Genomic DNA, 49,492 nt, shown 5'->3' with positions numbered 1-49,492 from the left:
CGTAGACGTTCCTCCATCACCGAAGTCTCTTTCCACGGCATCAACACCTCCCGCAAAAAGCGAAAACTGTTACCCATGTCTCCGGTACGAAACGTCACCTATCTCTCAGGTCGGACACAGGGCTTTCGCCGCGCCTGCCCCTTTCGCCCGTCGTTCCTGGCCAGCGAATCGAAACCTTTATCGGGCCCGCCGCCAAGCGCACCGTTTCGGCCTTGGATTTTCTGAACGCGGCGACATGAGCACGACCGTCCCTCGCCCGGATGGTCGCCCGCGCTGCCGCTGGTGTGCGGCTGCGCCTGAGCTCTTCGCCTATCATGATCACGAATGGGGCTTTCCCGTTACAGACGACATACGGCTGTTTGAAAAGCTTTGCCTCGAAAGCTTTCAGTCGGGCTTGAGCTGGCGCACCATCCTTGCCAAGCGCGAGAATTTTCGGGCTGCTTTCGATGGCTTCGATTTCCGCAAGATGGCGCTATTCGATGAGGCTGATGTAGCGCGGCTGCTGGCTGATAGCGGGATCGTCCGCCATCGCGGGAAAATCGAGGCCGTCACTAACAACGCCCGCCGCGCCTGCGAACTGGCTGAGGCCCAAGGCTCGCTGTCTGCGTTCTTCTGGCGGTTCGAGGCAAATAACGGCGACACACTGCCCCAAAGCCGATCAACCACGCCAGCATCCGAGAGGCTCTCCAAGGAGCCGCGCAAACGTGGCTGGAAATTCGTTGGCCCCACCACGGTCTATGCCTTCATGCAGGCGATGGGCTTGGTCAACGATCATGCCGAGGGGTGCGTCGCGCGATCCGAGGTTGAACGGGCGCGAAAGGTATTGGCCCGTGAATACGAGAGGACACTTTACTAGAAGCCTTAGAACGGTCCATCGGGACATGATTTCCGGCAGCCGTCTCCATCGACGGGATAATCTCGAAATCGATGTTCAGCTCGCGCCATTGGACATGCTTCCTGGCTCGTCATTTGAACCGTCGATCGATTTCCATAACCTTCTATGCACTTCTCACATTCAGATGACCCGCAGTAGGGTGCCATCTATTTCTTAAGCTAACGCCGGAACACTGTAGGCTTCTCCCTTGGTCAACATTGCCCAAATGCGGCGGGCCATTTTATTGGCCAGCGCGATCGCTACGACGATGCGAGGCTTTCTATTGAGCTTGTCCTGCAGCCAGCTCCCCGCCCGACGCTTATATCGCTGCATGCTGGCGATGACGCTCATGGCGCCGACGATCAACAGCCGTCGGATATCACGCTGCCCCATTTTCGACGTTCGTCCGAGCCGTTGCTTTCCTCCGCTCGAATGCTGGCGCGGCGTGAGACCAAGACAGGCGGAAAAATCCCGCCCACTTTCGAACGTATCCATCGCCGGGGCGAAGGTCTCAACTGCCATTGCACAAATCGGCCCGATGCCTGGCATTGTTCGCAGGAGCCGTGCCGTGCCGCTGGCACGACTGACCTCTTTGATCTTTGCCATCAATTGTTCGATCATAGCTGTAAGGTGGGCAATGCGGTCCAGATACAACCGGCCCAAATCCTGCGCAAGATCGGGAAGATCACTATCCGCCTCCTCAAGGACGGCAGCAAGGCGAGACAGGTTGGCCACGCCTTGTGGAGCAATGATCCCAAACTCGGCGAGGTGTCCTCGCAAGGCATTAATCGCCTCGGTCCGCTGGCCAGCTGGGTTCGAACGCCGTTGCCAGTTCGCACGGCTAGCGGGGCGCGCGGTCCTTCACCTTCTCAAGCCAAGGTATGATCGCACCGGTCAACGCTTGAGGCTGCTCGATCGGTATCATGTGTCCCGATCCTTCAATCACGATAAGGCTAGAACCGACAATGCCGTGAACCAGTTCGCGAGCCTCATCGAGGGTGCGTAGTCGATCGCCATCAGCGGCGATGACGAGACTTGGACACGTTATGGCGTGCAACCTCTCCAAATCCCCGCCTCTCGCTTCGTTGGCATGACGAATGAAAACATCCGCGCCAACATGCTCGCTCATGGTGCGTACTCTTTGGATCATCGCCTCGTCCGAAGAGCGGCTTTGGTGCAACGAGCTAATGATGGCACCTCGGCTCAGACCATGGAAGCGCTCAGGATCGACCAATTTGACCGAGAGCTTCTTGCCTTTCGCCTGCTCGTCCGTGTCACCTCTGGCAGATGTTGCTATCAATATCAGAGCCGTGACCCGTTCCGGCGACTTGCGCACCACTTCGCGCGCAACATAACCGCCCATTGAGAAGCCGATCAGGACGAATGTGTCCGGCCCCTCGGCAAGGACTAGGTCTGCCATTTCAGCCATGGTAGTCGTGCCGCTGAGATCGACTGCTTTCACGCGCGCGATGGCCTGCAATGTCGGGAGGAGGTCATCCCAAAGGGATGCATCTGTCATGAAACCAGGGAGGAGTATGATGTTCATTTCCGGACCTGTCAGTTTTGCAGGCACGGTCTAACATTTCCATGGCGTAACGGCCAACTGAACGGGCTGTGGTAACAATGCTTTCGAAGGCAAGTCACTAGACTGGCGTCAGCGCTCCGGCAATCCTGCTTGCCGCAAGCCGTTAGTCATCTCATCTGCCCATCCCGGTACGTCCCGAAACACAGGACGGGTCATGTAACGCTCGATCGTAAAGTCCGGCTCAGCTGCCAACAGCCTCTTTGCGGCCCATCGGGCCGTTTCATGGTCGCCAGCCATGGCCGACCAGGCAGTCATCATCCGGTAGGGCCAGGTCACCTCTGGACGTCTGTTGACCACCTCACGGGCAATGGACACTGCCTCGGAAAGGGAGCCTGCCAAGGCCAACGAGAGAGCGAACCCCATTCTCATGTTGAAGGCTAGCGGGTCCGCCGGACTAAGCGTCATCGCTCGCTCGAACCGCTCCCTGGAGCGATCGGGCTCGCCTTTGTAGCTTGCAACCCAGCCAAACCTGGCCCACGCCCATGAGCTGTTTGGATCGAGTGCCAGCGCTCTTTGCAGGAAGGCCGCCGCTCGCTCCTGATCGCCGCAGTGGCTTAATGCGCCCCCGACCGCAGTCAAAGCAGTCGGATCGTCGTCAATCGACGGCGTTGCAGCCTCGACGGCGCTCATTGCGAGTTCCAGTTCCCGTTCCGGCTCCTCGGTCCAAATATATCCGACGTTCTGGGCGTGGCACCACGCCAGGAATGCGTGGGCTCGGCCGTAAGCCGGGTCAATGGCAATGGCACTTTGCAGCAATGAAATTGCCAGTTTGATGGCGTCCTTATTGTGGCCCCAGAGGTATGGGTAGGCGCGCATGACAAAGTCGTATGCCCGGAGACTGCTTGGCGGCTTGCGCTTCGACAGCTCGATTTCTGCGCTGCGGATCGCCGGATGTATTGCGCCCGCGACCTGCGCCGCGATCCTGTCCTGGAACTCGAAGAGATCCTTGGTCGCGCCCTCATAACGCTCCGACCAAAGCTGAGTCCGCCGCTCGGCGTCGACCAATTGGACGGAAATGCGAAGCCGATCCCCTCCCCGGCGGACAGTCCCTTCGACCACGTAAGTGACGCCGAGTTCCCTGGCAACGTCACGCACATCGACGAAACGCCCCTTGTACGTGAACGCGGACTGACGCGCGATCACGAAAAAGTCTCGAACGCGGGACAAGGCCGCGGTGATCTCCTCCACCATTCCGTCAACGAAATACTCATCGCTGGGACCACTCAGGTTGTCGAAGGGCATAACCACGATCGACGGCTGATCTTTCCCGAACCGCTTCGCGAGCAAGGGTGCAGGCCCATCACCGCCCTGATCAGGCATATCTCGCGACCAGTCGACCCGAAAGACCCAGATTGGCCGCGGGATGTTCTTCAAAGCCCGTTCGCCAAGGCTGGTCAGCGTGAACGGGACCTTTCCATCCAGATGCTCGCGCACTGATCCGGATATGCAAATGCCTGTGGGGGCGGCCATTTCCTGCAAGCGAGCCGCTATATTGACGCCATCTCCCAAAAGATCGTCGCCTGACACCACCACATCGCCTAGATTCACGCCGATCCGGAACTCCAGGCGACGATCTCGTGGGAGGTCTTCCAAAAGGCCGGGAAGTTGACGTTGGATCTCAACCGCGCAACGGACGGCCTGAACAGCACTCGGGAATTCCGCAACAAGTCCGTCACCCGCGCTGCCAAATATACGACCGCCGTGCTCGCGAACCAACGCAGCAATCCGATCGTGGCACAAGCCGAGCGCGCGAACCGTGCCCTCCTCATCCAGCGCCGCAAGGCGGCTGAAGCCGGCAACGTCTGTGGAGAGGATGGCTGCAAGCTTTCGATCCACTGAAGTGCTCGCTCCTGCGGTACAAAATTGCCAGAGCAAATATTCTCACATTTTCGCTGAATTCGATAGAAGCGCCCCCGATCTGCCTCGCCTCAACTACAATCCATCAAGGCCACCGGAACCGGTCTCCCCGGAAATTAGGACTGCCACATACCGACCATGTCTCCGAGTAGAGACACCTGACAAGCATTAAACAAAGACGTTCTGCCGGATTTTACGCAGTGACATCCGGCTCGCGACACGTAGTCCTAGCGGCAGCAGCCTTGCGCGCGCGATCTCGACGTAGTTAAGCTGTTGCTCAATCAGGATTGAATTCCGTCCAAGCCTGTTACAGGACGCGCCGACGGTGCCCGACCCCGAAATAGGGTCGAGGACCGTATGGCCGGGTGCCGTGTAAGCCTTTACCAATCTATCGACGAGTTCCTCCGGGAACTGGCATGGGTGTGAGGTCTTTTCGGGATAAGGCTCGATGGCGAGAGCGCATTGGATGGATCGCACTGAGACCCACTAGCTCCTTTCCGGACGTCGACCAGCAAAGACCAGCAAGGAAACGACTTGCGAAAGCGGTCTAGTTTAGGAAACATCCGGGAAGTGTCGCCGCCGCCGAACGCCCATAGCGACGATTTCTACTTTAGCAAACCATTGATCCAGCAAGTAGCGTACTTGCGGGGCGTAGGGAGTATTGGATGACAATAGAAGAGTTGATGGACCTGCAGGAGGCCGGCTCCTGGGCCCGCATTCTAGGTCTCAAGGCACACCAAAATCCATACCTAAAACCGGAACGTCTGCCGAGTGACGCAATTGCGCTTGGTGATTGGATAGCGCGTCACGACGCTTGGAAATTCGGCTGGGAAGCCGAAGATGCCAGCCGCGAAGGCAGGATCGCGAAGTTTTTCCGCGATCTTCTTCGCTCCCCGAGCAGATCGCTCCGGGCCGAAATCCCGTCTTTTGATATTCCTCAGTGAATAACTGTTGCTACGTGCTCGCCCGTTCTTGCCGGCGCTTTGTGCGTTTCCGTCACCGCCCATGCCATCACCGCAACGGCGGCAACAGCAACGTACATAAAAGCTCCCTTGAACGGACGAGCAGTCGAAACGCAATCTCTTGTCGCTTCCAACGAGTTCAGCTTCTTTGTCATCGTGTTCCTTCGATTCTGGCCGCGGTGATATAGACGATTAGCGCCAGCTAAAGAACAGCGGGAATGGAGCACCTGCCCTGCGACCTGCGAATACCCGCCGCATTTGCCTTAGCGCTCCGGACTGGGAAACCAACCTCGCGTCAGGCCTCTGCTCATGCATTTCTGAGCGGTATCGAGTTGATCTCTTAGGTGCCTGCAGTCTTCGATCAACGTGGAAATCGTAGCTCTCAAATCACCCGAATGCCATGCAATCGCTTGTTCCACGGCGTCATACTGGGGGGCTGGTCTTCTCTCGGCAGCTGTCATCGCTTTTCCCTCTTCGGTTTGGCTTAGACAGGATCATTCGCAGTCGTCGCGCTCCGCGCACAACATTGACGACTCGATCCGAACTCAACGGAACGTAGAGATCGTGGCAGAGCCCGGTGATTCCTTCAACCGGACACTCGGTCGAATTTTATCGGGGCCCACGCTGTAGGTTCTGCGGAGTGCCGGATCAGAGCGGACCAATGTCATATTGGCTCGCGCTGCCGCGTCGAGACGAGCATTAGCCCACTCGAGAGTGAAATGGCTTCGGGTACGGTAAAGTTCTTCAATGCCGAAAAAGGTTTCGGTTTCATCACGCCGAACGGCGGTGGAAGTGATATCTTCGTCCATATAACAGCGCTGCAGGCTTCCGGCGTCACCGACCTGCGGGAGGGCCAGAAAGTATCGTTCGATACCGAACCAGACCGAAGGGGAAAAGGGCCGAAAGCAATCAACATCAATCTCGAGTCAGCCTGACAAGGATCGCCCGCGCGCCGGTTCCAGGGCCGGCGCGCGATGAATCCCTAGCTCGGTGGCTCGCTATCCAATAGCAGCTATCTCTTCTTCGAACGCTCGAATCCCGTCATGGCCTTCTCCCGCGGGCATACGACCAGAACTTATCATCCTCTCGGTGCACACTTTGAACAGCTTGAGGTAGGCCTTGCCCATGTCATTGAGGATGCCGTGGGCGCTGTGCATCTGCCCGGACAGGATTTCGGCGGAAACATATTCGGCGATCATCATGCTTGTCGCATCGGCCGCAGACCAACCGCTCTTCAATATCAGGTCTATTGCGAAAGTACCCTGAGTAGTCAGTCGTCTAAAAATCTCGTGCTCAATGGTATCGAAGGCCTTTTCATCAGAGGCCTCGTTCCCTCGATAACGGATGCGGAATTTCTCTACTTCGGCCCAAAGCAACTGGACTTCTGGTGAAAACGGCGCGTGTTTCTTTCGCTTAAAAAAGCCGAACATTCTCACCTCGCGCATCTTTCGAAAGCAATCGCCTTCACTAATCGGTGGAATCCGAAGCTGATTCACCGGGTGCGTCCAATCACTCTCCCGCTCTATGGATTTGCCTCGAGATAACTGACCAAGTCATCGATTTCGATGCCCCACAAGCCCGAAAACCGCATCGTCGTTCCAGGTAGCTTCCTGCTTGGCTTTGAAAGGAATTCGGACAGGTCCTTGGCTATCCAGACCAAGCCTTCCTCTCCGGCCTTTCGCATCGCCGGAGAATAGTTGTAACCTTGGAGACTGCCGGCTTTCCTTCCGACGACGCCCTTGAGTGACGGACTGAAAGTGCTGCGCTCGTTATCGACGACGTGGCAGCTTACGCAGGCTTTGAAAAGCCTCGCTCCCCGCTCCAAATTCGCGCCACACGCGTGATCTGCGACGGCGGCTAAACACGCTGTCACAATCATCCATCGGATTGCCGACTGGCGGAGCCAGGAAACGAAATTCTCCATTTGGTGAGACCTGAGATGCGTTTCCGCTGCGCCCTTCTACCCGAATGTTGACTCTGCGACAAAAGGGAACATAATGGGAACATCCATTATTTGAAGAGGAAAGACGGCTATGAAGAATATGCCGATCGCAGGGGCGCGCCCGGAGGAATACTCTGGCGTTTATTGGACGACGCCGACGAAAGCAACGATGGCTGAAATCCATCCCCTGCTGATAGCGGTCATAATCATGATGCCAAACCATAGGTCTTGGTGCCTCCACTCGGCTGACGTCTACGAGATGAACTCCGGAGGCCCTCTCGGCTATTTCGATATCGCGTTTGATCCGCCCACCCGCAGGGCCTGTGGCTACTACGGCGCGATCGGGTCTCAAGTCGTAATGCGCTCCCCGATCTGGTTCGAATGCGCCGGAGACGTCGACGACGTTATGCGGGCCTTCCATGCACTCGTTAGAGAAGCAGGTCATGTCGACTAAGCCCACGAAACAATTGGACACAGATTTCGAGGTCGAAGCCGCCCTCGCCTTCCATGACAAGGATGCCAAGGCAACCATCGCCACTCTTCTTGGAGATATCAAACATCTTCGTATGCAGCTGGCATTGGCCGAAGCCGCGATGAGCCGCGGCATGACCCGTGGATGGATACCCAAATTCGAACGGGAGCTTTGATGTGCTGGACCGAGCTAGCAGGCCATCCAAGCCGAGTTTCGAGACGACCTTCAGGAAATGGTGGATCGCCCAAGGACCGAACTTCGGAAGCCGGGTCGATGTAAGCGTCGCCAAGACGATTTTCCGAGCCGGATACGCATCCGGTCGCAGAGCAAGCGCGGGTCCTGCAGAGCAGTGTGGTATCGTGGAGCAAGAGGCATCCGCTCACCAGAACGTGACTATGGAAGGTGAAACAGGGTGACCGTCAGTTCATTGACGTGCAAATATTCGAGCAGTTCCAGCGCAGGATAGAGCATCACGAAGAAAATTGCGTCTCGAAAGGTCCTCGCCAGGGGGCGCGTCGAGAATGTCACTTCCTTTTCGGATTTGAACAGCCTGAAGTCCGGCCAGAAGAACGGCACGGTTTCGGCATATAGCCCGTATCGCGCCCCAAACAAGCTTCGCAGATCGTTTTCTTCCCTTTTTGCCGTGTAGTAGAACACGATGCAGGAGCCAGCGCACAGAGCGACGGCGAGAGCGATCGACCCATAGAAAAGCCCAGCGCCGGTGACGGCGATCGTGGAGAAAAAATACAGCGGGTTTCGTGTCACGGAATACGGTCCCGTCGTCACCAACGAGACGTTTTTCTTGTTGCCGATGTACAGGATCGACCAAAGACGGCCGAACACTCCGGTCAGTACAAGCAGCAATCCGGATACTTCAAAGAGATCATGGACGGGGGACCTCTCGCTGATAGCCGGGCGGCACAGGATCATCACGATCATCACCGATGCCGCAAACAGCCACAGAAGCGTTATTCTATTTTTCTGCTGGAATGGCTTTTGAACCGTCGCCATTGTTATCTTTCACCGCGGGCACGCCTTAGTTGCTCTGATCGAACGCAATTGGCCCGACATTCTTCGGATCGCCGCCACCATTGCGGCCGGCAGCGTCGCACCCAGCCAGATATTGCGCAAGCTCGCCTCCTATCCGAGGCAGAACGAACTCGCTACGGCCGTAAGAGAGGTCGGCCGCATCGAGCGCACGCTGTTCGTGATCGACTGGATTCTGGACGCCGAACCGAAGGAGCACCATATGACACCTGAGAGCGACAACCACGCCGCCCGAAACTTGATTGCGTCGCTGGTGCGGCTGTAAAGATCGGATCGTTGCTGGGTTGGCTTGCTGCTCATCTTCGAACCTCCGTTTAAGGTCGCGACCATCGCGACCTGCTACGGCGGTCCGCAAGCCGGGCTGCAAGCGCTGGCCTGCACCCGATAGGGCCGCAACGGCAGTGGAGGACGGCAAAGCCGTTGCGGGGCAGCGTGGGCCCGGCAGGACCTCAAAGCCGGGGCAGGACGCGAGGCGCGGGCATCACCGGGATGTTCAACGGCAGGCAGGCAAACCAAAGATCGGCAGACGGGCGGCGGAACAGTGAGGGTTAGCCGAACACGACGGCCCTCACCGCCCTGCCCTCGCCAACGACCGGGCGATATCGACGATGTCATCGCGTGAGGCGGTCGGGTCTTAGCGGCGACCGCGACGGAACAGATAGATAGGTCGCCTTGAACGGATATGAACCGCCAACAATCCAATTGCTAACCTCAGCCGCTATAACAATGACTTAGCTCTGGGCGACTTCCCTCATTCGAGCAAAGAGTTGAAGAGCTCCCGTAGATCGTCATCCGACATGTGATCTGGCCTGTTCTTTTCTGACCAGAGTTCGAACGCACGCTCCCGATCGGTATCGTCGCTAGAATCTGAAAGATCGGCCAAGTGCTCCCTAGCAGTCTCAATATCGGGATCGCGCGCGCGTCACGAGCGCGGCCGCCGCGCTTGGCCATCTCAGTTCAGGCGGGTCCAAGTCTGTGTCTTGCACAATACTTTCGTTGCACAGCCCCGAAGTTTGAGGCTGTTTCCCGACACGATGAGCCTGCCGCTATAGGTTGTTTTTGTCCTCGGATCTGTGAGTCTGCCGGTATATGTATCGCCCGCACCTGAGAAGAAACCGATTTGCTGTCCCGCATATCGCCCGCTCTTTGCCACAATGCAATAATTCGATCCGCAGTGGTGGATCGCCGACGTCTCGCCGTTTTCTGTTTTCCAGGTTCCCACCACTGTATCGGCACCACTCGCGGCGCTGGCAATTGATATGAAAACTGTTGCAAAAACAGACCTGATCGTCATGTGGAAACTCCACTACGGCCCCGTCGTTGCGCCATTACGAAGACGGCAGGGACGCGAGCTGCACAACTACGGCAAATACAACGAGGGCGACACAGGATTGTTCATAGAGCAATCCCGTTGCCACGCTGCCGACCAACCATCCCACACGCAAGGCTGCGATTTAGTGCGACATCAGGACCGGCATTGAAACGTTTTTCAGCAGATCGCGGGTCGCACCGCCGAACATATCTTCGAAAAGCGGCGAGTGGCCATAGGCGCCGCAGACGATAAGATCTGCGCTCTCACGGTCGAGGCCGGCGAACAACGCGCTGGTGAAATCCTTGTCCCCCGTGTTCCGCCATCCTTCCAGGGCTACCCCAACTCCATGCTGTGTCGTTACCAGAAGGTCCGCGCAATGGGAAAAAAACTCTGCGCTATGAGCCTCCGGTCGTGCCGCGTGATATTGGTAGTCGAGGCCAGCCTTCTGAGCCGCGGCCTTGAATTCGTCTTCAATCGCGAGCGCGAGATCGCGGCCCTCACCCTTCAGTGCTTCTTTCGTGCTGACGTCGACGCCGATCAGCCTGGCGTGGTGCCTGCTAGGGCGGTCCGCAAGCCGGGCTGAAAGCGCTGGCCCGCACCCGATAGGGCCGCAACGACAGTGGAGGACGGCAACGCTGTTGCGGGGCAACGTGGGCCCGGCAGGACCTCAAAGCCGGGGCAGGACGTGAGGCGCGGGCATCACCGGGATGTTCAATCGCAGGCAGGCAAACCAAAGATCGGCGTCAATACCTTTATCACGGCAAAGTCTTGCAGATAGAAGGATGATACGTAATAACGTATCCCCACACCAAAAATGGCTGTGGTGCTGGCGAGACAGATACAAAGCCTTTCTTCAAAGCTCCACGGAAGAGCGCATACAGTATGGCAATACCGAAAACGAATTCCAACAATATCCAGCAGCTTCCTGAGATCAAAGACCGAGCAGAATTCCAACTTGCGGCGGCTCAAGCGCATGACCTTGCGAGTCACGGCCTCGGCATCTCGATTTTCGTGGCCCTGTTTTTGCTCTGCGCTCTGATTGCGAATACCTTCAGCCTGAACGCAATCTGGGTCGCCTTCTTCTGCAATAACGCGGCTGCACTTATCCTGTTCGGTGCTGGGCTGCGATCGGCCTACGACGTCGTCAGATGGCGTCAAGAAAAAGCCGGTCTCCCCAGCATCCCGCATGGAAGGCCGATGCGATGGCTCGTTGCTTTTCTAACCTCGTTGTGGTCCCTGCAGGAAATCGAAGAGCCGGACCACATCGACCGTTTGAGCGAAAGTGTCTTTGTTGCAGGAAAGTCGCTCGTGTCGCGCATCGGCACCCGCCCGCTCTCAGTCTTGAGCCTTTCCCTTTTCGCATGTTTGATCGTCTATGCCGGTTGGAGCCTGAAGGCGGACAACATAACGATCGGAACGATGACATTCCTCATCATTGCGGTCTGTATGGCTTTCGCCTTTCTGCTGTTGGTGACGGAGAGGCGGCTTGCCGCGATCGATGCGGAGGAATGGCCCGAGGCGAACGCGATTTCGCAATTGGCGCGCTTACCTATTTTCGTACTCGTCCTGTCTTCCTTCGGCCTGTTCCTGAGCGCGCGCGGATCCGGGCTCTCCATCAAACTCCTGGCGGCATTGGGTGGCTTTGTTGCCCTTGTCGGGCTTGAGTTTCTGCTGCGTGCGGTCGCCGCCATGTTTTGCCCGCAAGACGACAGCCGCGAGCCACCATTGATCGCCACCAGCCTTGTCGCAGGCACTCTTCAGTGGCCGCCTCAGCCTTTGATCGGCATCCAATCTGAATTGCGGACGAAGCAGGGCATCGACCTTCGGCAGATCTGGGCCTTTTCGTTCATTCGAAAGACGGCTCCGACCATCATGCTCGGAACGCTCCTTCTAGGCTGGCTGTTGAGCGGCATACGCGAAATTCCGATGACCGGCCGGGGCGTGTACGAGCGGTTCGGCAAGGCCGAGGGCATCCGGCACTCCGGCCTGCACATTGGCCTTCCATGGCCGTTTGGTCGTATCATTCCCATCGAGAACGGCACCGTGCACGAGCTGGCAACTTCCGTTAGCACGAACGGCATCAGCGAACCGCTGGCCGATGCCGAAGGGCCAGCGCCGGAAAGTGCGAACCGGCTGTGGGATGCCTCGCATATCAGCGAGAAATCGCAGGTCATCGCGAGCGGCACCAGCGGCGGACAAGGTTTTCAGATCGTCAACATGGACGTGCGCTTCGTCTACCGCATCGGTCTTTCGGATGAGGCGGCGATGAAAGCGGCCTATCGGGTCGCCGATCTACCGGCCTTGATCGAAAGTACCGCAAACCGTGTACTGGTCCATGACTTTGCCAGAAGAACGCTCAACGATGTCCTCAGCGAAGGCCGGTTGTCGCTGGCAAACGATATCGCCTTAGCAGTCCAGAAGAACATGGATGAGCTGAACAGCGGCATCGAAATCCTGGCGGTCGTCGTCGAGGCCATCCACCCACCCGCCGGCGCGGCCAACGCCTTTCACGGGGTCCAGGCAGCGCAGATCAGCGCGGAGGCGCTGGTTGCGCGCGAGCGGGGAACGGCGGCCGAACAGACGAATGAGGCGCAATTGAATGCCAGCCTCCAGCAGGACAATGCGACGGCGACGGCAACGGAAGGCATAGCGGCTTCAGAGGTCGCAAAACTGCGCTTCCAGGCTGAGCAATCGGCTTTCCACGAGGCGGGGCAGGCGTTTCTGACAGAGGAGTACTTCAATCAACTGACGATGGGACTATCCCACTCGAAGGCTCTCGTCCTCGATCACCGTATCGGCGGAAATCTCGCTCCGACCCTCGATCTCCGGAGCATGACGGTGCCGGTCGATCCCGTGCCAGCGCCTGAGCCTAACACTCCATACCAAAGTGAAGAAACCGGCCCATGACTGATGCGCACGCCCATCCGAACTTAGACCATCATGTTCACGACCATCATCATTCTCACGGCGATGGTCACAACGAGACGATGCCATTTCGGTCGTCCCGCCTGATCGTCGCGATAATCGTCGTGGCCATCATTCTGATCGCCGCCTGCCTCGTGCAGGTGCGATCGGGAGCCGCAACCATCATCACCAGATTTGGCAATCCGGCTCGCGTTCTGATCGATCCAGGCCTCGCCTTGCGGCTTCCCATTCCCCTGGAGAAGACCATCGACGTCGATCTTCGCGCCAAATCGACGTCCAGCGGCCTGCAGGATGTCGGAACTAAGGATGGGCTGCGGATCATCGCGCAGGCCTATGCCATCTGGCAGGTCCCGCCCGATCCGGATGCCATCAAGCGCTTCGTCCGGTCGGTTCAGAACCAGCCGGACCAGGCAGCGGCACAAATCCGCACGTTCCTCGGATCGTCGCTGGAGACCACGGCCAGCAATTTCGAACTGTCGTCACTGATCAACCCCGATCCGGACAAGCTCCGGATCGATGCCCTGGAGACGCAGCTCAAAGCCCAGATCGCACAGCAATTGTTGGATACCTACGGCTTGCAGGTTGTCGATGTCGGTATCGAGCGCCTGACCCTACCTTCGGTGACGTTGAGCGCCACCGTCGACCGCATGCGGGCCGAGCGTGAGACCATCGCCACCGAGCGTGCTGCGATCGGCAAGCGGCAGGCCGCGGAAATCCGCTCAGCAGCTGAACGCGACGCGAGAGTGCTGCAGGCGGACGCGACCGTGAAAGCCGCCGATATAGAAGCCAAATCACGGGTCGAAGCGGCACAGATCTATGGAGCGGCTTATAAAAGTGCGCCAGAACTTTACGAACTGCTCCGCTCCCTCGACACGCTCGGCTCGATCGTCAGCTCCAATACGCGCCTTGTCCTACGAACCGACGCCGCACCTTTCCGGGCCTTGGTCGATGGGCCACCCGGCGCCGCGTCGGCTGGTGGAGCACATTAGAGATGGGCACCATCGGGGATAGGAATTCAACGGCGCAACATCAGGCTATTCGTCTGGTGTCCATGCTGCTCTCCGCGATCATGGTGCTGGCGGCGGTCGGCTGGGCAATATCCAATATCCGGGAGATCGCTCCACAAAACCGAGCTGTTGTCCTCCGGCTGGGCGCCCTGAACCGGGTGCAGGAATCCGGCCTGTTATGGGCTTTGCCCGCGCCGTTCGAAAACGTCTTGCTTCTGCCCGACGCCGCAACGGTTCTGGAACGCCGGATTGATGGATTGCTTCGCTCGCCAGCCGCGCAGGCCAGCGAGGCCAACGATGAGACAGAGAGCGATACTCTGGCAGGATCGGGATATCTGCTGACCGCAGACGCGAGTGTCGTTCAGCTCGATATCCGTGTCTTTTATCGGGTAACCGACCCCTTCGCCTATGCCCTGCAAGAGGAGCATGTCCTTCCGGCGCTCGACCGCCTCGTGACCCGTAGCGCCGTTGTGATCTGTGCTTCACGCGATCTGGACAGCATTCTCGTCGCGCGCCCGGAACTGGTCTCTGCCGACAGCGATACCGCCGAGCGCCGCGAACGGTTGCGCGCCGACCTGGTGAACAGCATCAACGCCAGCCTAGACGCGCTGAAATCGAAGGGCATGGGTCTTGGAATCGAGATCGACCGTGCCGACGTTCAATCCGCGCTTCCGGCGACGGCCGTGGGCGCGTTCGATGGGGTGCTGACGGCAAGTCAGCAGGCAGAACAGGCGATCGCGTCAGCGCAGAATGATGCGGAGAAGGACAGGCAGGCCGCCGATCAGGAAGTCGACCGCATTGTGCAGATGGCGGAAGCCCAATCGAGCGAACGTCTGGCAAAGGCGCGCGCCGACACGGCAACCATCACCGGCATTGCAAGCGCGCAGGGATCCCATAGCGATTCCGGTCTTCCCTGGCGCCTTTATCGAGATCGCGTTGCCAAAATCCTGTCGCAAGCAGGCTCGGTAATCACGGTCGACCCCAGGGACGATTCGCGCCTCATTCTGCAGGGAGCCGACAAATGAGTGTCGCGACCGATCATTCGCACGGCTCCCATGGCCACGCGCACCATCACCACCATGTCCTTAGCGCAGGCCTTCTGACCGCCAACGAAAAGCAGGCGGCGGCCGTTCAGCTTACCTTGGCCATGATCGCATTGAGCCTGCTTGTGCTCGGCATTGCCTGGCGCTGGCTTGCGCCGGACGAAGAGGGCGTCGGTCAGCTTCTGCTCGCAGCGGCCTCGCTCATCGTCGCAGTTCCGGTCATCCGCTCCGGTTGGCACAGTCTGCGCCATCCAAGCCTGCATGGCATCACCGACCAGTTAATCGCTCTTGCAATGCTGGCTGCCTGGGCGACCGGCGATCTGCTGACCGCGGCCCTCCTCCCGATCATCATGGTATTCGGCCATGTGCTGGAGGAGCGCAGCGTCATTGGATCGAAAGAAGCGATGGAGGCATTGGCGCGTCTGACCCGCAGCCATGCACGGCTGATCACGCCGGATGGTGGCACGCGTGAAGTCGATAATATCGCGCTCAAGCCAGGCGATCTGGTGGAGGTGAGAGCGGGAGACCGCATTCCTGCCGACGGTCGCGTCCGGGAGGGACAGGCGAGCCTCGACACCGCGCCACTTACTGGCGAATCCATACCTCTCGAAGTCTCCGCAGGCACGGACGTCTTCGGCGGCGCGATCAATCTGGATGGCCGCCTCGAGATCGAGGTGACCCGAATCGGCGAAGATTCGACACTCGGAAGAGTCATCGCGCTGATGCAGCGGGCAGAAAACTCGAAGCCACCGATCACGCGGCTGCTGGAGCGCTACGCCCAGCAATATCTGGCCTTCGTGCTGACGATAGCGGCCATCGCCTGGTTCCTCACCTACAATGACCAGATCATGCTAGCGATCCTTGTCGCGGCCTGCCCCTGCGCCCTGGTCCTGTCCGCGCCGGCAACAGCGATTGCCGGTATCGCGGTTGCAGCGCGCCACGGCATCCTCATCCGCAGCTCGGCATTTCTGGAAGAGCTGGCCGATCTGACCTCCCTGGTCATCGACAAGACCGGCACCCTCACCTTCGGTAGGCTTCGGCTCCAGGAGATCAGGCTTACGAGCAATACGGATCGGGAGACCGTTCTGGCCCTGGCGGCCTCTCTGGGCGCCGCCAGCAGTCATCCGGTCAGCCGGGCCCTGGCCTCGCTCGTCACCCATGATACTTACCATCCGATGACGAACGTCCGGGAACTTCAAGGGCTGGGCGTCGTTGCGGGCACGGCAGCGGGCGAAGTCGCCCTCGGACGTCCCGAATTGTTTGAACGCTTGTCAGTCATCGCTCCCTTGGTCCCCTCGCATGACGGTCCGCTCGCGGGCATTTCCGTAGGTGGAGAGTTTGTCGCCTGGCTTCTCCTGTCGGACACCGTCAAGCCGGAGGCAGCGGTTGCGATGACGGAATTGCGGGCGCTTGGGCTCAACCGGCAGCTTCTGCTGACTGGTGACCGTCAGTCGGTCGCGCATGCCCTTGCGCGAGAGATCGGCATAACCGATGTCGCGGCCGAGGCCCTGCCCGCCGACAAGCTGAAACGCGTGTTAAGCGAGACGGAAAGCGGCTTCAAACCCCTTGTCGTCGGCGACGGGATCAACGACTCGCTGGCCCTCAAGGCCGGTGCCGTCGGTATTGCGATGGGTGCGGGCGGTGCCGATATCGCGCTCGCCTCCTCCGACATCATCCTGATCGGCAGCGACTTGCGGCGGCTCGGCACATGCATCCGCCTCAGCAGGCTCTGCCGCCGGACATTGAAAACCAACGTCATCATCGGCCTCGGCTGGACCGTAGCGATCGTCGCATTGGCGGGATTCGGTTTTCTCGGAACGGCGGGCGCAGTCGTCGCTGCCCTCCTCCATAATTTCAGCACCTTGCTGGTGCTCGCCAATGCCGGCCGGATGATGCGATACGACGAACCACTCACGGCATGAACAAGACTCGCAGATCGTCGCGACAAGACTGAAGCTCGCCGTTAAGATAAACCACCACGTATTAGCGTGCTGCTCTCCGAACTCCTGGATTCGATGCTGTCGAGGCACTTCAAACTATTGCGCAAATTCCCTCGCCTTGACCCGGAACGAACCTGCATCCAGGGGGTCTAGTTATAGAGGCTTTTTGAGAGGGTTCAGCCAGGCGGCCTGAGCAATAGCGGTCCGACATAGACAATTGAATAGCGGCAAACAGTGGCGATAAAGTCCTTCTCGCCACCGTAATATTCTGATTTTTAAAGCGCCGAATGGCAGCCCTGCTTAGCTCCAGGCGTGTAGCGGCGGCTTCTCTCCGTTGAGGAAGTATTTGCCGAGGATCGAGTATTTCCACCGTACCGGATCGTGCAGCGTATGCGTCCGGGCATTGCGCCAGTGCCGGTCGAGATTGTGCTCAGCAAGCGTCGAGCGCGTGCCGGCCAGTTCGAATAGCTTGTTGGTGGCCTCGATAGCGATCTCGGTCGAGAGAATTTTGGCCTCGGCAGTGACGATCTGCGATTGTGCCACGCTATCGGCATTGGGATTGGCAACCGCGCGGTCGATCGCAAGTCCCGCTTTCTCAAGCAATGCCTGCGCCGCATGCAGTCTGAGCTGGAGGCCACCGATCGCTTGGATCGTGTAAGGATCATCCCAGGCGTGGTCGAGGCCGCTGTCAACCCAGGCGCGCGACTTGGTGCGGACGAAGTTGATTGTCTCCTTAATCGCCGCCGATGCGATGCCGATGTCGACAGCAACCTGGATGATCTGGAAGATGGCGCCGTCCGCTGTCGGCTTGTCATAACCCTTATACCCCGGAACCAGCCAGGCCTTGTCGACTTTGACGTTATCGAGGATGACCGTCCCGGAGAGCGTGGTGCGCTGGCCGAAGCTCGACCAGTCGTCGATGACTGTCAAACCGGGCGCATCGCGATCAGCGATCGCGTACCAGGCGCGGCCCTCGTCATCGAGCGCCACGATCGGCACTTTGTGGGCAAGCAAAGCACCTGAGGAATAGAATTTTTGGCCATTCACCACGACGTGGTCGCCATGATTGACAAACTTGGTCTCGAAATCGACGGCGCGCTTGGAGCCAAACTCGGAAAAGGCATTGCCGAAGCGGGTGCCTTTGAGGATTTCGCCGAACAGTAGTTCCTGCTGCGCTTTGTCCGAAACCGTCCGGATTGCCGCGACGACGCCGAGATGGTTCTGCGAGATCTGTCCGATCGAGGAATCCGCTTCGGAGATGATCTCGACCACCTTTGCAAGCGTGACATAGGAGACCTCTGGTCCGCCGAACGCCTTAGGCACATTGATCGACCAGAGCCCGCTCTGCGAGAAGGCATTGAGCTCTTCTGCCGGCCAGATCCGCTCGCGGTCACGATCGGCAGAGCCCTTGACGAACTCGGCGGCGAGTCTCGCGGCGACAGCGATCGCCTCCACATCGTCCTTGATGATATGCGCGGGCTTTTCCGGTCGTTTGACGCCGGGTACGGCGACCCTTTCTGTTTTGGCGATGACGTTCATTTCGGTCTCCCTTCTGCGTGATGGATATGAGGGTGGATCAGGCCGCCGGCCTGTCGTGGGCGAAGGCCGTGCCTTCCCCGAGATAAAAAGCCTTAATGTCGTCACGACTGCGCAATTCGGCTGCGGAGCCCGACAGCACGGCGACGCCATTTTCGATGACGGTGGCATGGTCAGCATACTGGAGCGCCACCGTCGAATTCTGTTCGGCAACCAGGATGGAAAGTCCTTCCTCCCGGTTCAGGACCTTGAGCGAGCGAAAGATATCCTTGATCACGAGCGGCGCCAGACCCATCGAGGGCTCGTCGAGAACAAGCAGCCGTGGCCGTGACATCAGTGCGCGGCCGATCGCCATCATCTGCTGCTCGCCGCCGGAGGTGAGCCCTGCCGCGGTATAGCGCTTCTCCTTGAGCCTTGGGAAAGTGAAATAGATCCGCTCGAGATCGGCAGCGATCTCGCGCCTGGATGACGAGCGGCCGAGGCCACCGGAGATGAGATTTTCCTCGGCCGACAGGCTCTTGAAGCAATGCCGTCCTTCGAGCACCTGTACCAGGCCCGATCGTACCAGATCGGCTGGTTTCTCGCGCAGCACGTCGCGCCCTTCGAAACGGATCGTACCCGATGTCACGTGGCCTCGTTCGGCCGGCAACAGGTTCGAGATGGCCCTCAGCGCCGTCGTCTTGCCCGCTCCGTTCGATCCGAGAAGGGCAAGGATTTCTCCGCGCCGCACCTGAAAGCTCACGCCGTTCAGGGCCTTGATCGTCTGGCTGTAGACGGCATGCACGGACTTGATATCAAGAAGGATCGTTTCGTCGGACATGTCACTTGTTCCAAAGTCGATAGCGAGGGCGCAGCATGTGGGCGACCGGCCTCGGCCGATAGCAGCTGCCGCACCGTGAATTGGGATGAGGGATGGCGGCTTGCGCCATCCCTCAAATCGTCAATTCGTGGTCACGGTGCCTTCGGCATCGGCCGCCGTGCGCAGCTTGATGCCCTTTTCCTTGGCATAGGCTTCCGAAGATTTTTCGATGATCGGACGCAGCAGCTTCCAGTCCGGCGCGATCCAGTCGGAGACGACGTTCCACTTCTTGCCGTCCCATTGCTGGAAGGTCACATAGCCATCGCCTTCGTGGTTGTCCCAACTGACGTTGATGGAGTGGAACAGGTCCTTGGCGCCCAGTGCTGCGACCTTGGCTTCATCGAGCTTCAGGTGCTCGAAGCCCCAGCGCACTTCGTCGCCAGTCAGCGTACGCTTGCCGAACTTTTCCTGTGCGGTGCGGATCGCCTCGACATTCAGGATGCCATTGACAATGCCGAGGTTGTGGTAGACCGAGCCGATGCGCTTCTTGTCTTCGAGATTACCCTTGCCTTGATCGTAGAGCGTCTTCACGATCTCCTGCAAGACAGGATACTGCTGGCCCGAGGCCTGGGTGGTGATCGCGGTATAGCCGACCGCCGCCTCGCCTGCGGGGATCACGTCTTCCTCCGAATTCGACCAGACATTGCCGACGATCTTGGAGGCGGGGAAGCCGACCTTGGCCGCCGTCTTCAGTGCCACCGGGTTCATCACCCCCCACCCGCGCAGAACCACGTAGTCCGGCTTGGCGCGACGGATCGTCAGCCACTGCGACTGCTGCTCGTTGCCGGGATGCGGCACTTCGATCTGCTGGACCGTGAATCCATACTTCTCGGCCAGCAAGTCATAGATCGGAATGGTTTCCTTGCCATAGGGCGAGCCGTGATAGAGCACGACGATCTTCTTGCCCTTGAGCTTGTCGAGGCCGCCTTCCTTCGAGGCAAGGTAGTTCACGATGCCCGAGGTCTCCGAATAGGGGTTGAGCAGCAGCGGGAAGACGTAGGGGAAGACGCGCCCGTCGGTGGAGTCGGTGCGGCCATGGTTCACGGTGATTAGCGGCACCTTGTCGCCGGTGATGCGGTCGATCATGGCGTAGGCGATGCCGACCGAAAGCGGATTCCACGCCGCCGCGTTCGAATGGCTCTTCTGGCGCTCGTAGCATTCGACGCCGCGTTCGACCTCATACTGAGTTTCGCATTCGTCCCAGGTAAGCTTCACGCCGTTCACGCCGCCGTCGCGGGTGTTGATCAGGTTCAGGTAGTCGATGAAGCCACCGAAGAAACCGGTGCCGCCAGCGGCATAAGGCCCGACGCGATAGCTCTGCAGCGGGAAATATTGCTCATCGGCATGGGCAGGCATCAAGCCAGCTCCGCCGATGATGGCGAGCGCTGCGACTGCCGCCTTGAATGTGGTCTTCAGACTTTTCATTGGACAAACTCCCTGTGTTGACCGGCTCTGCCGGCGTCCCAATGCATTTTGAAGATGATGTGGCAGGTCAGCCGACGGGTTCGGGGATGCTGCGCCTGAACCGTCCCGTAAGCCGCCTTCCGAGCGCCGCCAGCCCGTCGGGTTCGAGGATCAGGAAGGCGATGATGAGTGCGCCGATGACGATGCGCTGGCTCATGTCGAGCACGCCGGAATCGAACAGATCGCCCAGGAGGAACGATCCGACCCGCGACAGCACAACCGGAAAGACCACAATCAACGCCGCGCCCAGGAAGGCGCCGCGGATCGTCGCCAGCCCGCCGATGATGATGATGAACAGGATCTGGAACGACCGGTCGAGATTGAAGCCGGCCGGCTCCACGGTGCGCAGATAAGCAAAGGCCCAGAGCACACCGGCGACCCCGATAAAGAAGGAGGAAAGTGCGAAGGCGAGCAGCTTGGTGCGCAGCACCGGCACGCCGATGATCCTGGCCGCCGTCTCATTGTCGCGAATGGCGATGAAGTTGCGGCCGGTCTGCGAGGAGGCGACGCGCCAGGCGAAGAGGGTCAGTACCGTGACGATGATCAGCGAGAAATAGTAGCGTCCAGTCGAACTGTCGAAATCGATACCTGCAATAGTGAGCTTCGGCGCGTCGATCACGCCCGACGGATTGTCGTTGGAGAACCAGCCGAACTTGGTCAGCGCCCATTGCACGAAGAATTGCGCTGCAAGCGTGGAAACCGCGAGATAGAAGCCGCGCAGGCGCAGGCTTGGCAGGCCGAAGACAATGCCGACCGAAGCCGCGATGCCACCGGCGAGCGCGATGGAGACGAGAAGCGGCAGGCCTTCGACACGCAGATTGAAATTGAAAGCGGCGAAGGCGCCGACAGCCATGAAGGCAGCACTGCCGAGCGATACCTGCCCGGCATAGCCGGTGAGCAGGTTGAGGCCGACGCCAGCCAGCGACAGCGCCAGGAACGGCAGCAGCAACGCTTCGATCAGATAGCTCGAGCCGATGAAGGGCACGATGCCGAAGGCGACGACGAGAATGGCAAGTGGCGCGATCCAGCCCGGAAGCTTTGCCGAACCGACGGGTTGGGAGGTGATGGCAGCCATGACTCAGACCCTTTCCACGAGCTTCTGGCCGAATAGGCCGGAGGGGCGGATGAGCAGGAAGACCAGCGCGATCGCATAGGCGAACCAGCCCTCGATGCCGCCGCCGAAATATTCGCCGATATAGACTTCGGCGAGCTTTTCCGAGGCGCCGATCAGCAGGCCGCCGATGATGGCGCCGGCGATCGAATCGAAGCCGCCGAGCACCAGCACCGGCAGGGCCTTCAGCACCACGAGCGACAACGAGAACTGCACGCCGCTGCGCGCACCCCAGAGAAGGCCTGCGACCAGCGCAACGAGGCCCGATGTTGCCCAGACGGTGGCCCAGATGCGCGGTAGGCGAAGCCCGACTGCAAGGGCGGCGAACTGGTCGTCTGCCACGGCGCGGAAGGTCAGGCCGACCCGGGTATAGCGAAAGAAGAGCGTCAGCCCGATGACCATCAAGGCCGCGACGGCGGAGGCGAAGAGATCGAACTTCGAGATGAAGACGCCGTAAAATTCGAAGGGCACGTCCTCGATGCCGAGTTCCAAGGCATGGACCTGTGTGCCCCAGAGAAGCTGGGCAGCACCCTCGATGATGTAGGAAAGCCCGAGCGTTGCCATGAACAGCGTGATCGGCGGCTTGTTGACGAGCGGCCGAAGCACTGCGCGTTCGATGCCGATGCCCAGCAGCACCATAATGGCGAACGTAAGCACAAGCGCGAGATAGAAAGGCACTCCGCGCTCGACCAGCGAAACGAATGTGAGAGCGGCAAACAGGAGAAGCGCCCCTTGCGCGAAATTCAACACGCCCGAGGTCTTGTAGATCAGCACGAAACCGATCGCGACGAGCGAATACATGACGCCAGAAAGCAATCCGCCGGTCAGCACCTCAAGGAAGAAGAGATAGTCGAAGCTTTCCATCACGCGTCCGCCTCTTCCTGGTCCTCGCGGGCAACGCCGAGATAGGCGTCGATGACAGCCTGGTCGGCACGCACTTCGGCCGGCGTGCCGTCGGCGATCTTGCGGCCGTAGTCAAGCACGGCGATCTGGTCGGAAAGCCCCATGACCACGCCGATATCGTGCTCGATCAGGATGATCGTCGTGCCATAATCCTGCCGCGCGGCCCGGACGAAGCCGGCCATTTCCTGCTTTTCGGTGGCGGTCATGCCGGCCATCGGTTCGTCGAGCAGCAGGATCTGCGGATCCGGCGCCAGTGCGCGGGCAAGTTCGACGCGCTTCTGCAGGCCATAGGGCAGCGAGCCGGCAAGCCGATCATGAACGTGGCCGAGATGCAGGAAATCGATGACTTGCCGTGCCCGTTCACGCGCGTCGCGCTCCTCGCGGCGGGCGCGGGGCGAGCCGAGCGCCTGACCGATGAAGGTCGAGCGGCGTTGGAATGTCAGGCCGGTCATGACGTTTTCAAGAACCGTCAGTCCCTTGAACAGGGCAAGGTTCTGGAAGGTACGGGCGATACCGAGCCGCGCGGCTTTTTGCGCCGGCACCTGCATAAAGGTCTTGCCATTGAGGCGGACATGGCCGGCATCCGGCCTATATTGCCCTGAAATCACGTTGATCAACGAACTCTTGCCGGCACCGTTTGGACCGATGATCGCCCGGATCTCTCCCGGCCGGACCGTAAGATCGACATTCGAGATTGCCGTGACGCCGCCGAAGGAGAGCGTGATCCCCTGGAGCCTCAACACCGGCTGACGGGCAAGCGCACTGTTTTCGACGTCCCCAAAGGGACCACTCGATGAACTGGACGCCGGCAGCGGGGAGTATTCCCTCAGCGTGGCGGTCTCATCGGGTGCCGTGTAATGCGCATTCACCATCGTCTGCTCCGTTGTGCGCAGAAATCCTGCGGCGCGGCCTGACGGCCACACGTCACCTACCGGCTCCCCGCGATGGGGAGCCGTTCGCCATTTCAATTTTGAAAGGAAGCCGTTACTCGGCGGCTTCCAGCCGCTGGTCGTCGATCGCTTCCAGTTCGCGGACGATCGGCAGGACGTGCTTGCCGAAATATTCCACCTCCTCCTGGAAATGCAGGAAGCCGAGGAGAATGAGGTCCGCGCCCGCCCGTTTGTGACCGATGATGCGTTCGGCCACCTGCTCCGGCGTGCCGATCAGGTTTGAACGGAAACCGTCATTGTATTGTACCAGATCCTGGAAGGTGGACTTCGCCCAGTTGCCTTCGCGCTCCGGCGAGGCATTGCCGGCGTTCTGGACCTCGTGGTGGAAGCCCTTGACCGCCTCGGGGATCGCCTTGTCGAGAACCTCCTGAAGGACTTCCTGCGCTTCCTTCTCCGAAGAGCGGACAATGCCGAAGGCGTTCATGCCGATCTTCGTGCGCCAGGTTTTGCCGAAAGCCTTTTCCTTGGCGCGGATGTCGTCCACCTGGGCCTTCAAACCTTCCGGCGTATTGCCGTTGGTGAAGTACCAGTCGGATACACGGGCTGCCATGTCACGAGCCGCACGTGAGGAGCCGCCCTGGAACACCTGCGGAATTACGCCGATCGGCTTCGGCTTCATCGAATAATCCGTGAAGCGATAGAAATCGCCGCGCAAGTTATAGACCTCATCCGTCCAGATGCCACGGATCGCACGGATGAACTCCTCGGAGCGGCGATAGCGTTCGTCATGGTCCAGCCAGGGCTCGCCAATGGCGGCGAACTCGCCGCGGAACCAGCCGGAGACGATGTTGACGTCGACGCGGCCGTTGGTGAGGTGGCTGATGGTGGAAATCTGCTTGGCGAGCAGGGCTGGGTTCCATGGCCCCGGCAGGACGGCAGCAATGACGCGGAGCTTTTCGGTGGCAGCAAGAAGCGCGTGGGAGAAGGAAACCGACTCGTGTTGGTTGTCGGCGCCATATCCGGCCGTGAAGCGAATCTGGCTCAAGGCATACTCAAACCCGGACTGTTCGGCGATCTGGGCGAGCTTGCGATTGTAGTCGATGCCCCAATCGGTTCGTTGCTCGACCGAACTGATGACTAGGCCGCCCGACACGTTCGGCACCCAGTAGGCAAATTTCAAGGGTTCTTTCTTCGATTGTGACATCGGTCTCTCTCCGTCCTTTTTCGTGATCTGTTAGGCGCTCAGCCGCGATTGTTCTTCGGCGCGGGCCAAGGCGAGTGCCGTGGCGTGCGGAACGTTCCGTTCCAGGTCGCGCACGGCTGCTCCGATCCGCTTTTGGATGTCTGGACTTGCAACTGCGTATGAGTCGAACTCACTCTCAAGCGCATAGACCGAGGTTGGTAGCGGCAGCGCTTTGAAGAAACTGAACAGGGGCCGCAGCTGATGGTCGATCATCAGACCATGCAACGGCGTTCCGCCCGTTGCGACGAGGATCACGGGCTTGCCGATCAGCGCCTCATAATGAACTAGGTCGAACAGGTGCTTAAGCGCTCCGCTATACGAAGCGCGGTAAACTGGAGAGCCGACGACTAGGACGTCCGCGCTCTCTACCGCGCGGACGATCTCCGCGCCTTCATCATCCAGTTGGTCAGCCCGCAAGGCTCGGAAGAGCGCTGGTGCAGACACAGCCAAATCGATGTGTCGTCCTGGGAGGTCAAGCTCGGACTCGATGCGTCGAAGAACGGACGCAACCAGCGCCGATGTCCGAGATGGCGCCTTTACGTTTCCTGATATTCCGACGATGCGCAGTTCTTGCATGGGATCCTCCAACGCAGAAAATCTATAAATTAACTAGATTATTGGCAATGAGCGTGCCGTCCGATTTGACCCTCGATCGGAATATCAGATTCCAAAGAACACTCATTTTTAGAAATATTTTTATCTGCCTGAACGAGCAGGCGTACGCCTGACACGGCCAACAAGCAGCTCTATCGATGTGCAGTACAAGGATTAATTTAGCTACCGACGCGCTCCTGGCGGAGGCGTTGCAATTGTAGACGTCGCTTCATAGCCCAGCGTCGTTATCCGGGCGCGTGTGGAAGCGGTCGAAGGGCTATCCCCGTAGCAAGCTATGGAAATGCTGCCGAAGTCACTTCACCTTGCAAGTACGAGAGTGAGGCAATCGAACCATGACGATAACGCCGAACACAATGACGACCGTTGCAACGTCGGCGCTGGAGAATTCACTCCAACTGGTCGAGAGGCCAACGGCGGCAAGAGCTGCCTAAAGAATGCCAGAAATGACGCCACAAATCAGTGCACGGTTCCGTGCGCTCCTCTCGTCGGAGCGGCCTGCTCGCGCGAACACAATACTGCACCGGCGGTTGGCAGGACGGTAACCTGCCCTTGGACAATCTCTTCCTCAACGTTTCGACGGTGATGCTAAAGGCGGCATCGCCGCCATTGGCGCAAGGGCAAGCAGAGTCGGCGATCTTTTCATCAATAGCAGCGCAGGCCTCGTCCTGAGGCAGCAGACAGGGCCTCAGAGCACTCCTTCACCGCCCGCAGTGAGCGCGGTGAAGTAGGCCTAGGTCTTGCCAGCCCCTGGCTCAGCCTTGGACGACAGCCCATTTCGGGGCAATGCGCGTACCACGGCCCAAACCGTAACCGAGGCGGATATTGAGCATGCCCAGCGGTTCGAGCAGGCGAGCAGCGTCCAGCGAACCGATCTTCTCGACCGCGAAGCCGGCATCCCTCACCAGCGCCGCGGAGATTTCGACAGCGTCTTCGTCACCAGCCAGAAAAACCGGAATGGTGACGGTCTGATCGGGAGAAGCAGCAAAAAGCTCGGCAAAGATCGTGTTGAAGGCCTTCACGACCTTCGCACCCTTGGCATTGCTCTGGATCTGTTCGGCGGCCGATGTTTCGTTTGCAAAAAGTAAGCCCGAGAAATCAGGCTTCAGAGGATTGGTGATATCGATCAGGATTTTGCCCTCCAACGCTTCCGAACCGGCGAACTCGAGCGCGGAGCCATAGGGCAATGCGAGCACCACGATGTCGGCTTCGGCTACCGCCGTGGCGATCGGGGCACTCGAAGAACCAATCTCCTCTGCGATCGACTTTGCCGCAGCCCCATTGCGCGAGGCGAGGATGAGATCGCGCTTGCCGGCAAGCCGGCGGGCCAAACCCGCGCCCATATTTCCAGTTCCGATGATGGCAGTTTTCATGTGGTCATTTCCTTTGTCAGATTGAATGACCCCGATATAGCCGTCCGCGATCTCATCTTTAATTGCATTGAAGCGTAGTACATAATTGCATAATAGTATCGAATGAACGATCTCACCAATCTGAAGACCTTCGTCGCCGTGGCGACCTCAGGGAGTTTCGCCAAGGCCGCAACCCGGCTCAACCTGTCGCCCGCCATGGTCGGCCGGCGAATTCAGGCCTTGGAGGCAGACTACGGCGTCAAGCTGATCGAGCGTACCACGCGAACGCAGAGACTCACCGAGATCGGCGTCAGCTTTCTTGAGAAAGCAGGCCGGATCATCGATGAGCTGGAGGAGTTGAACGACCTCGCCGGCCCTCAGATCCATGAAATATCCGGCCACTTGCGCATCAGCGGACCGACGACGCTCGGGGTAAAGCGGCTCACATCATCCATCGCCCGCTTTGCCAACCAGCATCCGGCCGTCAGCCTGGAGCTCAACCTTTCGGATCGCAACGTCGATCTGATTTCGGAAGGCTATGATCTCGCAATTCGGGTGGCGCACCTGCGGCCGTCTTCTTTGATCGCAAGAAGGATCGGCACCTATCGCTTCGTCTGCTGCGCCTCGCCCGGCTATCTCGGTAAGAGCGGCGTGCCGACCCATCCCGAACAGTTGGAACAGCATCGCTGCATCCTGAGCCTCAATCTTGTCCCACGCGATCAATGGCATTTCGAAGGTAGGGACGGACAGATGCTGGCGGCAAAGATCAACAGCAATATCGCCATCGACAACGGCGAAGCCATGCGCGTTGCCGCGGTGGAAGACGCTGGCATCATCTACGCACCTGAGGTTCTGGTAGCGGACGACATCACCGCCGGGCGACTGACCGAGGTGCTCGCCAGTTGGGGCAAGCACAGTCTGCCGATCCACGCCGTGCATCCGTCACGGCAATTCGTGCCACGACGGGTCAAGGCAATCGTCCACTGGATCGCCGGGGATCTCCGTCGGTAGAGATCCCCGCCAGGCCAGCTATTGCAGATCGCGCACAGAGGTTACTTCCATTGCGTTCCGTCGTCGGCAGCGCAGCCGCGCTGTGGCAAGGAACCGGTAAAGGTGGTTTCGAGTTTGGCGCATCCCCATGCGTTGATCGGGCTTGGCATATTGTTGTTGAGCATAATGCCGATTTCGTCGTAAGGGCTATCGGTGTTGGTGACATAGCGATACCAGCGGAAACCGGTGAGAACGACCATCGCAAGAGCGATTGTCAGCAGCAGGCGAAGCAACTTTTTCATTGTATTTCCTATAGCATCTCACGAAATGTGATCCCGTAGCCCGACAAATGGTCTCTCTTGCCTTCCTGAAGAGGCGGCGATCAGCTCGCGGCCGACCGCGGGTCTACTGCGAGCGGGCGCCAGAAACAGTGACCGCCATCGACGGTAAGCGTCGCTACCATCGACTGCCGCCCTCAAGTATCCGAAGGCGCTGCCTGGCATCCCATATTCTCGCGAATATGGGCTGTATAAGAGCCCCGGCCCGGTCTCCATAGGCTTCGTCTTCCTCGTTTTTCAAGGTTGGAAATTCGCCGCGACAACCAGCTTGACAGATAGTCTGCGCACAGATAATCTGTGCACAGACTAAATTGAAGAAGCAAACTGGAGCAACATGATGTGGACGAATGAATACACCGCAATTTCTCCCCTCTCCGCGCGACCGATTTGGGAAGCACTCAAGGCGCTACATGAAGGCCGGCTCTCGTATGAGGGGTCAGATATCTTCGTTCTTCATGGACCCTTCGCTAAAGGTACACGCGTTTCAGTGACACCTGCGGGACAGGAAACTTTCGAATCGGTGATCGTCGATCTGGTCGATAACGTGACTTACGCCGACGAAACCTCATTCGGTGATCTTAAGCTCTTGTTCCGCCATACGTTGAAGCCAGTTGCCGGTGGAACCCAAGTCACGCATCGGCTCGAAATCTCAGGACCATCAGCCGGGGATGTAGGGCCTGAACTCGGCCCTCAAATCAGCGGGGATTTTGATACTTCGATGGCACGGCTCTTCGAGTGTGCGAAAGCGTTTGAACGCCATGAATGACGAGCAAAACTTACCAACGCAATTCAAGGAGGCGTCAGAGAGCCCCGGATTGCTCCTCTGGCGAACCACCATGCGATGGCAGCGCTTGATGACAGCGGTGCTGGTACCGCTGGGCCTGACCCATGTTCAATTCGTCCTCCTGGCCTCAGCGATGTGGCTTGGACGCGCCGGCAAGCCGCCCAATCAGGCTCAGCTTGCCGGCCAGGCGGGGACAGACATCAAGATGACGTCCGACGTCCTTGCCCGGCTGGAATCGAAGGGCTTGATTACAAGAGAAGCCGATCCCAGCGACTCCCGCGCGAAAGTGATTAGGGCGACCTCCATCGGCATTGACGTTGCGAAGAAGGCGATCACGGCGGTAGAGGCGGCCGATGCGGCTTTTTTCGCGACCGTTGAGAACGCGGATTTGGTCAAGATATTGCGGCCGCTCGCCGGAGATATCGATTAGGAAAAGGCGCCGCTCCGCAAACGGCGGAGCGTCTCTTTGCACGGCCGACCTTTCGATAAAAGGCGTATCGGTTCTCCTATCCCACTAAGACAGAATAGTACCATGTCAAATAGCATTCTTCCTTGCCTGAGCAACACCGCCGAGGGCGATCAATGGCACGCCGATTGCGGAGCCGCTGGCGCATGGAATCCCGACGGCCGGCATCGCGTGCGGGGTTATCTCGTCTCGGCGGGAGTTTGAGCCATGGCGCTCACGTGGATTGCCGTAGCCTCGGCCGAGCATGTGCGGATCGGTCGTGCGGCGGGCTTCATGCAGGTCTGTCACGGCAAGGGTGGACCGCTACGGCGGACCGCCCCTGGCGACACCGTCATCTACTACTCTCCCTCCGAGACCTTCCGCGGAAAAGACCGCCTGCAGGCCTTCACTGCAATCGGGATCATCACCGACCGCTCACCCTATCAAGCGGAAATGTTTCCCGGCTTCGTACCCTGGCGGCGGGATGTCGACTGGCGACCAACAGCGGAGGTGCCGATCCGTCCGCTCCTCGGTCAGCTGGCGTTCACCCGAAGCGGCAACTGGGGTTATCAATTGCGGTTCGGGCTCTTCCCCATCGAACCAGAGGATTCCGCGCTCATCGCAGCCTCCATGCAGGATGATGGCTGAGGGTGCCGATGGCCGATTAATGGGATCAAGGCCAAAGCGCCGATCTCTGCGAATGAACCCCGACTGAATGGTGCCTTCAGCTTCTGTTCCAAAGGGAGCGTCCAAAAGAAAGTCGTTCAACCGCGGTCTTATCCGCCTGAGGAGACACAGTCATGATCCGCACGTCTTTCATTGCAACCGCACTCGTCGCTCTCGTTGGCCTCACCGCCGCAGCCCCCGCCATGGCCAACGATGTGCGCATCGAACAATATGGCTGGTCGAACTCTGCCGGTGGCGCGCAAGAAGGATACGGAAACCGGATCAGAAGCTATCAGAACGGGGGCTACAACCGGATTATCGGCCATCAATATGGTCGTCATAACCTTTCGGCTGTCGGTCAGGAAGGCAATGACAACTATGGCGCCACCTATCAGAACGGCGTCCGCAACGTCGCCGGCATCGGCCAGTTTGGCTCCAACCACACGACGATCCTTACCCAGGACGGCAATGGCAACATCGCGGCTGGCGTCCAGGTCGGCCATGGCTGCAACGCCAATGTCAGCCAGGGCGGCAACGGCAATGTCGCGGCCTTCGTCCAGGCCTGCCCGTAAGCGGCTCCGCGATGACGTGAAAGAGGTCAAGATCGCAACAGCAGACCACTAGGGGAGACGACCCATGCCATATAGCGTCAAACATCTACGCGGCCTGACGGCCATTCTTGCGCTGGTCCTGCTTCCCGTCGGCGCCATTGCGGCCATGACGACTGCCAACCAATCTGACGAGGCGCAGCTTTGCAAAATCAAAGCAACGCCTGGAGCAGGTATGGTAAGACTGGATGCGCTCGTCCACGCCGACAAGCATGTCGGCGGGACTTACACCTTCCATGTCGAGAAATCAGGAGACGGTGGAAGCTCCACGAGCAGCCAGAGTGGCGATTTCGATGCCATAGCGGGACATGCGGCAATCCTCAGCTCCGTCTCGCTCGACTCCAAAGGAACCGAATACAAAGCCACACTGGATGTCGTGATCGGGGACAAGAGTTTCAGCTGCACGAAGCAGATCGGCGGCAACTAATCGGCCTCCACACTCTGCGAATCCCTTTAAAGGGGCGCCGGTTTCTGGCGCCCTTTTGCGTTCGATCAGGCCGAAACGACTGAACGACAACTGAACGAGCAATTGTGACTGGGTTCAGCTGCAAGATGCGAAAATTGATCATCGGCTAACACAGCTGGCAAATGGAGATCAGGATGAGTCGCAACGTGTTTAAGATCCTTACCGTCACTCTTCTTGCCGGGAGCCTGGGGCAAGTAGCCTTGTCTGTGCCAGCCTATGCCGGCGGCCGGATCTCGTTCAACCTCGCACCGGACAATGCCGAGGATGCGGGTCTTTTCTCAACCGGACTGCGGGTCTATTCGCTCTACCGCGGTCTGAAAGACGCCGACATCCGGCAGCTGGGCCGGGGTAATGCGGCTGGCATCGCTCAGGCTGGCCGTGGCAACCTCGGCTTCATCCAGCAACGGGGCAGTGGTCATTCCGCAACCTTGCGGCAGAATGGCAACAACAATGCCTATGGCATTTTCCAGTATGGGCGAAATACTGATACCGACGTGGTGCAGGATGGGGATAACGGCAGTGGCGCTACCTTCAGCTACGGCTGGTAATACAGTTCACCCCAGTCCCGAAGGCGATGTCACGTTGTTTCATCAACGCCGGTTCGCCGCTTTTCCCGCAGGCGAACGCAATGGCCATCACATACAGAATCGCTCTGACAAGCCGAGAACCACTTCCAGATGCAATAATGCCCGGTCGCCACAGTCAAGTGTTGCCCTGGACGAGGAGAGCCGAGAGGTCAGCCTACCCGTTGGTGACCTCTCAAGCCCTCTCAGGGGACCGAAGGTGCCCCTGCGTGTCCTTTTTTGGCGGAAGGACAGGGCCAACTTAGGCAGAGGCTGCGCACTTGGAAAGTTGGACCAAGGTCCGACCGCAAGGAGGGAGGCTGCGGGAGGGTTTGTCCGCGACATCCCAAAGCCTCCCTCATCCTTCGGGGCAGAAGGACAAGGTCCAGTTAGCGCAGGCGCACCGATTGGGTAGTTGGACTAAGGTCTGACGAATTCACTGGCATTTTGCGAATCAGACCGGCACATCCGGCCCCCCATCACCGCAGGCATGCCGAAGTCCGTGAAAGCAAAAGAGAATCACAGCCCGTGAGCCAAGACCTTTTGGCAAGCCGGGGACAACCGCGCCATGTTTTCCCTAAGGCAGGCGATGCCGCGTCCGCCGCCGAGCGGAACGGCACGGCAGTAAGATCGGAAGTCCGGCCCACAGGCCTCGCGGGCAATGACCATCTCCTCCCGCGGCGAAAGCTGTGGTGCGGCCGTCGCCGCCGGCGCGGCGGCCTTGGGTGTGCCGGCATCCGGCGCCGCCGGCGCGGTCGACGCCCCTGAAGACGATTTCGGGGTGGCAGCGTTGCCGCTTCCGCCAAGTGCGCTGATTGCCTGTTTGCATCCCGACGAGAGCGACGCTTCGTGCTGTTGCAGGCAGGCAAGCGCCTCCTTGCCGCCCGGGGTGACGCCGGAACAATTGGATAGGAAATCGCTGCGGCAGGCGGACTTGATCGCGTTGCGTTGCGCGTCGGTCGGCTGCTGCGCCAAGGCCGCGCCCGCGAACAGGACGATGCCTCCCAGCACGGACAAGCCAAGTCTCATTCTCCACATGCCACGTTTCGCGGATGCGATTTCCAGTGATGACGAGAAATTCTCCATAGTTCCTCTCCCTTCGGAAATCACAGTGTCGACCATGTCGGCATCGTGAGGCTGCACCTAGCCCTCTTCCTCCGAGGGCGCTCCATTCCTTATCCGCAGGGCAGACGATCAAGCGCAACACGCCATGCGTTCCCTAGCCGAGAATAGCAATTCTCAATGCGGTATCCGCTCTGGCCAACAGCGTGTTGTCGCATCACCTACGTCTGCGCGTCGGGCACCGCCACTGGACGGCGCTTCCGGTATTCCTCGAAATGCTGCAGGATCACGTAGAAGGACGGCACCAGCAAAACCGCCAGGCACGTCGATGCGATCATACCGCTAAAGACAGAAATACCGATCGATCGGCGGGCGTTGGCGCCAGCCCCCGTCGCCAGAACCAACGGCAGCACGCCCAGGATAAAGGCGAAAGAGGTCATCAGGATCGGGCGGAAACGCAGTCGCGCCGCAAGCACGGCGGCAGCGGCAATCTCCATGCCCTGCATGCGTTTTTCCCGCGCATACTCAACGATCAAGATGGCGTTCTTCGAGGAAAGCGCGATGAGCAGAATGAGACCGATCTGCGTGTAGAGATTGTTCGCGACCCCGAGCGCCGTCAGTGCGCCGACAGTCCCGAGCAAAGCAAGAGGAACGGCGAGAATAACGGCGAACGGCAAGATCCAGCTTTCGTACTGTCCGGCCAAAACGAAATAGACCAGCAGAATGGCGAGGCCAAAGACGTAGTAGATCTGGCTGCCGACCGCCCTTTCCTGATAGGACAGCGCCGTCCACTCGAAGCCGGCGCCCGGCGGCAACGTCTGATTGGCAATCTGCTCCATGACATCGAGCGCCTGCCCCGAACTGAAGCCGGTGGCAGGCCCGCCGACGATCGTGGCAGTGGGATAGAGATTGTAAAGGCTGATCAGCGTCGGGCCCGGCGTGCTTTTAACGTCGATCACTGTACCAAGCGGGACCATGGTGCCATCGCCAGCCTTGACCTTCAGATTGCGGATGTCATCGGGCCGCACGCGGAAATCTGGGGCCGCCTGCACATAGACCTGGAAGGTGCGGCCGAACTTGTTGAATTGGGTAACATAGCTCGATCCCACGTAACCCGAGAGGGCGGAAAACACCTGCCCAACCGTGACGCCGAGCGTCTCGGCCTTGATGCGGTCGACCGAAACCTCGAGCTGGGGAGCGTCTGCGCGGAACGACGTCTGCAGCCGCTGTAGCGAGGACTGCGAATTCCCGTGTTCGACGATCGTGTCGGCCAGTGTCTGCAGCAGCGGGAAATCGAAGCTACCGTCCTTGAGCAGCACCTGCATGGTAAAACCGCTGGCATTGCCGATACCCTGGATCGCCGGTGGGACCATGACCAACGTATTAGCCTGCATGACACTCTCCAGAGCGCCGTTCAGATGCCGGTATATCGACAGCAGATCCTGGCCTTTTTCCTTTCCGCGCACGTCCCAGTCCTTGAGAACGACATAGGCGACACCGGCATTCGGCAGGCTTGCACTGTTGTCGAGGACCGAAATGCCGCTGATCGTCAGAACCTGGTCGACGCCCGGCGTTGACTCGGCGATCTGGCTGACCTGCTGCATCACGGCATCGGTGCGCTCCTTCGATGCGCCATCAGGCAACTGCGCGTTGATCAGGACGTAGCCTTGATCCTCGATGGGGAGGAAGGCCGTCGGAAGCCGGGTCAGTCCCCAGAAAGCGACACCGATCAGCCCGAGCCCAACGAGGACCGCGATCGCGCTGTTGCGGACGAGGCCGCCAACAAGCCTGGAATAGCCGTTTTCCGCCGCGTCGTAGATTCGATTGAAGCCGCGATAAAAAAAGTTACGCTTTTCGGGTGGCACGGGCGGCCGCAGCCAGAGAGCGCATTGTGTCGGTTTCAATGTGATCGCGTTGATTGCGCTGATCAGCGCGGTCGCGGCGATGACGAGCGCAAATTGCCGGTAGAGCTGTCCGGTTAGCCCCGGCAGGAAGGCAGCCGGAATGAAGACCGCCATGAGAACGAGCGTAATGCCGATGACGGGACCGAGAAGTTCATCCATCGCCTTCTCTGCAGCCTGCTTGCCTGGCATCCCCTCCTCGACGTGACGCGCAACCCCCTCGACGATGACGATCGCGTCATCGACGACGATGCCGATCGCAAGCACGATCGCAAACAGCGTCGACAGATTGACGGTGAAACCGAGGGCTGCCATCGCGGCAAACGCCCCGATGATCGTCACCGGAACGGTTGTCGCCGGCACGAGCATAGCCCGCCAATTCTGCAGGAAGAGCAGGATCACGATCAGGACCAGGACACCGGCCTCGATCAGCGTCACGTAAACCTCGCGGATCGAGGCCCGGACGAATTTCGTCGTGTCGAACGGCATGCTGTATTCAAGGCCGGGCGGAAAGCTCTTTGAAAGCTCCGCCATCTTCGCCCTGACGGATTCGGCTACCGCGATGGCATTCGCTTCCGGCAACTGGAAAATGCCGATACCGGTCGCCGGTCGCCGGTTCTGCAGGAAGGACTGGCTATAGGTCTGCGCCCCGAGCTCGACACGACCGATGTCGCGGACACGCGTGATCCGGCCGCCGCCTGTGGAATCGACCTTGACGATGATGTCTTCGAAGTCAGGGGCGTCGTTCAGCCGACCGCTGACGTTCAGCGTATACTGGAAGTCCTGCCCGTTGGGCACCGGCGGCAACCCCACCTGCCCTGCCGTGACCTCCTGGCTCTGCTGCTGCACCGTGTTGATGATATCCTGCGGCGTCAGCCCGCGGGCCTGCAGGAGATTCGGATCCATCCAGATCCGCATGGCATACTGGCCAGCGCCAAAGACGCTGACATTGCCGACGCCGGGGAGCCGGGCGAGTTCGTTCTGCAGGTTGATGACCGCGTAGTTCGATAGAAAGAGGCTGTCGTAACGGCTGTCCGGCGAGGTCAGGCTGACGAAACCGAGGATCGATGTCGACTTCTTCTGCGTCGTCACGCCCTGCACCTGCACCGCCTGCGGCAATGATGGCATCGCGATCGCAACGCGGTTCTGGACCAGGACCTGCGCCTGATCGGGGTCCGTACCGATGGCAAAGGTCACCGTCAGCGAGTAGGTGCCGTCGCTAGCGCTCGTTGACTGCATGTAGAGCATGTTTTCGACGCCGTTGACCTGCAGTTCGATTGGCAACGCAACGGTATCGACGAGGGTCTTGGCGCTCGCGCCCGGATAGCGCGTCGTCACCTGTACGGTGGGCGGAACCACGTTGGGATATTGAGCGACTGGCAGCTGCAGAAGCGCCACCGCGCCGATCAGGACAATGACCAGCGCGAGAACATTGGAGAGCACCGGCCGCTCAATGAAGAAGCGCGAGATCATCTGCTTCGCCTCCTTGATTGGGCGTGGTCTCGGTTCATGGGACCTTCGATCCGCTGGGATCCCCTGTTGCCGCGGCAGCGTCTATCGTGATTCTCTCAGGCGTGACCTTCATATCGGGCACGGCCCGTTGAATGCCGGCCATGACCACCCAGTCGCCAGCATCGATACCGGACTCGATAACGCGCATGGACCCGTCGCGCTGACCGATCTTGACGGGTCGCTGCTCGATCACATCGTCCTTGCCAAGCACCAGTACATAGTTGCCCTGCTGGTTGGTGCCGATCGCATCGTCGCGAACGAGAAGCGCCTTGTCCTTGTGGGCGACCGGGACACGAACGCGCACGAAGAGGCCCGGCAGGAGCGCATGGTCCTTGTTATCGATAATGCCTCGAACCGAGAGCGTGCCTGTCGAGGCATCGACCTGCGGAGCGACATAGTCGAGGTGGCCCTTGTGTGGGTATCCCTCTTCGTCGCCCAACCCGATCTCGACCGGTATGCTCGGAAGATCAGTCTGGGTCAGCTTACGCCCTGCCTTTGCAAGGCTCTGCTTGATCATCAGCACCTGCGATTCGCTGACGTTGAAATAAACGTAGAGCGGGTCAGTCTGAACGATCGTGGCAAGCTTTGTCGGGCCGGACACACCGACCAGCGCACCCACATCAACAAGATGGTCGGTCACCGTGCCGTCGAAGGGCGCCACCACCTCCGTATATCCGAGGTTGATATTTGCGAGATCGAGGCTCGCCTGCGCGTTCAGAATGGAGGCGTTTGCCTCGTCGAGCGTCGCCTTGGCGCTGTCGACGGCCGTCTGCGTCGTCACCTCCTGCTTCATGAGATTGACCTGCCGGTCGTATTCCTGCTTCGCTCCAACCTGCGACGCCTGCTGCGAGGCCAGCTGCGCCTGGGCTTGGTCGACCTGCGCCTTATAGGTGTCGCGCTGGATGCTGAAGAGCTTGTCGCCCTTCTTCACGGCAGTTCCATCCTTGTAGTCGATGGTCTCGAGAAAGCCTTGAACTCGCGCTTCGATGTCGACCGCATTGATCGCGTCTGTATTGCCGGTGAGCTCGAAATATTCAACCACCGGCTGCTGCAACGGCTGTGCAACATTCACCTTCGGGGGTGGCGGTGGCACATACGCATTGCTGCCGCTGTCGCACGACGACAAGCCGGCGGCCATTGCAAGAATCCCGATTAGGTATAGCCCCCGATACGATCTGCCACGCATTTCCCCTACCTCGACGGATGCACGAGCTTTGGATTTCATGCGTGCCCCGCAGTGGATCCCAACGCACCAAACGCCGAGGCTAAGTATAGTATGGGACAATGTTTCCGCGAAAAGCAATAGCAACGCAGGCGATAAATAGCTGCCGATGCAAGCTGCGATGTGCGACAAGAGATGAACCTACAGTTACATTTCGGCCGCGAAAAAGAAACGTGCAGTAGCTGTGCTTCCGTTCGATCGACCGAAAGGTGCCAAGCCGTTCTTGAGTGCCCCAAGGGCATGTCTAAGGGATAGCCTCGCTACGCCCTTCTATCGATGGCAATGCCGCCAGCGACGTTAGCGTACCCAGCATTCAACGCGTACCCAATCAACCGTTGTCAAAGTGAGGGCCGAAATTCCCACTGCCGACGCGCTTCAAGGCACTGGTTGCCGCGTGCGCGATGACCGCCGGACTAAGCGGCCCGACCGGGGCGTGGGCTGACGATTCGAAGGCACGTCTGAAGGCGATGTCCGACTACATGGCGGCGCAGAAGACATTCTCCTTCGACTATGTCTCGTCGGTGGAGGCAGTAACGCCAGCTTTCGAGAAACTGCAATTCGTCAGCTCCGGCACTGCCACCATCAGCCGACCAGACAAGTTCCGGGTAACGCGTGTCGGTGGCTTTGCTGACTTGGATGTCGGCTTTGACGGGACGAAACTGACCGTACATGGCAAGAATCTCGACGCGTACGCCCAGATCGACGCGAAGGGGAGCCTTGATGAGCTTTTTGATCGGCTGCAGAACGCCGGCGCAGAGATTCCCGGCTCCGATCTCCTGCTCTCGAACAGCTTCGATACGCTGATGGACGGCGTCACCGAGGCCAAGCACATCTCAAGCGCGGTCGTCGACGGCGTCGAATGTGAATACCTGACTTTCCGGAAAAATGACATCGACTGGCAGATTTGGATCGAGACAGGATCGACGCCGATCCCGAAGCGCTATGTCGTCACCAGCAAACATGTCGTCCAAGCACCGGAATACATGCTTGAAGTCCGGAATTTCCGCGCGGGAGAAGATGTGAAGGTCGCAAACGTCGCGATCGAGATTCCGGGCGATGCAAAGAAGGTTGATTTGAGCGAACTCGGTCAGATCGATGAACTGCCGGCGCCGACAGGCATGATGGGAGACGCACAATGAAAACCGTCGTAAGGATTTTCGCCTTTGCGCTCGCAGTCGCCTTCGCATCCCTTGACGTCAGCATGGAGGGCAGTGACCTGACGACCCTGACGTTCAGGGTATCTACCCCGGCCGAGGCGGTGATCGGGCATCCCCTGACACCGCTCTCCTACGCGGGTGTTGCCCGTCGGACCACCCGCCGTGTCGTCCGCAGAACGAACGTGTACATCAGCACTCTGCCGGCCGGTTGCGTCTACGGTGCGTACTACGGCGGATATTATTACCGCTGCGGATCACTCTACTACGCCAAGAGCGGTGCTACCTACGTTCAAGTGGTCATTGAATAGCAGGCTCACCGGGCTTCCTGGCAGCCGTCAGCGGAGGTATTAACAGTTACCATCAATGCATCGGAACCTACCGGGGGCAACGGCGTTTCCCGCTCACTGTGGACCAGAGAGCGACCTATAAATGCGAACTTGACGAGAAACTGGCGGCTGCGCTCAGCGAGCCACCGGCAGTCGGCGGTCTGGTCTTTGTCGCGAACCTGGAAACCGGCATAACGAGGCGAGCCGGCAAGAATGGATTTCTCTATTACGACACCAAAGGCACGCGCATCAGCGATCCGACGGAACTCGAGCGAATCTCGGCTTTAGCCATTCCGCCTGCCTATACCGAGGTTCTCATTTCCGCGGATCCGAATTCCCACCTGCAGGCCACCGGCCGCGACGCACGCGGCCGCAAGCAGTATCGTTACCATCGCGAATGGACTGCGGAGAGGGACAGAAGCAAGTTCGAGCGGCTTGCCGATTTCGGCTCGGCGCTCCCGGCAATCCGCAGGAAGGTGGATTCCGACCTCAGGCGTCGGGCGCCCGATTTCGACAAAGCGCTCGGGACGATCGTCTGGCTGCTGGATAATCTCTATATCCGTGTCGGCAATGCAAGCTACGCTTCGGAAAACGCCTCCTACGGCCTGACGACGCTGCGCAACAGGCATGTGAAAATATCGGGCTCGAGCATTCACTTCCGCTTCAAGGGCAAATCTGGGAAGGAATGGCGCCTCAGCCACAGCGACCGGCGCATCACGCGCGCCGTGCGCATGCTCCAGGAACTGCCGGGCCAGCAGCTGTTCCAGTATATCGACAACCATGGCGCCTCCCATCCCATCCAGTCGCAAGATGTCAATGCCTACATAAGACAGGCATCCGGAGCCGATTTCAGCTCCCGGCAATTTCGCACGTGGGGTGCAACGCAAATGGCTGCGATAGGGCTTGCGGCGCTCGAACCGGAGCAAAGCCGGCTTGGGCGCGCGCGACAGATGAACGAGGTCATCGATGCGGTTGCCGCACGCCTCGTCAACACGCGCGCCGTATGCAGATCGTCCTACGTCCATCCAAGGGTGTTCGAAAGCTTCGAAACGGGCGAGCTGGCCAAGCTCGCTAGCGCCCGGCCGAGCAGAAACGCCAGATTGCTGCGCTGGATGGATCAGGGTGAAATCGCCGTGCTACGCTGGCTGAAAGGCCTCAACGGCCACTGACAGCGACTATTTCCCTGTATGCGCACGCTTCGCGACGCTTGCAATGGAACCAAACTGCAGCTCACGCCGTTATGAGGAATTGCCGCGAATGCGGCCACGGGAGATGGCGCCAGGGCGCCAGGGCGCAAATGGCACGTCAGACCTATTGGAAGGGCTATCTCAAACTGTCACTCGTTACCGCAGCGGTGTCGCTGACACCGGCGACGACAGACAGCAACCAGCTTCGATTTCATGTCCTGAACCGAAAGACGAAGAACCGCGTCGAAAGCCGCTACGTCGACAGTGTCACCCACAAGCCGATTGCCGATAAGGATCAAGCCCGGGGATATCCACGCGGCGAAGACGACTATGTCATTCTGGAGGACAAGGAGCTCGATGAAGTCGGGCTGGAAAGCACGAAGACGATCGACATCGATACCTTCGTGCCGCGCGGCTCGATCGACTGGATCTGGTACGACAAACCACATTTTCTCACCCCGGAGGACAAGGTCGGCACCGAAGCTTTTTGCGTGATCCGGGAGTCGATGAAGGCAAACGATGTCGTCGGTATCGCCCGACTTGTTCTCTACCGGCGCGAGCGGGCAGTTCTGCTTGAGCCGCAGGGCAAGGGCATCATCCTCTGGACGCTACATTTCGGCGACGAGGTTCGCCCGCCGGCAGCGACACTGGACAGCCACAGCAAAGTGGATGACACCGTGCTCTCCATGATGAAGAAGCTGGTGAAGGACCGGACCGAGGACTGGCAGCCTGCCATGGTGCAGGATCCGATCCAGAAACGGCTGAGGGCGATGATCCGGGCGAAGCAGAAAAGCCTCGTCAAAGCCACACCGCCATCCGCCAAGCGGCCGGCACCGAGGCCGACGGGCAACGTCGTCAATATCATGGACGCTCTGAAAAAGAGCCTCGCCAAGGAAACAGGCCGTCCGAAATCTCACTGAGACATCGCAACTAGTAGTCCGTTATTTTCGCCTCTCGAGCGGGACGGCGGCAGCAAAGAAGTCCACCCACGGATCGCTTCTCAAGGTATCGAGACGCGCGGGCGCGTTGTCGACCGTGAAATAGGCCGGACCTATTTCCTCGGTCAACTCTTTCCACTCAAGCGGCATGGAGACGGCAGCCCCCGGCCGCGCACGCGTCGAATAGGCGGCGACTGCCGTGTTGCCGCGCCCATTGCGCAGGTAGTCGATGAAAATCTTGCCGGTCCGCTTCGCCTTCGTGGCGGTCGCGAGATATTTGTCCGGCTGATCTTTCGACATGCCATCGGCGAGTGCCTTGGCGAAGGCCTTGACCTGAACCCAGCTCGCCTTCGGTTTCAGCGGCGTCACGACATGCAGTCCCTTGCCACCGGAGGTCTTGACGAAGGCCGCGAGACCGGCCGCTTCCAGACGCTCCTTCAGCTCGTTGGCGGCGGCGATCACATCTGTCCAGCTGACACCATCGGCCGGATCGAGATCCATGGTGATCATGTCGGGTCGTTCCCAGCTGGCTGTCGTGGCACCCCAGGGATGGATCTCCAGCACGGCGGATTGGACAAGCGCAATCATCCCGTCGAAGTCCACTATGCGCAGCAATTTCTCGCCGCCTCTGTCCTTCGGATCGGTGATCTGTTCGATGCTTGAATTCATGCCCTTCCAGGCATGCTTTTGGAAAAACCGCTGCCCGCCGATACCATCAGGACAACGCAGCAGCGCCAACGGCCGCTTGGTCACGTAGGGTTCGATGAAGCGCCACACCCGCGCATAATAACTGGCCAGCCCTTGTTTTGTGATGCCCTCCTCCGGCCAATAGATGCGATCCGGGTGCGTGAGCGTGACCTTGGACTGAGGCAGTTCCTGAGCAGTTGTATTTGTTGCTTCGGGCATCACATCCTCTGGCGCCTTGTCTTCCCTTAACCCACGAAACGCGGCGTGCCGCAAATTGTGGTCCGCCGACCATGCCTGAAACTCGACCTCGGCAACAAGCTTCGGAGTGACATAAACAAGCCCGCGTCGTTCCTCTGCGGTGAGCTCATCGTCGAACGAACTCTCTCTCTGTTCCATCGCCGACAGCGTCTCATAGAGCTCGTGCGCGACATTGACGCTGAAACCTGTTCCGACCCGGCCCACATGCTCCAGCTTGCCATTGCGGTAGACGCCCATCGCCAATGAGCCGATCGCATTCTTCATCGAGGTCGAAGGCACATAGCCGCCGACTACGAATTCCTGCCTCTGCAGGCACTTCGATTTGACCCAGTCGCCGGTGCGCCCGGACACATATTCGCTGTCGGCCATTTTCGAAATAATGCCCTCGAGACCGAGCTGGCGGGCATGCTCCAGCACCACGGCACCCTTCTCGGCGAAATGCTCGCTGTAGCGCAGCCCTCCGTCAGCATCTGCCAGCAGCCCCTGCAGCAACTCCTTACGGCTGGTGAGCGGCGCTTGCTGCAGGTCGTATCCGTCGAGATAGAGCAGATCAAAGGCGTAAAAGACGAACCGATCGTGACGCCCTTCGCTGAGATCGTTCTGGAGGGCCGAAAAGTCGGAGGCGCCGCTTTCCCGCTCGACGACGATCTCTCCGTCCATGATCGCCGACTTGGCCGGCAGTGCCGCGAAGGCGTCAACGATCTCCTGGCCGAACTTTTCGGTCCAGTCGAGCCCACTGCGCGTCGAAAGCACGGCCTTGCCGTTGTCAAGCCGCACCTGCAGCCGGTATCCGTCGAACTTGATTTCGTGGATCCACTCTTCGCCCGACGGTGGTTTGGCCTTGAGCTTGGCAAGCTCGGGCTCGACAAAGGCAGGCATCGGGGCCTTTTCGGCGCCCTTCGGCCACTCATGTCGTTTCGGCTTCGCCCGGGCCGCTACAGGCTTCACAGAGGCCGGCTTTGATGTGCCCTTGGGTCGGGAGTTCCAGGTGGCGTCAGGGTGCTTGGCCACCTCGTCGATCTTGCGGCCGCTTTTCACCGATTCCGGCCGCTGTTTGAGAATGTCGCCTTTGTGGCGAGCCTCGGCGTCTTCTGCCTTGATGAGCAACCAGTTTTCCTGCCGTTCACCCGGTTTGCCGTGCATGCGCACGAGGTGCCAGCGACCGCAAAGCTTCTCTCCGTCGAGGTCGAACTCCATGTGGCCCTTTTTGTAGCCCTTGTGCGGATCGCCATTCGGCGTCCAGGTGCCCCGATCCCAAACGAGCACCGTGCCGCCACCATATTGCCCCTTCGGGATGATGCCTTCGAAGTCGCCATAGTCCAGCGGATGGTCCTCGACGTGAACGGCAAGCCGCTTTTCATCAGGATTGAGGCTTGGCCCGCGAGTGACGGCCCAGCTCTTCAGCACGCCATCGAGCTCAAGCCGGAAGTCATAGTGAAGTCTCGTCGCATCGTGTTTCTGAACGACGAAGCTGAGCGCTGCTGGTACTGGAGACTTGCCGCCACGCCGGCTCCCCCGCGGCTCAGGCGTTACCTGGAAATTGCGTTTTGCCTGATAGGCCTCCAGAGCCATGGTTAGCTCGCCTTCGTCTGCCCGCTAGCGGCGCGCTTGCCGGCCCGTGGCTTAGCACTCAGCTTGGCGCTCTGACGCAGGGCATCCATGAGATCGATGACCTTGCCCTGAGGCTTTGGCTTCGCTTTCGGCAGCTCCCTGCCCTCGATTTTCGCCTTCACCAGCTCCGAAAGCGCCATCTCGTAGCGATCGTCATACTCCTGTGGATTGAAGGCGCCCTTTTTCGTGCCGATGATATGGCCGGCTAGTTCGAGCATTTCCTCATCGAACTTCATCTCCGGAATATCCTTGAAGACCGCATCCGGCTTGCGGACCTCGTAGTCGAAGCTCAACGTCGTCGCGACGACATGGTCGTCCTGCGGCCGGATCAGGACCGTGCGGTTGCGGCGGAAAAGCACCGCCTCTGCGATCGCCGCAACCTTCTGATCGCGCATCGCCCGAGCGATCAGCCCGAGCGCCTCCTCGTCATCTTCGCCCGCCGGAGCCAGATAGTAGGGCTTATCGAAATAGAGCTTGTTGATTTCGTTGTAGGGCACGAAGTTCTGGACGTTCAGCACTTTGTCGCTCTCCGGCATGACGCCGGCAATCTCATCGCCCTCGATCACGATGTATTCGCCGTTGTCCAGCTGGTATCCCTTGACCTGATCATCGCGTTCAACGGCCTTGCCGGTCTCGCTGTCGACGAACTGCCGCTCTACGCGATGACCGGTCTTGCGGTTGATGATGTTGAATGAGATGCGGTCCGATGTGGAGACGGCGGTATATAGTCCCACGCCGCACACGAGGTCCCCGACCTTCAGATGGCCTTTCCAGCTTGCCCGAGCTGCCATGACATTCCCTCAGTTGTCGTTCTGCAGTTTACGCCGGCGCCTTTCGTCCAAGGCTATGATCTTCTCAACGGATGCGACGTCGTCGCTCGTCACCACCGGAACCGGGTCGGCAGCGATAGCTTCGAGCACATCCTTCGACAGTCCTCCGTTGCGGATCACCCATTCAAGAGTTTCGCGGGTCTGGCGTTCGGCCTTGAGCTGCGCGTAGAGCGCAATAATCAGCCGGTCTCGGGCATCTATCTGCCCGCTCTTGCGATCGATCTTTCGGATGTGAGGCACGTGATCACCCGCCCGCGTTTGCAACGAGAGGATTCAACAGATTGGAGGCGAAAAAGTTCCGGGACCCCGCGGCTCCGGCGCTCTTTTTTGCGTCGATGGCAACCCTGGAACCGCAGCACAGCAGATGAAACGATCTTTTCCTTGCCCTCTCAATGTTTTGCTGGCCCCCTCGAGATCGTGGAGCCGGTTGCCGAAACCGGATCGCTCGCCGGAAATGTGCCTTCCAATCCCTCATCGAGCTGTTCTTCTATGGCGTTGCGATCGCCTGCTGCACGGGCGCTCAACCGCGCCGTCGGTCCATCAGAGTTGACGTCACCGGCCTCGGCGGCAGCCATCTCCAACATGACCGCCTTGGCCAATTCGACTGCATTCCTTGAGTTGACGGATTGCGCCTCGTCATTGCGCAACAGCACGGAAACCACCTCCCCGCCGTCGCCTACGAATTCCACCGTGAAGCCCAGCTTGCCGCCCATTTCGGGAACCACCTGTGTGCCGACAACCTGCATGACGCTCTCCTTCAGCTCTTTCCTTCAGGGAAAACGGGAGCCACAAGCGAATGTTCCGAGGTGCTTCGGCAGGGCGATGGGCACAAAATACGGAACAATCAAATGCCACCGGCCATCTTGCGAGGCTGACGGCGGCCATTGCGCCGACTGCGGTTACTTACGGAGCGGAAAAGTCAGCTGGTCATACTACCTTTTGCGGCAATGTGGCGACGTCGTGATTTTAGTTTGTAGTGGAGCCACCTGTCTCTAAGTTGGTGATGTTGCGAGCTCTGGTGAATCCAATGCGACAAGCTGTGATCGTCGGCGGAACGGGCCAGATTGGCCAAGCGGTAGGACAGAGCCTACTCCGAGAAGGATGGCGCGTCACGGCTTTGAGTCGTTCTCATGCGGCTTTGATGCGCGACTGCAACCATGTCGAAGTTGACGCGCGTGATACTCAAAAGCTGACCGCAATTGTTGGCGACAGGACCGATTTGCTGCTCTCGTGCGTTGGATTCGACGAACGTGACGCCGAGTGCCTTATACAGGCGGGCCGCGCGGCAGGACGGATCGTTGCGATTTCAAGTGCAAGTGTCTATTGCGACAACGATGGGCGAACACTCGATGAGGCCTTCGAATGCGGATTTCCAGTTTTCGAGTTACCACTTAATGAGCAAAGCCCAACCGTTGCCCCCGGTTCTAAAACCTACTCGACACGCAAAGTCGCGATGGAAAATAAGCTTCTAACGGGCGCGTCATGCCCGGTTACTATTCTGCGTCCTTGCGCCATTCATGGACCTCAAAGCAAGCACGCACGGGAATGGTGGTTCGTGAAAAGGTTGTTGGACGGTAGAGCCGTTATTCCGCTGGCGTATCAGGGACCTAGCCGTTTCCAAACCACATCTGTTTCCGCCATCGCTGACGCGATTTTGAAAGCAATGGCCGGAAAATTGCCAGCCGTTGCAAACGTCTCCGATGCGGATAGCCCTGCCGTTTCAGAGATCGGTCGCGCGATCATGAATGTGATGGGCGTGGAGGCAGAGCTAATTGGTCTGCCTGAGACGGCGTCATACCCTCCAGAGCTTGGCGCGACCCCTTGGTCAATCCCTAGCCCTATGATTTGTTCAGCGGCGGCAACAGCGGCGATGACCTATGCCCAGTCTGTTGAACCGACGGTAAGGTGGCTTGTTAACACCGTAGACAGCAATAATTGGCGCGAATACCTGCCACAGTTAGCAGCATATCCAAGAGACCATTTCGACTACCAGTCAGATGAAGATGCCTTAAGGTTACAGGGTACCAAATCGTTGGCCGACTAGTATTTCTGCGATAGCCGGGAGACCGCTTGGTCTACGATCTGTCTCTGCGGCACTTGCGAACTAATGCCAAAAAAAAGCCACCGCTTTACACGGTGGCTAGAGTATGAAGGTCAAGAACCTCCAGAGGGAACAGTTGCTCCTCGACCGGGAGGATGGCCGACATGCGTGAGCAACCGTTGTCAATATGCGGTTTTGGCGCCGTCCGCTCAATCAACCAAGCACCGAAATTCCGCTGACGCAGAAATCATCTTTCCAGCGTTTCGGAAAAACGCGCGATATTGTACCTGCAGCCCGCTCCGTAAACGCAGCATCCGGATATTAACATCAGGACAAGGACTGCCTCGCCGGCCCCGTCGATTCGCGCAGGATCAGTTCGACAGGCCACAATTCGTGGATCTCCAGCGGAGACCGCCCTGACAACAGCTGCAGCACAAGATCGGCACATCGCGATCCCGCCGCACGCATCGACGACCGCGTTGCCGAAAGCGACGGCACCATGTTGTCTGCAGTCAGATATGGAAAGACATCGTCATGCGCGATGACCGAGACATCCCGACCAATCTGAAGCCCCAGCGACCGAGCCGCACGATAAACGCCGAGCGCCGTCATCATTGATCCCGCAACGAAGGCCGTTGGCGGGTTGGGCTGTTCGAGGAAAGAGCGTGCGAATCGGAAGCCAAGCTCGTCGGTGAAGTTTCCACTCGCCATCAGCTGCGGATCAGGCTCGATACCGTGGCTCTGGAGAGCCTTGCGGAAGCCACTGTCTCGATGAAGGGCATAGGTCGCGCCCGGCCGCCCGTTGATCATGGCAATGCGCCGATGACCGAGATCGATCAAATGCGATGTTGCCCGCTTGATCGCACCTTCGTTATCGATGTCGAGCCAGGCATGCGGCACGTCGATGGCAGATCGGCCATGCACAAGAAACGGCATGCCGAGTTCGTGGAGCAGCGCAATGCGCTCATCGTTGGGCTTGGGCGAGTGGACGATGATCGCATCGACGCGCCGGCTCTCCACGAGTCGCCGGTAGAGCTGCATCTCGTCTTCATGATTCGGATCCGCCATCGGGATGACGAGAATGTCGGTCTCATCCGCGACCAGTCGCTCCGCCATGCCGGCCATGAACTCGGCGAAGTGGAATTCGCCGGCACGCCCCATCACCACGCCGATTGCCCCGGCCCGGCCGGTCTTCAGCCGCACAGCATTGACGTTCGGACTGTAACCCAACTTGACCGCGGCTTCCGCAACACGCGCGCGTGTCGTCTCACTCACCTCGGGATAGCCACTCAGGGCACGACTGACTGTTGTGGGGGACAATCCCACCTGTTTCGCGAACTCTTTAAGCTTCATGCGACATTGCGTCTTTCGTGCTGATCCAGCCGGCTGCGCCAGCAAATGCTGTCTTCCCTTATGGCCTAAGCATAGCAGCATACAAACAGCCAAACCGTTTTCAATTTTAGATATTCCTCGGCCGGAGATCCTGCTCTTTTCCCACAACCGAATTCAGCGGCATCCCTATGATTTTGCTTTGTTATCAATATTTGATCGCGGTTGTACGACTTTGACCCGAGCACCCGCTTGACTCAATATCGACCTTCTGACAGTTTTTTCCAGCCAAACCGTTTTCAATTTTTCCAATGTTTGGTTCTTTTGGGAGGAAGATATGACGTTTCGTTTCACAGCGGTCGCCGTCGCGGCCGCGCTGATCGGTATCGCACAGCCCTCGTTCGCGGCCGATATCAGCATTTCCGCAAGCTCGACCGGCAAGAATCTCGACCTGTTCCGCAAGCAGCTCGATGCCTTCGAGAAGGCGACCGGCAACAAGGTCAGCATCGTGACCATGCCGTCGTCGTCCACTGAACAGTTTTCGCAGTATCGCCTCTGGCTCGCCGCCGGCAACAAGGACGTCGACGTCTATCAGACGGACGTCATCTGGGCGCCGCAGCTTGCCGACCAGTTCGTCGATCTGAAGGATGCGGCAAAGGACGTCGTCGGGGATTTCTTCCCGTCGATCATCGCCTCGCAGACCGTGAACGGTCGCCTCGTCGCCATGCCGCTCTATACCGATGCGCCGGCGCTCTTCTACCGCAAGGACCTGCTCGACAAGTACGGCAAGCAGCCGCCGAAGACCTGGGACGAAATGGCGGCGACCGCCAAGGAAATCCAGGAGAAGGAACGCGCCGCCGGCCAGAAGGATCTGTGGGGCTATGTCTTCCAGGGCAACGCCTATGAAGGCCTGACCTGCAACGCGCTCGAATGGGTGAAATCGTCGGGCGGCGGCCAGATCATCGAAGCCGATGGCACGATCTCCATCAACAACGAAAACGCAGCAGCAGCGCTTGACCGCGCCAAGGGGTGGGTCGGAACGATCTCGCCCGGCGGCGTGCTGGCCTACCAGGAAGAAGAGTCCCGCGGCGTCTGGCAGACCGGCAATGCCGTCTTCATGCGCAACTGGCCCTACGCTTACGCTCTCGGCAATGGTGGAGACAGCGCCGTCAAGGGCAAGTTCGATGTGACGACGCTTCCGGTTGCCAAGGAGGGCGACACGCCGTCCTCGACGCTCGGCGGCTGGAACCTTGCCGTCTCCAAGTACTCGCAGAACCAGGACGCCGCGATTGCCCTCGTCAAGTTCCTGACCTCCAAGGAAAGCCAGAAGCAGCGCGCGATCGAACTCTCCAACCTGCCGACGCTGGTGGCGCTTTATGATGACAAGGACATCGCGGCCGCACAGCCGTTCATGCCGAACTGGAAGCCGATCTTCCAGAACGCCGTTCCGCGGCCGTCGGCATCCGCCAAGGTCAAGTACAACGAGGTCTCCTCGAAGTTCTGGACCGCCGTTCACAACTCGCTTTCGGGCAACGGCACCTCCGCAGAAAACCTCGAGCTTCTCGAGGCCGACCTGACGACGCTGAAGGGCGAGAACTGGTAATCGACGGCATCGGCAGGGGCGGACGTCCGCCG

Annotated in this window: 50 protein-coding genes and 2 pseudogenes; 23 read left to right on the top strand and 29 right to left on the bottom strand. The window is 59.3% G+C overall.

Translation table 11 applies throughout. The annotated features are described in order from the left end of the window. Window positions 1–235: 235 nt before the first annotated feature. Window positions 236–856 carry a DNA-3-methyladenine glycosylase I gene (locus PMI09_RS04550; RefSeq protein WP_007789332.1) on the top strand — a complete coding sequence of 207 codons (621 nt, stop codon included), beginning with the start codon at window positions 236–238 and terminating at the stop codon, window positions 854–856. Between the two features lie 192 nt (window positions 857–1,048). On the opposite strand, the pseudogene PMI09_RS04545 reads toward PMI09_RS04550, so the two are convergent. The 4 genes and pseudogenes from PMI09_RS04545 to PMI09_RS29685 all read right to left on the bottom strand — a co-directional run. Further along, window positions 1,049–1,702 (bottom strand): annotated as a pseudogene (locus tag PMI09_RS04545) (IS110 family transposase); the annotation flags it as partial. A gap of 13 nt (window positions 1,703–1,715) precedes the next feature. Beyond that, window positions 1,716–2,420: an alpha/beta fold hydrolase gene (locus PMI09_RS04540; RefSeq protein ID WP_007789330.1), complete on the bottom strand. Its 705-nt coding sequence runs from the start codon at window positions 2,418–2,420 to the stop codon at window positions 1,716–1,718. Between the two features lie 108 nt (window positions 2,421–2,528). Then, entirely contained in the window at window positions 2,529–4,295 is a 1,767-nt protein-coding gene (locus PMI09_RS04535) for an adenylate/guanylate cyclase domain-containing protein (protein ID WP_007789329.1), read from the bottom strand. A gap of 189 nt (window positions 4,296–4,484) precedes the next feature. Then, window positions 4,485–4,793, bottom strand: a complete 309-nt coding sequence (locus PMI09_RS29685) for a site-specific DNA-methyltransferase (RefSeq protein WP_052026509.1) — start codon at window positions 4,791–4,793, stop codon at window positions 4,485–4,487. A 188-nt stretch (window positions 4,794–4,981) separates the two neighbouring features. Here PMI09_RS29685 and PMI09_RS04525 point away from each other — a divergent pair, with 188 nt between their 5' ends. Beyond that, the gene (locus tag PMI09_RS04525; protein WP_007789328.1) at window positions 4,982–5,260 is read left to right on the top strand and encodes a CrpP-related protein; all 279 of its coding nucleotides are present in this window, start codon (window positions 4,982–4,984) and stop codon (window positions 5,258–5,260) included. Here the strand turns inward: PMI09_RS04525 and PMI09_RS31215 are convergent. Then, window positions 5,254–5,433 carry a hypothetical protein gene (locus PMI09_RS31215; RefSeq protein WP_007789327.1) on the bottom strand — a complete coding sequence of 60 codons (180 nt, stop codon included), beginning with the start codon at window positions 5,431–5,433 and terminating at the stop codon, window positions 5,254–5,256. The two genes, PMI09_RS04525 and PMI09_RS31215, sit on opposite strands and share 7 nt — an antisense overlap. 564 nt (window positions 5,434–5,997) lie before the next feature. On the opposite strand from PMI09_RS31215, the gene PMI09_RS04520 reads away from it, so the two are divergent. Next, window positions 5,998–6,213 (top strand): cold-shock protein, encoded by a 216-nt coding sequence (locus tag PMI09_RS04520; protein ID WP_007789326.1) that lies wholly within the window; start codon window positions 5,998–6,000, stop codon window positions 6,211–6,213. Between the two features lie 63 nt (window positions 6,214–6,276). Here PMI09_RS04520 and PMI09_RS04515 read toward each other — a convergent pair whose 3' ends face one another. Beyond that, the gene (locus tag PMI09_RS04515; RefSeq protein WP_007789325.1) at window positions 6,277–6,708 is read right to left on the bottom strand and encodes a hypothetical protein; all 432 of its coding nucleotides are present in this window, start codon (window positions 6,706–6,708) and stop codon (window positions 6,277–6,279) included. A 92-nt stretch (window positions 6,709–6,800) separates the two neighbouring features. Next, a complete protein-coding gene (locus PMI09_RS04510; RefSeq protein WP_157213344.1) occupies window positions 6,801–7,157 on the bottom strand; it encodes a c-type cytochrome in 357 nt (118 codons plus the stop codon). A gap of 154 nt (window positions 7,158–7,311) precedes the next feature. Here PMI09_RS04510 and PMI09_RS04505 point away from each other — a divergent pair, with 154 nt between their 5' ends. Continuing rightward, window positions 7,312–7,674: a hypothetical protein gene (locus PMI09_RS04505; protein WP_007789322.1), complete on the top strand. Its 363-nt coding sequence runs from the start codon at window positions 7,312–7,314 to the stop codon at window positions 7,672–7,674. Next, window positions 7,664–7,867, top strand: coding sequence for a hypothetical protein (locus tag PMI09_RS04500; RefSeq protein WP_007789319.1), 204 nt, complete (start codon window positions 7,664–7,666; stop codon window positions 7,865–7,867). The genes PMI09_RS04505 and PMI09_RS04500 overlap by 11 nt, the downstream gene beginning before the upstream one ends. Before the next feature lie 218 nt (window positions 7,868–8,085). Here the strand turns inward: PMI09_RS04500 and PMI09_RS04495 are convergent, their stop codons facing one another. Continuing rightward, window positions 8,086–8,703 carry a methyltransferase family protein gene (locus PMI09_RS04495; protein WP_007789318.1) on the bottom strand — a complete coding sequence of 206 codons (618 nt, stop codon included), beginning with the start codon at window positions 8,701–8,703 and terminating at the stop codon, window positions 8,086–8,088. Between the two features lie 34 nt (window positions 8,704–8,737). On the opposite strand from PMI09_RS04495, the pseudogene PMI09_RS30050 reads away from it, so the two are divergent. Continuing rightward, window positions 8,738–8,923, top strand: a pseudogene (locus PMI09_RS30050) (Tn3 family transposase); the annotation flags it as partial. A gap of 768 nt (window positions 8,924–9,691) precedes the next feature. Here PMI09_RS30050 and PMI09_RS30045 read toward each other — a convergent pair. The 3 genes from PMI09_RS30045 to PMI09_RS32035 all read right to left on the bottom strand — a co-directional run bounded on the left by PMI09_RS30045 (window position 9,692) and on the right by PMI09_RS32035 (window position 11,209). Continuing rightward, the gene (locus tag PMI09_RS30045) at window positions 9,692–10,033 is read right to left on the bottom strand and encodes a DUF2147 domain-containing protein (RefSeq protein WP_007789316.1); all 342 of its coding nucleotides are present in this window, start codon (window positions 10,031–10,033) and stop codon (window positions 9,692–9,694) included. Window positions 10,034–10,193: 160 nt separating this feature from the next. Next, complete coding sequence (locus PMI09_RS30040) at window positions 10,194–10,700, bottom strand: universal stress protein (RefSeq protein WP_007789315.1); 507 nt, start codon at window positions 10,698–10,700, stop codon at window positions 10,194–10,196. Between the two features lie 62 nt (window positions 10,701–10,762). Further along, complete coding sequence (locus PMI09_RS32035) at window positions 10,763–11,209, bottom strand: hypothetical protein (RefSeq protein ID WP_244423724.1); 447 nt, start codon at window positions 11,207–11,209, stop codon at window positions 10,763–10,765. Window positions 11,210–11,248: 39 nt separating this feature from the next. Here PMI09_RS32035 and hflK (PMI09_RS04480) point away from each other — a divergent pair, with 39 nt between their 5' ends. The 4 genes from hflK (PMI09_RS04480) to PMI09_RS04465 are packed head-to-tail and all read left to right on the top strand — an operon-like array spanning window position 11,249 to window position 16,948. After that, a complete protein-coding gene (gene hflK, locus PMI09_RS04480; RefSeq protein WP_244423723.1) occupies window positions 11,249–12,958 on the top strand; it encodes a protease modulator HflK in 1,710 nt (569 codons plus the stop codon). Next, entirely contained in the window at window positions 12,955–13,965 is a 1,011-nt protein-coding gene (hflC, locus tag PMI09_RS04475; RefSeq protein WP_007789312.1) for a protease modulator HflC, read from the top strand. The genes hflK (PMI09_RS04480) and hflC overlap by 4 nt, the downstream gene beginning before the upstream one ends. Before the next feature lie 2 nt (window positions 13,966–13,967). Beyond that, complete coding sequence (gene hflK / locus PMI09_RS04470; RefSeq protein ID WP_007789310.1) at window positions 13,968–15,008, top strand: protease modulator HflK; 1,041 nt, start codon at window positions 13,968–13,970, stop codon at window positions 15,006–15,008. After that, a complete protein-coding gene (locus PMI09_RS04465; protein WP_007789309.1) occupies window positions 15,005–16,948 on the top strand; it encodes a heavy metal translocating P-type ATPase in 1,944 nt (647 codons plus the stop codon). The genes hflK (PMI09_RS04470) and PMI09_RS04465 overlap by 4 nt, the downstream gene beginning before the upstream one ends. Before the next feature lie 318 nt (window positions 16,949–17,266). Here the strand turns inward: PMI09_RS04465 and PMI09_RS04460 are convergent, their stop codons facing one another. From PMI09_RS04460 to PMI09_RS04420, 9 genes are all read right to left on the bottom strand, one after another. After that, on the bottom strand, window positions 17,267–18,505 hold the full coding sequence (locus tag PMI09_RS04460) for an SfnB family sulfur acquisition oxidoreductase (protein WP_007789306.1): 1,239 nt from the start codon (window positions 18,503–18,505) through the stop codon (window positions 17,267–17,269). Between the two features lie 37 nt (window positions 18,506–18,542). Next, on the bottom strand, window positions 18,543–19,322 hold the full coding sequence (locus tag PMI09_RS04455; RefSeq protein WP_007789304.1) for an ABC transporter ATP-binding protein: 780 nt from the start codon (window positions 19,320–19,322) through the stop codon (window positions 18,543–18,545). 120 nt (window positions 19,323–19,442) lie between these two features. Then, window positions 19,443–20,786 carry an ABC transporter substrate-binding protein gene (locus PMI09_RS04450; protein ID WP_007789303.1) on the bottom strand — a complete coding sequence of 448 codons (1,344 nt, stop codon included), beginning with the start codon at window positions 20,784–20,786 and terminating at the stop codon, window positions 19,443–19,445. 67 nt (window positions 20,787–20,853) lie between these two features. After that, window positions 20,854–21,900 (bottom strand): branched-chain amino acid ABC transporter permease, encoded by a 1,047-nt coding sequence (locus PMI09_RS04445; RefSeq protein WP_007789300.1) that lies wholly within the window; start codon window positions 21,898–21,900, stop codon window positions 20,854–20,856. A 3-nt stretch (window positions 21,901–21,903) separates the two neighbouring features. After that, window positions 21,904–22,800 carry a branched-chain amino acid ABC transporter permease gene (locus tag PMI09_RS04440; RefSeq protein WP_007789297.1) on the bottom strand — a complete coding sequence of 299 codons (897 nt, stop codon included), beginning with the start codon at window positions 22,798–22,800 and terminating at the stop codon, window positions 21,904–21,906. Beyond that, on the bottom strand, window positions 22,800–23,711 hold the full coding sequence (locus PMI09_RS04435) for an ABC transporter ATP-binding protein (RefSeq protein ID WP_007789295.1): 912 nt from the start codon (window positions 23,709–23,711) through the stop codon (window positions 22,800–22,802). Before PMI09_RS04435 ends, PMI09_RS04440 begins: the two co-directional genes overlap by 1 nt. 112 nt (window positions 23,712–23,823) lie before the next feature. Further along, a complete protein-coding gene (gene sfnG, locus PMI09_RS04430; protein ID WP_007789293.1) occupies window positions 23,824–24,933 on the bottom strand; it encodes a dimethylsulfone monooxygenase SfnG in 1,110 nt (369 codons plus the stop codon). 30 nt (window positions 24,934–24,963) lie between these two features. Continuing rightward, window positions 24,964–25,548, bottom strand: a complete 585-nt coding sequence (gene msuE, locus PMI09_RS04425) for an FMN reductase (protein ID WP_007789291.1) — start codon at window positions 25,546–25,548, stop codon at window positions 24,964–24,966. 791 nt (window positions 25,549–26,339) lie between these two features. Beyond that, on the bottom strand, window positions 26,340–26,957 hold the full coding sequence (locus PMI09_RS04420) for an NADPH-dependent F420 reductase (protein WP_007789288.1): 618 nt from the start codon (window positions 26,955–26,957) through the stop codon (window positions 26,340–26,342). 102 nt (window positions 26,958–27,059) lie between these two features. Between PMI09_RS04420 and PMI09_RS04415 the strand changes: the two genes are divergently transcribed. Further along, window positions 27,060–27,947, top strand: coding sequence for a LysR family transcriptional regulator (locus PMI09_RS04415; protein WP_007789286.1), 888 nt, complete (start codon window positions 27,060–27,062; stop codon window positions 27,945–27,947). Between the two features lie 41 nt (window positions 27,948–27,988). On the opposite strand, the gene PMI09_RS04410 is transcribed toward PMI09_RS04415, so the two are convergent. Continuing rightward, on the bottom strand, window positions 27,989–28,228 hold the full coding sequence (locus PMI09_RS04410; RefSeq protein WP_007789284.1) for a hypothetical protein: 240 nt from the start codon (window positions 28,226–28,228) through the stop codon (window positions 27,989–27,991). 373 nt (window positions 28,229–28,601) lie between these two features. On the opposite strand from PMI09_RS04410, the gene PMI09_RS04405 reads away from it, so the two are divergent. From PMI09_RS04405 to PMI09_RS04380, 6 genes are all read left to right on the top strand, one after another. Further along, entirely contained in the window at window positions 28,602–29,030 is a 429-nt protein-coding gene (locus PMI09_RS04405) for a hypothetical protein (protein WP_007789282.1), read from the top strand. Then, a complete protein-coding gene (locus PMI09_RS04400) occupies window positions 29,023–29,478 on the top strand; it encodes a MarR family winged helix-turn-helix transcriptional regulator (RefSeq protein ID WP_007789280.1) in 456 nt (151 codons plus the stop codon). Before PMI09_RS04405 ends, PMI09_RS04400 begins: the two co-directional genes overlap by 8 nt. Before the next feature lie 243 nt (window positions 29,479–29,721). Next, window positions 29,722–30,141: an EVE domain-containing protein gene (locus PMI09_RS04395; protein WP_007789279.1), complete on the top strand. Its 420-nt coding sequence runs from the start codon at window positions 29,722–29,724 to the stop codon at window positions 30,139–30,141. 152 nt (window positions 30,142–30,293) lie between these two features. Further along, window positions 30,294–30,731, top strand: coding sequence for a curlin (locus tag PMI09_RS04390; RefSeq protein WP_007789277.1), 438 nt, complete (start codon window positions 30,294–30,296; stop codon window positions 30,729–30,731). Between the two features lie 64 nt (window positions 30,732–30,795). Then, window positions 30,796–31,194: a curli-like amyloid fiber formation chaperone CsgH gene (gene csgH / locus PMI09_RS04385; protein ID WP_007789275.1), complete on the top strand. Its 399-nt coding sequence runs from the start codon at window positions 30,796–30,798 to the stop codon at window positions 31,192–31,194. 173 nt (window positions 31,195–31,367) lie between these two features. Beyond that, entirely contained in the window at window positions 31,368–31,781 is a 414-nt protein-coding gene (locus tag PMI09_RS04380; RefSeq protein WP_007789273.1) for a hypothetical protein, read from the top strand. 534 nt (window positions 31,782–32,315) lie between these two features. On the opposite strand, the gene PMI09_RS04375 is transcribed toward PMI09_RS04380, so the two are convergent. The 3 genes from PMI09_RS04375 to PMI09_RS04365 form a co-directional block, all read right to left on the bottom strand. Further along, window positions 32,316–32,825, bottom strand: coding sequence for a hypothetical protein (locus PMI09_RS04375; RefSeq protein ID WP_443216166.1), 510 nt, complete (start codon window positions 32,823–32,825; stop codon window positions 32,316–32,318). 254 nt (window positions 32,826–33,079) lie between these two features. Further along, entirely contained in the window at window positions 33,080–36,232 is a 3,153-nt protein-coding gene (locus PMI09_RS04370) for an efflux RND transporter permease subunit (protein WP_007789269.1), read from the bottom strand. Window positions 36,233–36,266: 34 nt separating this feature from the next. Beyond that, complete coding sequence (locus PMI09_RS04365) at window positions 36,267–37,457, bottom strand: efflux RND transporter periplasmic adaptor subunit (protein WP_007789268.1); 1,191 nt, start codon at window positions 37,455–37,457, stop codon at window positions 36,267–36,269. 437 nt (window positions 37,458–37,894) lie between these two features. Between PMI09_RS04365 and PMI09_RS04360 the strand changes: the two genes are divergently transcribed. The 4 genes from PMI09_RS04360 to ku (PMI09_RS04345) all read left to right on the top strand — a co-directional run bounded on the left by PMI09_RS04360 (window position 37,895) and on the right by ku (PMI09_RS04345) (window position 41,083). Continuing rightward, window positions 37,895–38,632: a DUF2092 domain-containing protein gene (locus tag PMI09_RS04360; protein ID WP_007789267.1), complete on the top strand. Its 738-nt coding sequence runs from the start codon at window positions 37,895–37,897 to the stop codon at window positions 38,630–38,632. Next, window positions 38,629–38,958, top strand: coding sequence for a hypothetical protein (locus tag PMI09_RS04355; protein ID WP_007789266.1), 330 nt, complete (start codon window positions 38,629–38,631; stop codon window positions 38,956–38,958). Before PMI09_RS04360 ends, PMI09_RS04355 begins: the two co-directional genes overlap by 4 nt. A gap of 98 nt (window positions 38,959–39,056) precedes the next feature. Beyond that, window positions 39,057–40,145: a DNA topoisomerase IB gene (locus PMI09_RS04350; RefSeq protein ID WP_007789264.1), complete on the top strand. Its 1,089-nt coding sequence runs from the start codon at window positions 39,057–39,059 to the stop codon at window positions 40,143–40,145. Window positions 40,146–40,273: 128 nt separating this feature from the next. Continuing rightward, on the top strand, window positions 40,274–41,083 hold the full coding sequence (gene ku, locus PMI09_RS04345; RefSeq protein WP_007789263.1) for a non-homologous end joining protein Ku: 810 nt from the start codon (window positions 40,274–40,276) through the stop codon (window positions 41,081–41,083). A 21-nt stretch (window positions 41,084–41,104) separates the two neighbouring features. Here the strand turns inward: ku (PMI09_RS04345) and ligD are convergent, their stop codons facing one another. From ligD to PMI09_RS04325, 4 genes are all read right to left on the bottom strand, one after another. Beyond that, window positions 41,105–43,618: a DNA ligase D gene (gene ligD / locus PMI09_RS04340; protein WP_007789262.1), complete on the bottom strand. Its 2,514-nt coding sequence runs from the start codon at window positions 43,616–43,618 to the stop codon at window positions 41,105–41,107. A gap of 2 nt (window positions 43,619–43,620) precedes the next feature. Beyond that, entirely contained in the window at window positions 43,621–44,448 is an 828-nt protein-coding gene (ku, locus tag PMI09_RS04335; protein ID WP_007789261.1) for a non-homologous end joining protein Ku, read from the bottom strand. A gap of 9 nt (window positions 44,449–44,457) precedes the next feature. Then, window positions 44,458–44,727 (bottom strand): hypothetical protein, encoded by a 270-nt coding sequence (locus tag PMI09_RS04330; protein ID WP_007789260.1) that lies wholly within the window; start codon window positions 44,725–44,727, stop codon window positions 44,458–44,460. 149 nt (window positions 44,728–44,876) lie between these two features. Then, the gene (locus PMI09_RS04325; RefSeq protein WP_007789259.1) at window positions 44,877–45,233 is read right to left on the bottom strand and encodes a hypothetical protein; all 357 of its coding nucleotides are present in this window, start codon (window positions 45,231–45,233) and stop codon (window positions 44,877–44,879) included. Window positions 45,234–45,514: 281 nt separating this feature from the next. Between PMI09_RS04325 and PMI09_RS04320 the strand changes: the two genes are divergently transcribed. Continuing rightward, window positions 45,515–46,531, top strand: a complete 1,017-nt coding sequence (locus PMI09_RS04320) for an NAD-dependent epimerase/dehydratase family protein (RefSeq protein WP_052026510.1) — start codon at window positions 45,515–45,517, stop codon at window positions 46,529–46,531. Window positions 46,532–46,855: 324 nt separating this feature from the next. Here the strand turns inward: PMI09_RS04320 and PMI09_RS04315 are convergent, their stop codons facing one another. Then, a complete protein-coding gene (locus PMI09_RS04315; protein WP_007789256.1) occupies window positions 46,856–47,881 on the bottom strand; it encodes a substrate-binding domain-containing protein in 1,026 nt (341 codons plus the stop codon). 313 nt (window positions 47,882–48,194) lie between these two features. Here PMI09_RS04315 and PMI09_RS04310 point away from each other — a divergent pair, with 313 nt between their 5' ends. Next, window positions 48,195–49,460, top strand: coding sequence for an ABC transporter substrate-binding protein (locus PMI09_RS04310; RefSeq protein WP_007789254.1), 1,266 nt, complete (start codon window positions 48,195–48,197; stop codon window positions 49,458–49,460). Window positions 49,461–49,492 lie beyond the last annotated feature (32 nt).

Source organism: Rhizobium sp. CF122, assembly GCF_000282035.1.
Lineage (GTDB): Bacteria > Pseudomonadota > Alphaproteobacteria > Rhizobiales > Rhizobiaceae > Rhizobium.
This window is presented reverse-complemented; position numbering and strand designations above follow the sequence as displayed.

Coding starts and splice junctions, on each gene's coding strand:
- PMI09_RS04495 (WP_007789318.1), bottom strand. CDS start 8,703: ATGGCGACGGTTCAAAAGCCATTCCAGCAGAAAAATAGAATAACGCTT.
- hflK (WP_007789310.1), top strand. CDS start 13,968: ATGGGCACCATCGGGGATAGGAATTCAACGGCGCAACATCAGGCTATT.
- sfnG (WP_007789293.1), bottom strand. CDS start 24,933: ATGTCACAATCGAAGAAAGAACCCTTGAAATTTGCCTACTGGGTGCCG.
- PMI09_RS04320 (WP_052026510.1), top strand. CDS start 45,515: ATGCGACAAGCTGTGATCGTCGGCGGAACGGGCCAGATTGGCCAAGCG.
- msuE (WP_007789291.1), bottom strand. CDS start 25,548: ATGCAAGAACTGCGCATCGTCGGAATATCAGGAAACGTAAAGGCGCCA.
- PMI09_RS04310 (WP_007789254.1), top strand. CDS start 48,195: ATGACGTTTCGTTTCACAGCGGTCGCCGTCGCGGCCGCGCTGATCGGT.
- PMI09_RS04525 (WP_007789328.1), top strand. CDS start 4,982: ATGACAATAGAAGAGTTGATGGACCTGCAGGAGGCCGGCTCCTGGGCC.
- PMI09_RS04415 (WP_007789286.1), top strand. CDS start 27,060: ATGAACGATCTCACCAATCTGAAGACCTTCGTCGCCGTGGCGACCTCA.
- PMI09_RS04380 (WP_007789273.1), top strand. CDS start 31,368: ATGAGTCGCAACGTGTTTAAGATCCTTACCGTCACTCTTCTTGCCGGG.
- csgH (WP_007789275.1), top strand. CDS start 30,796: ATGCCATATAGCGTCAAACATCTACGCGGCCTGACGGCCATTCTTGCG.
- ku (WP_007789263.1), top strand. CDS start 40,274: ATGGCACGTCAGACCTATTGGAAGGGCTATCTCAAACTGTCACTCGTT.
- hflC (WP_007789312.1), top strand. CDS start 12,955: ATGACTGATGCGCACGCCCATCCGAACTTAGACCATCATGTTCACGAC.
- PMI09_RS04460 (WP_007789306.1), bottom strand. CDS start 18,505: ATGAACGTCATCGCCAAAACAGAAAGGGTCGCCGTACCCGGCGTCAAA.
- PMI09_RS04465 (WP_007789309.1), top strand. CDS start 15,005: ATGAGTGTCGCGACCGATCATTCGCACGGCTCCCATGGCCACGCGCAC.
- PMI09_RS04520 (WP_007789326.1), top strand. CDS start 5,998: ATGGCTTCGGGTACGGTAAAGTTCTTCAATGCCGAAAAAGGTTTCGGT.
- PMI09_RS04360 (WP_007789267.1), top strand. CDS start 37,895: ATGACCGCCGGACTAAGCGGCCCGACCGGGGCGTGGGCTGACGATTCG.
- PMI09_RS04365 (WP_007789268.1), bottom strand. CDS start 37,457: ATGCGTGGCAGATCGTATCGGGGGCTATACCTAATCGGGATTCTTGCA.
- PMI09_RS04410 (WP_007789284.1), bottom strand. CDS start 28,228: ATGAAAAAGTTGCTTCGCCTGCTGCTGACAATCGCTCTTGCGATGGTC.
- PMI09_RS30045 (WP_007789316.1), bottom strand. CDS start 10,033: ATGACGATCAGGTCTGTTTTTGCAACAGTTTTCATATCAATTGCCAGC.
- PMI09_RS04370 (WP_007789269.1), bottom strand. CDS start 36,232: ATGATCTCGCGCTTCTTCATTGAGCGGCCGGTGCTCTCCAATGTTCTC.
- PMI09_RS04510 (WP_157213344.1), bottom strand. CDS start 7,157: ATGATTGTGACAGCGTGTTTAGCCGCCGTCGCAGATCACGCGTGTGGC.
- ligD (WP_007789262.1), bottom strand. CDS start 43,618: ATGGCTCTGGAGGCCTATCAGGCAAAACGCAATTTCCAGGTAACGCCT.
- PMI09_RS04515 (WP_007789325.1), bottom strand. CDS start 6,708: ATGTTCGGCTTTTTTAAGCGAAAGAAACACGCGCCGTTTTCACCAGAA.
- PMI09_RS04325 (WP_007789259.1), bottom strand. CDS start 45,233: ATGCAGGTTGTCGGCACACAGGTGGTTCCCGAAATGGGCGGCAAGCTG.
- PMI09_RS31215 (WP_007789327.1), bottom strand. CDS start 5,433: ATGACAAAGAAGCTGAACTCGTTGGAAGCGACAAGAGATTGCGTTTCG.
- PMI09_RS04400 (WP_007789280.1), top strand. CDS start 29,023: ATGAATGACGAGCAAAACTTACCAACGCAATTCAAGGAGGCGTCAGAG.
- PMI09_RS04355 (WP_007789266.1), top strand. CDS start 38,629: ATGAAAACCGTCGTAAGGATTTTCGCCTTTGCGCTCGCAGTCGCCTTC.
- ku (WP_007789261.1), bottom strand. CDS start 44,448: ATGGCAGCTCGGGCAAGCTGGAAAGGCCATCTGAAGGTCGGGGACCTC.
- PMI09_RS04390 (WP_007789277.1), top strand. CDS start 30,294: ATGATCCGCACGTCTTTCATTGCAACCGCACTCGTCGCTCTCGTTGGC.
- PMI09_RS04435 (WP_007789295.1), bottom strand. CDS start 23,711: ATGGTGAATGCGCATTACACGGCACCCGATGAGACCGCCACGCTGAGG.
- PMI09_RS04405 (WP_007789282.1), top strand. CDS start 28,602: ATGTGGACGAATGAATACACCGCAATTTCTCCCCTCTCCGCGCGACCG.
- PMI09_RS04500 (WP_007789319.1), top strand. CDS start 7,664: ATGTCGACTAAGCCCACGAAACAATTGGACACAGATTTCGAGGTCGAA.
- PMI09_RS04420 (WP_007789288.1), bottom strand. CDS start 26,957: ATGAAAACTGCCATCATCGGAACTGGAAATATGGGCGCGGGTTTGGCC.
- PMI09_RS04440 (WP_007789297.1), bottom strand. CDS start 22,800: ATGGAAAGCTTCGACTATCTCTTCTTCCTTGAGGTGCTGACCGGCGGA.
- PMI09_RS04505 (WP_007789322.1), top strand. CDS start 7,312: ATGAAGAATATGCCGATCGCAGGGGCGCGCCCGGAGGAATACTCTGGC.
- PMI09_RS04395 (WP_007789279.1), top strand. CDS start 29,722: ATGGCGCTCACGTGGATTGCCGTAGCCTCGGCCGAGCATGTGCGGATC.
- PMI09_RS04550 (WP_007789332.1), top strand. CDS start 236: ATGAGCACGACCGTCCCTCGCCCGGATGGTCGCCCGCGCTGCCGCTGG.
- hflK (WP_244423723.1), top strand. CDS start 11,249: ATGCGATGGCTCGTTGCTTTTCTAACCTCGTTGTGGTCCCTGCAGGAA.
- PMI09_RS04540 (WP_007789330.1), bottom strand. CDS start 2,420: ATGAACATCATACTCCTCCCTGGTTTCATGACAGATGCATCCCTTTGG.
- PMI09_RS04375 (WP_443216166.1), bottom strand. CDS start 32,825: ATGAGACTTGGCTTGTCCGTGCTGGGAGGCATCGTCCTGTTCGCGGGC.
- PMI09_RS04445 (WP_007789300.1), bottom strand. CDS start 21,900: ATGGCTGCCATCACCTCCCAACCCGTCGGTTCGGCAAAGCTTCCGGGC.
- PMI09_RS04450 (WP_007789303.1), bottom strand. CDS start 20,786: ATGAAAAGTCTGAAGACCACATTCAAGGCGGCAGTCGCAGCGCTCGCC.
- PMI09_RS04315 (WP_007789256.1), bottom strand. CDS start 47,881: ATGAAGCTTAAAGAGTTCGCGAAACAGGTGGGATTGTCCCCCACAACA.
- PMI09_RS04455 (WP_007789304.1), bottom strand. CDS start 19,322: ATGTCCGACGAAACGATCCTTCTTGATATCAAGTCCGTGCATGCCGTC.